At 62.3% G+C, this 55,512-nt stretch carries 57 protein-coding genes and 1 tRNA gene (2 of these 58 running past the window's edge); 13 read left to right on the top strand and 45 right to left on the bottom strand.

The features are described from left to right. Positions 1 to 159, top strand: the 3' portion of a protein-coding gene (locus IGS61_RS15720; RefSeq protein ID WP_034749909.1) for a DUF3820 family protein. It extends 78 nt beyond the left edge of the window; the window shows 159 of its 237 coding nt (coding positions 79-237); its start codon lies off the left edge, out of view; its stop codon occupies positions 157 to 159. An 8-nt stretch (positions 160 to 167) separates the two neighbouring features. On the opposite strand, the gene IGS61_RS15715 is transcribed toward IGS61_RS15720, so the two are convergent. Continuing rightward, positions 168 to 551, bottom strand: a complete 384-nt coding sequence (locus IGS61_RS15715) for a glutaredoxin domain-containing protein (RefSeq protein ID WP_230540408.1) — start codon at positions 549 to 551, stop codon at positions 168 to 170. A gap of 135 nt (positions 552 to 686) precedes the next feature. Here IGS61_RS15715 and IGS61_RS15710 point away from each other — a divergent pair, with 135 nt between their 5' ends. Further along, positions 687 to 1,211 carry a hypothetical protein gene (locus tag IGS61_RS15710; protein WP_230540407.1) on the top strand — a complete coding sequence of 175 codons (525 nt, stop codon included), beginning with the start codon at positions 687 to 689 and terminating at the stop codon, positions 1,209 to 1,211. A 13-nt stretch (positions 1,212 to 1,224) separates the two neighbouring features. Here the strand turns inward: IGS61_RS15710 and IGS61_RS15705 are convergent, their stop codons facing one another. Both IGS61_RS15705 and IGS61_RS15700 read right to left on the bottom strand, forming a co-directional pair. Continuing rightward, on the bottom strand, positions 1,225 to 2,046 hold the full coding sequence (locus IGS61_RS15705; protein ID WP_230540406.1) for an APH(3') family aminoglycoside O-phosphotransferase: 822 nt from the start codon (positions 2,044 to 2,046) through the stop codon (positions 1,225 to 1,227). 4 nt (positions 2,047 to 2,050) lie between these two features. Beyond that, a complete protein-coding gene (locus tag IGS61_RS15700) occupies positions 2,051 to 2,539 on the bottom strand; it encodes an Lrp/AsnC family transcriptional regulator (protein WP_230540405.1) in 489 nt (162 codons plus the stop codon). Between the two features lie 77 nt (positions 2,540 to 2,616). Here IGS61_RS15700 and IGS61_RS15695 point away from each other — a divergent pair, with 77 nt between their 5' ends. Next, positions 2,617 to 3,504: an EamA family transporter gene (locus IGS61_RS15695; RefSeq protein WP_230540404.1), complete on the top strand. Its 888-nt coding sequence runs from the start codon at positions 2,617 to 2,619 to the stop codon at positions 3,502 to 3,504. 3 nt (positions 3,505 to 3,507) lie between these two features. On the opposite strand, the gene IGS61_RS15690 is transcribed toward IGS61_RS15695, so the two are convergent. Continuing rightward, the gene (locus IGS61_RS15690) at positions 3,508 to 4,731 is read right to left on the bottom strand and encodes an MFS transporter (protein WP_230540403.1); all 1,224 of its coding nucleotides are present in this window, start codon (positions 4,729 to 4,731) and stop codon (positions 3,508 to 3,510) included. Between the two features lie 85 nt (positions 4,732 to 4,816). On the opposite strand from IGS61_RS15690, the gene IGS61_RS15685 reads away from it, so the two are divergent. Beyond that, positions 4,817 to 5,743, top strand: coding sequence for a LysR family transcriptional regulator (locus IGS61_RS15685; RefSeq protein WP_230540402.1), 927 nt, complete (start codon positions 4,817 to 4,819; stop codon positions 5,741 to 5,743). Here the strand turns inward: IGS61_RS15685 and IGS61_RS15680 are convergent. Then, positions 5,740 to 7,899: a putative bifunctional diguanylate cyclase/phosphodiesterase gene (locus IGS61_RS15680; protein WP_230540401.1), complete on the bottom strand. Its 2,160-nt coding sequence runs from the start codon at positions 7,897 to 7,899 to the stop codon at positions 5,740 to 5,742. The genes IGS61_RS15685 and IGS61_RS15680 overlap by 4 nt on opposite strands. Positions 7,900 to 8,053: 154 nt before the next feature. Continuing rightward, the gene (locus IGS61_RS15675; protein WP_230540400.1) at positions 8,054 to 8,980 is read right to left on the bottom strand and encodes a LysR family transcriptional regulator; all 927 of its coding nucleotides are present in this window, start codon (positions 8,978 to 8,980) and stop codon (positions 8,054 to 8,056) included. Between the two features lie 166 nt (positions 8,981 to 9,146). Here IGS61_RS15675 and IGS61_RS15670 point away from each other — a divergent pair, with 166 nt between their 5' ends. The 6 genes from IGS61_RS15670 to IGS61_RS15645 all read left to right on the top strand — a co-directional run bounded on the left by IGS61_RS15670 (position 9,147) and on the right by IGS61_RS15645 (position 15,958). Next, on the top strand, positions 9,147 to 9,848 hold the full coding sequence (locus tag IGS61_RS15670) for a pirin family protein (protein ID WP_230540399.1): 702 nt from the start codon (positions 9,147 to 9,149) through the stop codon (positions 9,846 to 9,848). Positions 9,849 to 9,875: 27 nt separating this feature from the next. After that, entirely contained in the window at positions 9,876 to 10,262 is a 387-nt protein-coding gene (locus IGS61_RS15665) for a DoxX family protein (RefSeq protein ID WP_230540398.1), read from the top strand. A 156-nt stretch (positions 10,263 to 10,418) separates the two neighbouring features. After that, the gene (locus IGS61_RS15660; RefSeq protein ID WP_230540397.1) at positions 10,419 to 12,668 is read left to right on the top strand and encodes a PhoX family protein; all 2,250 of its coding nucleotides are present in this window, start codon (positions 10,419 to 10,421) and stop codon (positions 12,666 to 12,668) included. 221 nt (positions 12,669 to 12,889) lie between these two features. After that, positions 12,890 to 13,543: a GTP cyclohydrolase II gene (ribA, locus tag IGS61_RS15655; RefSeq protein ID WP_230540396.1), complete on the top strand. Its 654-nt coding sequence runs from the start codon at positions 12,890 to 12,892 to the stop codon at positions 13,541 to 13,543. 70 nt (positions 13,544 to 13,613) lie between these two features. Further along, positions 13,614 to 14,981, top strand: a complete 1,368-nt coding sequence (locus IGS61_RS15650) for a S1 family peptidase (protein ID WP_230540395.1) — start codon at positions 13,614 to 13,616, stop codon at positions 14,979 to 14,981. Then, on the top strand, positions 14,978 to 15,958 hold the full coding sequence (locus IGS61_RS15645) for an FHA domain-containing protein (protein ID WP_230540394.1): 981 nt from the start codon (positions 14,978 to 14,980) through the stop codon (positions 15,956 to 15,958). The genes IGS61_RS15650 and IGS61_RS15645 overlap by 4 nt, the downstream gene beginning before the upstream one ends. Positions 15,959 to 16,053: 95 nt before the next feature. Here IGS61_RS15645 and IGS61_RS15640 read toward each other — a convergent pair whose 3' ends face one another. After that, on the bottom strand, positions 16,054 to 16,452 hold the full coding sequence (locus IGS61_RS15640; protein WP_230540393.1) for a PEP-CTERM sorting domain-containing protein: 399 nt from the start codon (positions 16,450 to 16,452) through the stop codon (positions 16,054 to 16,056). A 513-nt stretch (positions 16,453 to 16,965) separates the two neighbouring features. On the opposite strand from IGS61_RS15640, the gene IGS61_RS15635 reads away from it, so the two are divergent. Then, entirely contained in the window at positions 16,966 to 17,304 is a 339-nt protein-coding gene (locus IGS61_RS15635; RefSeq protein ID WP_230540392.1) for an MmcQ/YjbR family DNA-binding protein, read from the top strand. Positions 17,305 to 17,316: 12 nt separating this feature from the next. Here the strand turns inward: IGS61_RS15635 and IGS61_RS15630 are convergent, their stop codons facing one another. Next, entirely contained in the window at positions 17,317 to 17,937 is a 621-nt protein-coding gene (locus IGS61_RS15630; RefSeq protein ID WP_230540391.1) for a TetR/AcrR family transcriptional regulator, read from the bottom strand. A 92-nt stretch (positions 17,938 to 18,029) separates the two neighbouring features. Between IGS61_RS15630 and IGS61_RS15625 the strand changes: the two genes are divergently transcribed. Next, positions 18,030 to 19,244 carry an MFS transporter gene (locus IGS61_RS15625; protein ID WP_230540390.1) on the top strand — a complete coding sequence of 405 codons (1,215 nt, stop codon included), beginning with the start codon at positions 18,030 to 18,032 and terminating at the stop codon, positions 19,242 to 19,244. A gap of 3 nt (positions 19,245 to 19,247) precedes the next feature. On the opposite strand, the gene IGS61_RS15620 is transcribed toward IGS61_RS15625, so the two are convergent. The 34 genes from IGS61_RS15620 to rpsO all read right to left on the bottom strand — a co-directional run bounded on the left by IGS61_RS15620 (position 19,248) and on the right by rpsO (position 51,359). Continuing rightward, positions 19,248 to 19,550, bottom strand: a complete 303-nt coding sequence (locus IGS61_RS15620; protein ID WP_230540389.1) for a hypothetical protein — start codon at positions 19,548 to 19,550, stop codon at positions 19,248 to 19,250. Positions 19,551 to 19,607: 57 nt separating this feature from the next. Further along, positions 19,608 to 20,783 (bottom strand): PQQ-dependent sugar dehydrogenase, encoded by a 1,176-nt coding sequence (locus IGS61_RS15615; protein ID WP_230540388.1) that lies wholly within the window; start codon positions 20,781 to 20,783, stop codon positions 19,608 to 19,610. A gap of 115 nt (positions 20,784 to 20,898) precedes the next feature. Next, positions 20,899 to 22,929, bottom strand: a complete 2,031-nt coding sequence (locus IGS61_RS15610) for a PKD domain-containing protein (protein WP_230540387.1) — start codon at positions 22,927 to 22,929, stop codon at positions 20,899 to 20,901. 163 nt (positions 22,930 to 23,092) lie between these two features. Beyond that, positions 23,093 to 23,593, bottom strand: coding sequence for a 2-C-methyl-D-erythritol 2,4-cyclodiphosphate synthase (ispF, locus tag IGS61_RS15605; protein ID WP_230540386.1), 501 nt, complete (start codon positions 23,591 to 23,593; stop codon positions 23,093 to 23,095). A gap of 11 nt (positions 23,594 to 23,604) precedes the next feature. Then, on the bottom strand, positions 23,605 to 24,312 hold the full coding sequence (gene ispD / locus IGS61_RS15600; RefSeq protein WP_230540385.1) for a 2-C-methyl-D-erythritol 4-phosphate cytidylyltransferase: 708 nt from the start codon (positions 24,310 to 24,312) through the stop codon (positions 23,605 to 23,607). Positions 24,313 to 24,324: 12 nt separating this feature from the next. Continuing rightward, positions 24,325 to 25,020, bottom strand: a complete 696-nt coding sequence (locus IGS61_RS15595; protein WP_230540384.1) for a hypothetical protein — start codon at positions 25,018 to 25,020, stop codon at positions 24,325 to 24,327. An 8-nt stretch (positions 25,021 to 25,028) separates the two neighbouring features. Next, positions 25,029 to 25,586 carry an NUDIX domain-containing protein gene (locus tag IGS61_RS15590; protein ID WP_230540383.1) on the bottom strand — a complete coding sequence of 186 codons (558 nt, stop codon included), beginning with the start codon at positions 25,584 to 25,586 and terminating at the stop codon, positions 25,029 to 25,031. Positions 25,587 to 25,662: 76 nt separating this feature from the next. Beyond that, entirely contained in the window at positions 25,663 to 25,992 is a 330-nt protein-coding gene (locus tag IGS61_RS15585) for a DUF2818 family protein (RefSeq protein ID WP_230540382.1), read from the bottom strand. 3 nt (positions 25,993 to 25,995) lie between these two features. Continuing rightward, on the bottom strand, positions 25,996 to 27,498 hold the full coding sequence (gene nuoN, locus IGS61_RS15580; RefSeq protein ID WP_230540381.1) for an NADH-quinone oxidoreductase subunit NuoN: 1,503 nt from the start codon (positions 27,496 to 27,498) through the stop codon (positions 25,996 to 25,998). A 16-nt stretch (positions 27,499 to 27,514) separates the two neighbouring features. Beyond that, on the bottom strand, positions 27,515 to 29,014 hold the full coding sequence (locus tag IGS61_RS15575) for an NADH-quinone oxidoreductase subunit M (RefSeq protein ID WP_230540380.1): 1,500 nt from the start codon (positions 29,012 to 29,014) through the stop codon (positions 27,515 to 27,517). A 29-nt stretch (positions 29,015 to 29,043) separates the two neighbouring features. Beyond that, on the bottom strand, positions 29,044 to 31,137 hold the full coding sequence (gene nuoL, locus IGS61_RS15570; protein ID WP_230540379.1) for an NADH-quinone oxidoreductase subunit L: 2,094 nt from the start codon (positions 31,135 to 31,137) through the stop codon (positions 29,044 to 29,046). A gap of 46 nt (positions 31,138 to 31,183) precedes the next feature. Then, positions 31,184 to 31,492 carry an NADH-quinone oxidoreductase subunit NuoK gene (gene nuoK, locus IGS61_RS15565; RefSeq protein ID WP_010399724.1) on the bottom strand — a complete coding sequence of 103 codons (309 nt, stop codon included), beginning with the start codon at positions 31,490 to 31,492 and terminating at the stop codon, positions 31,184 to 31,186. Continuing rightward, positions 31,489 to 32,121, bottom strand: coding sequence for an NADH-quinone oxidoreductase subunit J (locus IGS61_RS15560; RefSeq protein WP_034779507.1), 633 nt, complete (start codon positions 32,119 to 32,121; stop codon positions 31,489 to 31,491). The genes nuoK and IGS61_RS15560 overlap by 4 nt, the downstream gene beginning before the upstream one ends. A gap of 65 nt (positions 32,122 to 32,186) precedes the next feature. Continuing rightward, on the bottom strand, positions 32,187 to 32,675 hold the full coding sequence (nuoI, locus tag IGS61_RS15555) for an NADH-quinone oxidoreductase subunit NuoI (RefSeq protein WP_010399726.1): 489 nt from the start codon (positions 32,673 to 32,675) through the stop codon (positions 32,187 to 32,189). 14 nt (positions 32,676 to 32,689) lie between these two features. Next, positions 32,690 to 33,772, bottom strand: a complete 1,083-nt coding sequence (gene nuoH / locus IGS61_RS15550; RefSeq protein ID WP_070224109.1) for an NADH-quinone oxidoreductase subunit NuoH — start codon at positions 33,770 to 33,772, stop codon at positions 32,690 to 32,692. Continuing rightward, positions 33,772 to 36,105 (bottom strand): NADH-quinone oxidoreductase subunit NuoG, encoded by a 2,334-nt coding sequence (gene nuoG / locus IGS61_RS15545; RefSeq protein ID WP_230540378.1) that lies wholly within the window; start codon positions 36,103 to 36,105, stop codon positions 33,772 to 33,774. Before nuoG ends, nuoH begins: the two co-directional genes overlap by 1 nt. A gap of 22 nt (positions 36,106 to 36,127) precedes the next feature. After that, a complete protein-coding gene (nuoF, locus tag IGS61_RS15540) occupies positions 36,128 to 37,423 on the bottom strand; it encodes an NADH-quinone oxidoreductase subunit NuoF (protein ID WP_230540377.1) in 1,296 nt (431 codons plus the stop codon). Continuing rightward, complete coding sequence (gene nuoE, locus IGS61_RS15535; RefSeq protein WP_035820520.1) at positions 37,420 to 37,899, bottom strand: NADH-quinone oxidoreductase subunit NuoE; 480 nt, start codon at positions 37,897 to 37,899, stop codon at positions 37,420 to 37,422. Before nuoE ends, nuoF begins: the two co-directional genes overlap by 4 nt. A gap of 12 nt (positions 37,900 to 37,911) precedes the next feature. Further along, positions 37,912 to 39,165: an NADH-quinone oxidoreductase subunit D gene (locus IGS61_RS15530; RefSeq protein ID WP_010399731.1), complete on the bottom strand. Its 1,254-nt coding sequence runs from the start codon at positions 39,163 to 39,165 to the stop codon at positions 37,912 to 37,914. Further along, entirely contained in the window at positions 39,165 to 39,758 is a 594-nt protein-coding gene (locus tag IGS61_RS15525) for an NADH-quinone oxidoreductase subunit C (protein WP_034779526.1), read from the bottom strand. Before IGS61_RS15525 ends, IGS61_RS15530 begins: the two co-directional genes overlap by 1 nt. Before the next feature lie 17 nt (positions 39,759 to 39,775). Further along, positions 39,776 to 40,252 (bottom strand): NuoB/complex I 20 kDa subunit family protein, encoded by a 477-nt coding sequence (locus tag IGS61_RS15520; protein WP_010399733.1) that lies wholly within the window; start codon positions 40,250 to 40,252, stop codon positions 39,776 to 39,778. A gap of 3 nt (positions 40,253 to 40,255) precedes the next feature. After that, the gene (locus tag IGS61_RS15515) at positions 40,256 to 40,615 is read right to left on the bottom strand and encodes an NADH-quinone oxidoreductase subunit A (protein ID WP_010399734.1); all 360 of its coding nucleotides are present in this window, start codon (positions 40,613 to 40,615) and stop codon (positions 40,256 to 40,258) included. 177 nt (positions 40,616 to 40,792) lie between these two features. Continuing rightward, positions 40,793 to 40,877, bottom strand: a tRNA-Leu gene (locus IGS61_RS15510). A 201-nt stretch (positions 40,878 to 41,078) separates the two neighbouring features. Further along, entirely contained in the window at positions 41,079 to 41,480 is a 402-nt protein-coding gene (gene secG / locus IGS61_RS15505) for a preprotein translocase subunit SecG (RefSeq protein WP_035820525.1), read from the bottom strand. 28 nt (positions 41,481 to 41,508) lie between these two features. Further along, complete coding sequence (tpiA, locus tag IGS61_RS15500; protein WP_230540376.1) at positions 41,509 to 42,258, bottom strand: triose-phosphate isomerase; 750 nt, start codon at positions 42,256 to 42,258, stop codon at positions 41,509 to 41,511. Positions 42,259 to 42,331: 73 nt separating this feature from the next. Beyond that, positions 42,332 to 43,312, bottom strand: coding sequence for an NAD(P)H-quinone oxidoreductase (locus IGS61_RS15495; RefSeq protein ID WP_230540375.1), 981 nt, complete (start codon positions 43,310 to 43,312; stop codon positions 42,332 to 42,334). 70 nt (positions 43,313 to 43,382) lie between these two features. Continuing rightward, positions 43,383 to 43,991, bottom strand: a complete 609-nt coding sequence (locus IGS61_RS15490) for a tetratricopeptide repeat protein (RefSeq protein WP_230540735.1) — start codon at positions 43,989 to 43,991, stop codon at positions 43,383 to 43,385. Between the two features lie 69 nt (positions 43,992 to 44,060). Beyond that, positions 44,061 to 44,822: a GIN domain-containing protein gene (locus tag IGS61_RS15485; RefSeq protein WP_230540374.1), complete on the bottom strand. Its 762-nt coding sequence runs from the start codon at positions 44,820 to 44,822 to the stop codon at positions 44,061 to 44,063. 232 nt (positions 44,823 to 45,054) lie between these two features. Continuing rightward, entirely contained in the window at positions 45,055 to 45,264 is a 210-nt protein-coding gene (locus IGS61_RS15480; protein ID WP_230540373.1) for a hypothetical protein, read from the bottom strand. A 154-nt stretch (positions 45,265 to 45,418) separates the two neighbouring features. Further along, positions 45,419 to 47,377 carry a methyl-accepting chemotaxis protein gene (locus IGS61_RS15475; RefSeq protein WP_230540372.1) on the bottom strand — a complete coding sequence of 653 codons (1,959 nt, stop codon included), beginning with the start codon at positions 47,375 to 47,377 and terminating at the stop codon, positions 45,419 to 45,421. 144 nt (positions 47,378 to 47,521) lie between these two features. Beyond that, on the bottom strand, positions 47,522 to 47,818 hold the full coding sequence (locus IGS61_RS15470) for a hypothetical protein (RefSeq protein ID WP_230540371.1): 297 nt from the start codon (positions 47,816 to 47,818) through the stop codon (positions 47,522 to 47,524). A gap of 9 nt (positions 47,819 to 47,827) precedes the next feature. After that, on the bottom strand, positions 47,828 to 48,523 hold the full coding sequence (locus IGS61_RS15465; protein ID WP_230540370.1) for a hypothetical protein: 696 nt from the start codon (positions 48,521 to 48,523) through the stop codon (positions 47,828 to 47,830). A gap of 216 nt (positions 48,524 to 48,739) precedes the next feature. After that, the gene (gene pnp / locus IGS61_RS15460) at positions 48,740 to 50,857 is read right to left on the bottom strand and encodes a polyribonucleotide nucleotidyltransferase (RefSeq protein ID WP_010399742.1); all 2,118 of its coding nucleotides are present in this window, start codon (positions 50,855 to 50,857) and stop codon (positions 48,740 to 48,742) included. A gap of 232 nt (positions 50,858 to 51,089) precedes the next feature. Continuing rightward, the gene (rpsO, locus tag IGS61_RS15455) at positions 51,090 to 51,359 is read right to left on the bottom strand and encodes a 30S ribosomal protein S15 (RefSeq protein WP_010399743.1); all 270 of its coding nucleotides are present in this window, start codon (positions 51,357 to 51,359) and stop codon (positions 51,090 to 51,092) included. A 185-nt stretch (positions 51,360 to 51,544) separates the two neighbouring features. Between rpsO and bamE the strand changes: the two genes are divergently transcribed. Continuing rightward, positions 51,545 to 52,042 carry an outer membrane protein assembly factor BamE domain-containing protein gene (gene bamE / locus IGS61_RS15450; protein WP_230540369.1) on the top strand — a complete coding sequence of 166 codons (498 nt, stop codon included), beginning with the start codon at positions 51,545 to 51,547 and terminating at the stop codon, positions 52,040 to 52,042. A 142-nt stretch (positions 52,043 to 52,184) separates the two neighbouring features. Here bamE and IGS61_RS15445 read toward each other — a convergent pair whose 3' ends face one another. The 3 genes from IGS61_RS15445 to IGS61_RS15435 form a co-directional block, all read right to left on the bottom strand. Further along, on the bottom strand, positions 52,185 to 53,729 hold the full coding sequence (locus IGS61_RS15445) for a 2-isopropylmalate synthase (protein ID WP_230540368.1): 1,545 nt from the start codon (positions 53,727 to 53,729) through the stop codon (positions 52,185 to 52,187). A gap of 48 nt (positions 53,730 to 53,777) precedes the next feature. Beyond that, entirely contained in the window at positions 53,778 to 54,629 is an 852-nt protein-coding gene (gene pssA / locus IGS61_RS15440; RefSeq protein WP_230540367.1) for a CDP-diacylglycerol--serine O-phosphatidyltransferase, read from the bottom strand. A 157-nt stretch (positions 54,630 to 54,786) separates the two neighbouring features. Continuing rightward, on the bottom strand, positions 54,787 to 55,512 hold the 3' portion of the coding sequence (locus IGS61_RS15435) for an SIMPL domain-containing protein (protein ID WP_230540366.1). The gene runs 30 nt beyond the window's last position; the window shows 726 of its 756 coding nt (coding positions 31-756); its start codon lies beyond the right edge, outside the window; its stop codon occupies positions 54,787 to 54,789.

Raw genomic sequence — 55,512 nt, 5'->3', positions numbered from 1 at the left:
TTGCCGGGCCATTACCTGGGCTGGTTCGCGCGCGAGGGCTTCCCCTCGGGCGAACTGGGCAGTTTAATTGCGCTGATGTACGAGCTCGACCACAACGATTTGCGCAGCTTGCTCGACCCCTTGCGCACGCGCAAGTCGCCGTGGCGGCCGGGCGAATAGGACGGAGCTTAAATCGCGCGCAGCTTCTTCGCCAGCATGGCGCTGAACTCGCCATTTTCCACGAGCTTTTGCAGCTCGCTGGCGCCGCCGATGAGCACGCCATTCACGAAAACCATGGGAAACGTGGGCCAGCCCGTCCACATTTTCAGGGCATTGCGGCGGTGCCACTGGTTCAGATAGCTGCCGTATTGCAGGTACTGATAAGGCGTGCCCAGCACGTCGAGGATCTTGCGCGCCTTGCGCGGGAACGGGTTGAGCGCCATGCCGACGACCACCACCTGGTGCGCGGCGATGGCTCGCTGCACTTCGCGCACGATGTCCTGGTGCTTGCTGCCGATCAAGGGGCGGGCGGCGGGATGGATCTGGGCTTCGTCGAGGATGGCGCGGGTCATGAAAGTCCTGGGGCGAGTGGCACGTGGCGTGCGGATCCCGCATTGTGCCACGCACTTGTGCCATGCGCACGGGCTGGCGTGGGCTACACTGCGCTTCTCTCCCCTACACGTCAATATATGCAAGCAATCACTCTCATGCCGGCATGCCGCACCCGCCGCCTGATCGGCTCGCTTTTGCTCGCCGCCTGCGCCTCCAGCGCCCTGGCCGCTGCCGATCCCGGTCTTGAAAGCGGTCTGATCCAGGCGCTGCACCTGAAAAAGGGCACGACGCAAAGAGTGGGCACCTCCGGCAAGGCCATCCGGGCCTACATGCGCGAAGGCTACCTTGGCAAGCACCCGGACCAGCGCTTCGACTACACCGATTACTACCTGCTGAAAAAGCCGGCCAGCTTCATGGGGCATGCAATGGTGCTGATCGAGGAAGAATACATCGCGCAATACATCGGCTGCTGCGTCAGCCCCGGCGCGGGCGTGACGCTCAGGGTGCAGGGCAGCACGCAGAAGCTGCAAGCGTTCGCCCGCGCCCAGCGCTGCACCTTGACCGACCCCGTCGATATCGGGCATGCACTGAACGAGGTTGCCATCAAGACCCGCCTGCCCAAAGGCCATTACGCGTCCCTGAGCTGCCGCGAACGCGATGCCGAGCGTGAAGAGCCGTGATCGCGGGCGGCGCTCAAAACAGCTCGTCGAGCAGCAAGTGAAATTGCAGCTTGCCTTGATCGATATCAAGGAACCCATATTGCTCAGCAAACCTTTGCTGTAGCGCGGCGTCCAACTCACCGAGAGCACGCCAGACGATGGCCAGATCCTGGTAACGGTCGGCAACGCCGGCCCGTCCCACGTCGAGGCAGCCGACGACGGCGCCTTCGTGCAGCAGGATATTTTCCAGCGAGAAGTCGCCATGCGTGACGACGAGGTCGGGCGTGATCGGCAGGCAATCCTGTAGCGCCAGCCACACCTGCTGCGCCGTCCAGCCTTGCCGCCCGGCATCGAAATCGTCGGCGTCGACGAGGCCCGCATCGATGCGCCGGCGCGCCTGGGCCAGCCGGACGGCATGGCCGGCGTCGAACGGACAGGCGCTCGCGGGCAGCGCGTGCAGGCGCCGCAGGAAGGCGGCCAGCGCGCCGGCCACGTCGGGGCCAAGCCCCGGATCGGCGTCCAGCAATTCGGACGCCGGCTGGCCCGGCAGCGCCGCCGTCAGCAGCCATGCCTGGTCCGGCGCTGCCACGCGGGCGAACTGGACCACCGCCGGCACGGGCAGGTGCGGCGCCAGCCAGCGCAGGCGCGCCACTTCATCGGCGAGGTCGGCAGCGGCGGCACCCCTGCCGTGCTTCAGGAACAGGTCTGGCGCACCGTTCCTGCCCTGCAGGCGGTAGACGGCAGCGTCCGACTCGCCGATGCTGTCGCGCGCCCATTGATATCCGGCAACGGCGGCGCGCAGGCTGGCGGGCATGGCCGCCGTCACGGAGGTTGGCATCTTGTCGGAGGTAGTCATCGCTCTAGCCCAGCGGCACGTGCAAGCCCATCTTGAGGCAGGTCAAGGCCACGGAAGTGCGGTAGCGCCGGATATTGTCGTCGCCGCCAAACAGGCGCTCCGTCAGCGCCTCGTACTCGGCCATGCTGCTGGCCGTGATGACCAGCAGGTAATCGGCCTCGCCCGTGATGCCGTAACACTGCTGGATGGCGGGTTCGGCCATGATGCGCGCGCGCATGCCGGCCGTGCGCAGCGGGTGCTCGTCGTGCAGATGCACTTCCACCGTCAAGATCAGCGGGCGGCCCAGGCGGCTGGCGTCGAGCACGGCCACCTCGCTGCGGATCACGCCGCTCTCGCGCAGGCGGCGGATGCGCCGCTGCACGGCCGGCGCCGACAAATGCACGGCCTGGGCGATTTCACGCTGCGAAGTCGTGTTATCGCGCTGCAAGATGTCGAGGATGGCCAGGTCGAAGGCATCGAGGTCGGGGGAAGACGTGAGCGAAAGTTGCGTCATGGAGGTCAAAATGCAGTGCAAATATCGGAGCAGACACAATAAACTTTCGCTATTCCGATATCAAGCCTTTTATCACCATGCCATTACGCCGCTATTCCTCGTTCATTCCCCTGCTCGCCATCCTCGGCTCCGTCACCGCGCTGGGGCTGGGCACTTCGTGGGCCAAGCACAGCCTGTTCCCGCTGGTCGGTGCGCAAGGCACGACGGCCGTGCGCGTGGGCTTTTCCGCCCTGCTGCTGTTGCTGTTCTGGCGCCCGTGGCGCTGGCAGCTGAGCCGTGCCGACCTGCGCACCGTGGCCCTGTATGGCGCCGCGCTGGGTTTGACCAACCTGTGTTTCTATATGGCGCTGCGCACGATACCGTTCGGCATCGCCGTGGCCATCGAGTTTTCTGGCCCGCTGGCCGTGGCCCTGCTGGCCTCGCGCCGCCCGCTCGACTTCGTCTGGGTGGCCCTGGCCGTGGCGGGACTGGCGCTGCTGTTGCCGCTCGGCCACGACATCAGCAATCTCGATCCCACGGGCGTGCTGTTCGCGCTGGCGGCGGCCGTCTGCTGGGCCTCGTACATCGTCTTCGGCAAGCGCGCCAGCCATCTGCATGCGGGCCATTCGGTATCCCTGGGCCTGACCATGGCCGCGCTGGTGGTGGTGCCCGTGGGCGTGGCGCACAGCGGCGCCGCCCTGCTCTCTCCCGTCGTGCTGGGCATCGGCCTGGGCGTAGCGCTCATTTCCAGCGCCATCCCGATTTCGCTGGAAATGGTGGCCCTGAAGCGGCTGACGCCGCAAGCGTTCGGCATCATGAGCAGCATGGAACCGGCCGTGGCCGCCATGCTGGCCTTCATCCTGCTCGACGAACGCCTTGACGCCGCGCAATGGCTGGCGATTGCCATGATCATGGCCGCCTCCATGGGCAGTTCCTACATGGCGCAGCGCCAGAAGCGGGCACCGGCGGCCGCCGTGCATACCTGAACCTCAGTGCGCGGCCGCGCCCGCCACATGGGACGCCAGCTTGCGGCGCGCCAGCCACGCCAGCGGCAGCAGGGCCAGCAAGGCGGCGGCCACGCCGGCCCACGGCGACGATGCCATCAGCTGGCGCGACACCATCAGCGCACCGAGCATGGAACCGAAGGAAATGCCGAGGTTAAACGCGGAAATGTTCAGGCCCGAGGCGAAATCGACGGCTTGCGGCGTGTAGCGCTCGGCCGTGGCCAGCATGCCCGCCTGCAAGGCCGGCGACAGGCCGAAGGCGAACACGCCCCAGACGAACAGCATCACCGTCATCATCCAGGCCGAGCTGATGCTCAAAGCCACGCCCACTTGCGTGGCGGCCAGCAACAGCAGCATCGATCGCAAGGCCTTTTGCCAGCCCAGGTGGCTGGTCAGATAGCCGCCCGCCAGGTTGCCGGCAAAGGTGGCGATGCCGAACACGATCAGCAAGGCGCTGGCCATGGTGGCGGAAAAGCCCGTCACATCCGTCAGGATGGGCGTAATAAAAGTAAACGCGGCAAAGCTGCTGCCGAAACCGAACGTCGTCACGGCCATCATGGTCAGGATGGGGCCGCTGCCCAGGGCCGCCAACTGCGTCATGGCCTTGCCGCCCTTGCCCTGCTGCAAACCGGCCGGCAGCCAGCGCGCCATGGCGGCCAGGCCCAGCGCGGCCAAAACTACCACGGCAAAGAACGGCAAGCGCCAGCCCATCAGGTTGCCGAGGAAGCTGCCCAGCGGCACGCCGATCACCATGGCCAGCGTCAATCCCGCAAACATCACGGAAATCGCCCTGCCCGCCTGCGCCTTGCTGACCAGGCCGGCGGCCACGGTGGCGCCGATGGCAAAGAAGGTGCCGTGCGCCACGGCCGTGATGACCCGTCCCGCCAGCAACAGTTCGAACGTGTGCGAAAACGCGGCCAGCAAGTTACCGGCGAGAAAAACGCTCATCAACCCCAGCAAGGCCGCCTTGCGCGGCAGGCGCGACATCAGCAGCACCAGCAGCGGCGTGCCGATGGCCAGCGCCAGCGCATACAGGCTGACGAGGGAACCGGCCGATTCGATGGAAATCCGCAAATCTTTCGCAATCGCGGGCAGGATGCCGACGACGATGAATTCGGTGACGCCGATGGCAAAGGCGCCGACGGCCAGCGCCAGCACGCCGGGCGGCATCTTGCTGGCGGGAGGGGAAACAGGGGCTGCGGTGGTCATGATGGCTCCAACAATGGTTCAAGCGGGCCAGTGTATCGGGATAAACACTTTTGATATAGACTCCAATAATGGAAACACCTGTGAAATGGATTCAATAATGGCGCGGCAAGACATCAACCGTTCGTTTGAGATGGCCGTCTTCGTGGCCGTGGTGGAAACGGGGGCTTTTTCCGCCGCCGCGCGCCGCCTGGCCCTGACGCCGTCGGCCGTCAGCAAGCTCGTCAATCGTCTGGAAGCGCGGCTCGGCGCCCGCTTGCTGCAGCGCAGCACGCGCCAGCTGCACACGACGCCCGAGGGCGACGCCTTTTTTATCCAGTGCAAGCGCATCCTCGACGATATCGACGGCGCCGAGCGCGAAGCGGCGCAGGGGGCGGCGCCGCGCGGACGCCTGCGCATCAACTGTTTCGTGCCGTTCGGCGTGCGCCATCTGCTGCCCATCCTGCCCGAGTTCGCCCGCCGCTATCCCGACATCGTGCTTGACGTCGTCGTCAGCGACGCCATCGTCGACCTGCTGGAAGACCGCACCGACATCGCCATCCGCACGGGCCAGCTGAAGGCATCGAACCTGGTGGCGCGCAAACTGGGCGAAGACGCGATGGTGGTGGTGGCGTCGCCAGCTTATGCGGCGCGCCACGGCTTGCCGCGCACGCCGCAGGACTTATCCGGGCACAATCTGCTGGCGTTCAACTTCCGCTGCCAGAATGAAACCTGGCCCTTTCTCGATGGGAGCGGAGGAACGTTGCAGGTGGCGCCGCAGGGCAATACCTGCGTCAGCGATGGCGAAAGCATGCGCCAGCTGGTGCTGGCGGGCATGGGCCTGGGACGCTTTTCGCGCCAGCACGTGCAGCGCGACATCGAGCAAGGCCAACTCATACCCGTGCTGCAGGATTACAATCCGGGCGACAAGGAACTCGTGCACGCCGTCTTCGTGGGTCCGGGCCTGCAAGTGCCGGCCCGGGTGCGCGTGATGCTCGATTATCTGCTGGAAAAAGTGCAGCTGGGCGTACCTTAAGCCAGCGCTTCGTTCAAACGCAAACTCCGGCCTTCATCGAGCATCACTTCGAATTCCGCCGCAGGCACGGCCGGGCTGAACAAATAGCCTTGCAACTGGTCGCAACCCAGTTCGCGCAAGAAACGCATCTGCTCGGCCGTTTCCACCCCTTCGGCAACGATTTCCTGGCGCAGCTGCTGCGCCATGGTGACGATGGCGCGGGCGATGGCGCAATCGTTTTCCTCGAAGGGCAAGCCGACGACGAAGGAGCGGTCGATTTTCAGGGTGCTGATGGGGAATTTCTTCAGGTAGGCCAGGCTGGAATAGCCGGTGCCGAAGTCGTCCAGCGCCAGCGCCAGGCCCATGGCCACCAGCTGGTTCATGATGTCGATGACCTTGTCGGCACCGCGCATCAGCAGGCTTTCCGTGATTTCCAGCATGATCTGCTCGGGCCGCACGCCATAGCGTTCGAGCACGGCCGCTATGCGCGCCGGCAACTGTTCATCGAACTGGCGCGCCGACAGGTTGACGGCGATGGCCGGCATGTGCAGGCCCCGGTCTTCCCAGCTGCGAATCTGCCGGCAAGCCTCGTCCAGCACCCAGGTGCCCAGTTCCAGAATCAGACTGGTTTCCTCGGCAACGGGGATGAAGACGCCGGGCGAGACCATGCCGCGCATCGGATGCTTCCAGCGCAGCAAGGCTTCCGCGCCCACGATGCGTCCGCTGGCCAGGCTCACTTTCGGCTGGTAATGCAGTTCCAGCTCCTTGTCGCCCAGGGCCAGGCGCATTTCGCTTTCCAGGCGCAAATGTTCCTTGGCCCGCCGGTTCATGTCTTCGCGGTAAAACAGGAAGGTCGATTCGATGGTCTGCCCCGCCTTGGCCACGGCCACGTCGGCAAAGCGGAACAGGGCCGGCGCTTCCAGGCCGTCTTCCGGATACACGGTGATGCCGATGCTGGCGCCCACGTGCAGCGCGTGCGCATCGATATTGATGGGCGCTTCCAGCAGGTTGAGCAGCTTTTGCGCCACGTTGGCCGCGTGTTCGCGCTTTTCGATGTGCAGCAGGGCCACGACGAATTTGCTGTTGTCGACGCGCGCCAGGATATCGGCGTCGCGCAGGGCGCCGCGGAACAGCTGGCCGATGGCGATCACCAGCTGGTCGCCCACTTCATGGCCCAGGGTGTCGCTGATGGAACCGATGCGGCTGATGTCGATGACCATCAGCGCGCCATGCGAGCCCTGGCGTTTCGCCTCGGCCAGGCCCTGGTCGACCAGCTGGTTCAGCAGGCACCGGTTGGGCAAGCCCGTCAGGCTGTCGTAGTTGGCCATGCGCTGCATGCGCGCTTCCGCATCCTTGTGCACCGAGATATCGGAAAACAGGGAAAACACGTGGCTGATCTCGCCATACTCGTCGCGCACGACGCTGATGGTGACGTCTTGCGGGAACAGTTCGCCATTCTTGCGCTTGCCGATGATTTCGCCGCGCCAGGAACCGTGGCCGCGCATGGCGGCGCGCACCTTGGCGCGGAAATCGGGGTCGTGCACGCCCGAACGCAGCAAGTCCGGCGTGCGGCCGATGGCTTCGGCCGGCGAATAGCCGGTGATGCGGGAAAATGAACTGTTGATGGAGACGATGCGCTCTTCCGCGTCCGTGATCAGCACGGCTTGCTCGCTGTCTTCGATGATGCGCGCGTGCAACCTTACCTTGTCGACGTCGGACAGCGGCTCGCTCAGCGCCGACAGGCGCACGGCCATGCCGCAGCCCTTGCCCGCCTGGTCGTGGATCACGTGGCGGTGCATGCGCAGCCACGTCACCATGCCCGACTTCTTGCGCCGGCGCACATCGGTGGCCACGTCGCCCTGCGTGAAATGCAGCTCCAGCACGCTCGCTTCCGCGTCGTCTTCGGGATACAAAAACAGGATGTGCTGGCCCAGGGCTTCCAGTTCGGAATAGCCGAACATCTGCTCGGCGCCATGGTTCCAGCCGATCAAAAAGCCGTCGGGGTCGATTTCCAGCAAGGCATCGGGCGGCGCCACGCGCACCACGGGCCGGCTGGCGCCGCGCAGCCGTTCCAGTTCTTCCTGCAGCCGCGCCAGGGTGGCGGCCTGCTGCGGCCCCGCCTGTTCACGGGCATCCTGGGCCAGGCGCAGGCACAGCGCAACCTTCGCCTCAAGCATGGCTACCCCACGCTTGGGCCAGGTCGGGGGAAGGTATCAGGGGCGCTGCAGTGTGTGTAATCATCAAAATCCCACTATGGGGCATGGAGGTCGGGCGGGAAATACTGTGAATATGGTAACTTAAAAATGTTGGCGTATGTCAACATTTTAAGGCCTACGCCGAATGGCCAGGCAGATGCTGCGCCAGGCGGGCAAACACGTCCGGTTCGCGCATGCGCGCCATCCACCAGCGCAGCGCGGCGCCATCCTCGCCCACGCGCCAGGCCAGGTAAAACGTTTCCGACGGTTTCGGCTCTTCCACGGCCTTTTCCACCAGCAAGCCACGCGCGATGGCGGCGCGCGCGCACGGCCCCGGCAGGAAGCCAAAGCCCAGCCCCAGCACCTGGTAATCGAACTTGACCTGCATGTTGGGCACGCTCAAGGCATCTTGTCCCAGCAGCAACCCCACCGTGCGCGGCGCCATCTGGCGCGCCGAATCGGCCACCACCACGGCCCGGTGCTGCTGCAGGTGGCCGCGCGACAGGGGTTCCGGCACCTGCGCCAGCGGATGCGTGGGCGCCACGGTGAAGACGAAGTCGAGCATGCCGATCGGCTGCGCGATATAGCCGCCGCCGGCCGGCCCGTCGCCGGGCGCGCCCACCAGCAAGTCGGCGCGCCGGTCCAGCAGCGCTTCCCAGGTGCCCGACAGGGTGTCTTGCGACAGGCGCAAGCGCGTCTGTTGCGCCACGTCATAGAAGGCGCGCACGTCATCGGCCAGCGCCACGGCGGAAAACATGGAATCGATGCCGATGGACAATTCCGTTTCCCAGCCGGAAGCCACGCGGCGCACGCGGTGCTCGAGGTCCTGCGCCGCCTTCAGCAGATACCTGCCCTCTTTCAGCAATTCCTGGCCGGCCGCCGTCAGCATGACTTTCGGGCCATTGCGCTGGAACACCTGCACGCCCAGGTCGTCTTCCAGCTTGGCCACCGTATAGGAAATGGTGGACGGGACTTTATGCAACTCCTTGCCGGCCGACGAGAACGATCCGCGGCGGTCGATGGCGTCGACGATTTGCAGGGCTTCCAGGCTCAGTCTTAACATTCGATTTTTTCGATCATAGCTCGGTAGATTTTCCGTTTTTCTTTCTCGGTTGGGCGCCCTATACTTTCTCCATCGTACAGCGACGGGCAGATCAGGCGCCACGGCAACTGCCAGGCAACGGCCCTTCGAAATTATCGCACATTAACCTTTAGAAACGGAGTCCACCATGTTACAGATTCGTCATAGCGAAGAACGCGGCGCCGCCAACCACGGCTGGCTCAATTCCCACCACAGCTTTTCCTTCGGCAGCTATCACGATCCGCTGCACATGGGCTTTGGCCCCTTGCTGGTGATCAATGAAGACCGGGTCACGCCAGGCCAGGGTTTCGGCACGCACGGCCACCGCGACATGGAAATCATTTCGTATGTGCTCGACGGCGCGCTCGAACACAAGGACAGCATGGGCACCGGTTCCGTGCTGCACTACGGCGATGTGCAGCGCATGAGCGCCGGCAGCGGCGTGCGCCACAGCGAGTTCAACCACTCGGCGACGGATGGCTTGCACTTCCTGCAGATCTGGATCCAGCCGAACGTGACGGGCATTGCGCCCAGCTATGAAGAGAAACACTTCACGCCGGAAAGCAAACGGGGCAAGCTGCGTTTGATCGCTTCGTCCGACGGCCGCCAGGGTTCCGTGCTGATCCACCAGAATGCGGCCATCTACGCCAGCATCCTGCAGGAAGGAGAACAGGCCGAACATGCGCTGGACGAAGGCCGCCTTGCCTATGTGCACCTGATTCGCGGCAGCCTGGTCGTCAACGGCACGCCCTTGAAAGCGGGCGATGCGCTGAAATTGACGCAGGAAGCGGCCGTGATCATCACGCAAGCAGAGGACGCAGAGTTTCTGGTCTTCGATTTACCGAAATAATTGATAAATACAAAGAAAGAGAAAATCATGGAAAACAGAACCAACGTATTGCTCCCCCTCGGCCGTGCCGCCCTTGGCGTGCTGTTCTTTGTCTCGGGCTTGCTGAAAATCGGCGGCTTTGCGGGCGTGGCCGGCTACATGGCCAGTCAGGGCTTGCCAATTGCCAATATTTTGCTGGTGGGCGTGATCGTCCTGGAAGTGGGCGGCGGCCTGCTGCTGATCACGGGCTGGCAGGCGCGCTGGGCGGCGCTGGCCCTGGCGCTGTTCCTGATCCCGACGACGCTCATCTTCCACGCCTTCTGGAGCGCCGATGCGGCCCACTTCCAGGACCAGCTGACGAACTTCCTGAAGAACCTGTCCATCTTCGGCGGCATGCTGTTGCTGGTGGAGCGCGGCTTTCGCCAGGCCAGATAAGGCCAAGGCCGCCTGACCGGACGGGCCCGTCATGGACGCGGCCCGCCGGGCCGGCAGCCTGTCACCGTTTTGTCATCAAGCTGACATGGCGCTGTCACATTCGACAACTATCATGCGGTTGCCTTTAAATCACGCAACCACAGGACATCGCAGCCCATGAACAAGCCCAACGATCTGGCCATCCGCGCCACCGATCTGAACGACATTGACAGCAACGCGTCCCACGACAACCATTTCAACAGCATCCTGAACGCCCGCCTGAGCCGCCGCAACTGGCTGCGCGGCAGCGCCGTCACGGCCGCTACCGCCGTCATGGGTTCGATGGGCCTGTCCGCTTGCGGCGGCGGCAGCGATGCGGCCGCCGTCACGCCGACGCCGACGCCAACGCCGACGCCCGAAAAACTGCTGGCCTTCACGGCCGTGCCAAAAAGCCTGGCCGACGTCGTGTCGGTGCCGGCCGGCTACACGGCCACCGCCCTGTATGCGCTGGGCGACTCGCTGCGCGCGGCCACGCCAGCCTACAAGAACGACGGCAGCGATACCGATTTCGACAACCGCGCCGGCGACCACCACGACGGCATGGAATACTACGGCCTGTCCGCCGCCGGCGCGCCGCTGGCATCCGGCGCCGAACGGGGCTTGCTGGCGATGAACCACGAAGCGACCACCGACGAAAAACTGTCCTCGCACTTCCTGCACGTGAATGGCGGCACCACCACGCTGCCGCGCCCCGCCGCCGAAGTCGACAAGGAAGTGGCCGTCCATGGCCTGAGCGTGGTGGAAGTCAAGAAGACGGGCAGCGCCTGGGCCACCGTCAACGATTCCGCCTTCAACCGCCGCGTCACGCCGCTGACGGATATCGAGCTTGCCGGCCCCGTGCGCGGCAACGCCCTCGTGGTGACCAAGTACTCGCCGACCGGCACCAAGACGCGCGGCACCATCAACAACTGCGGCACGGGCAAGTCGCCATGGGGCAGCTACCTGTCCGGCGAAGAAAACTGGGCCGGCTACTTCACGCGCTCGGCCACCGACAACGCCGCGCGCGGCGACAAATCCGTGGTGTCGCTGAACCGCTATGGCCGCAGCCAGGGCGGCGCCTCGCGCCACGGCTGGGAAACGGGCGGCAGCGACGACAAGTACGCGCGCTGGAACCTGAGCAAGACCGGCGCATCGGCCGATGGCAGCGACGACTACCGCAATGAGCTGAACGGCATGGGCTACATCGTCGAGATGGACCCGTACGACAAAACCAAGGCGATCCGCAAGCGCACGGCGCTGGGCCGCTACGCGCACGAAAGCGCCGCCTTCAGCGTGCCGGCCGTGGGCCAGCAGCTGGCCGTCTACATGGGCGACGATTCACGCAACGAATACATCTACAAATTCGTCACGGCCGCCGTCTGGGCCGCCGCGGACGCCAACCCGGCCGACCGCATCGCCACCGGCGACAAATACCTCGATTCAGGCAAGCTGTACGTGGCCAAGCTGGCCGCCGACGGCACCGGCCAGTGGATCGAGCTGGCCCTGTCGAACGCGCTGATCCAGGCGTACGGCGCCTACAAGTTCGCCGACCTGGCCGACGTGCTGGTCAACGCCCGCCTGGCGGCCGACGCCGTGGGCGCAACAAAAATGGACCGCCCGGAATGGTGCTCGGTCAACCCGGCCAACGGCGAGATCTATTACACGCTGACCAACAACTCGAACCGCACCGTCAATCCGAGCGGCTCGTCGCAGCTGGCGCCGGACGGCGGCAACCCGCGCGCCTACACGGACATGAAGGGCAGCAGCGCGCAAAACGGCAATCCAAACGGCCATATCATCCGCTTCAAGGAAGGCACGGGCGCGGCGGCAGCCACCAGCTTTACCTGGGATGTCTACCTGTTCGGCGCCGAGAGCGGCGCCGACGCCAGCAAGATCAACCTGTCGAACCTGACGGCCGACCAGGATTTCTCGAGCCCGGATGGCCTCGCCTTCAGCCCCTACACGGGCATCTGCTGGATCCAGACCGACGATGGCGCGTACACCGATGTGACCAACTGCATGATGCTGGCCGCCATCCCCGGCAAGGTCGGCGACGGCGCCAAGTCCACCCTGAACTACGCCACGGCGGCCGGCGGCAACCTGGCCGTCGACACCTTCATCGGCAAGAAACCCACGGCCGACACGCTCAAGCGCTTCCTGGTGGGGCCGGTCGGCTCGGAAATCACGGGCATCAGCGAAACGCCGGACGGCAAGACCATGTTCATCAACATCCAGCATCCGGGCGAAAACACCAAGCTGGAAAATATCGGCGATCCGTCCAAATACACGAGCCAGTGGCCGGCCAACGCCGGCTATGGGACTGGCAAGCGCCCCCGCTCGGCCACCATCGTGATCACCAAGAACGATGGCGGACGCATCGGCAGCTGACGTCCCGTGCCTGGCGGCGGCATCCGCCAGGCAAAGCCAGCCATCCACCTTGTAAAAGGAGGAAGTGCCCCTAAGTAAGGTTCATCACCAGACATTGCAACGACCGAAAGGCAGCCGGGGAAAAACGTTTCCCTGCTTTTTGGTATGATGGCAAGGCGCGCCGGCACCGGAGTGGTGTCGCGCGCCTTTTATTTTTGATAATTACTTATATGAGCACAACCATGCAAAGCGGCGCAGACCTCCTGGCGACAGGCGAATTGGATTACACGACTTCCTGCGCACTGCCGACGCCGTGGGCCCAGTTCACCCTGCACGCCTTTGTCGAGCACGCCACGGGCAAGGAACACCTGGCCATGGTGCTGGGCGATATCGGCAACGGCGAGCCGGTGCTGGCGCGCGTGCATTCCGAGTGCCTGACGGGCGACGTGCTGTTTTCCCAGCGCTGCGACTGCGGCGCCCAGCTCGAAGGCGCCTTGAAACGCATCGCCGAGGAAGGCCGCGGCATCTTGCTGTACCTGCGCCAGGAAGGACGCGGCATCGGCCTGATCAACAAGATCCGCGCCTACCGCCTGCAAGAGGCGGGCGCCGACACGGTACAGGCGAATGAACAGCTGGGCTTCAAGGCCGACGCGCGCAACTACACCTTGTGCAAGCCCATGTTTGCGCAATTCGGCATCGACAGCCTGCGCTTGATGACGAACAACCCGCGCAAGATCGCCGCCATGGAAGCGCTGGGCATCACGGTGGCCGAACGCGTGCCGCTGCTGGTCAACCGCAACGCCTTCAACCAGCATTACCTGAATACCAAGCAAAGCAAGCTGGGCCACATGATGACGCCGGAAACGGCGCCGGCGCTGGAAGACGGCGCCCTGTAATTGCCCGGCCGGCGCGCAGCGGCGCGCCCTCTGGGCGCCAGCGTCGCTCCTGCTCACGCACAAAGGATGCATGAAATTATCTAACTTCGCCTGCTTGCTGGCCAGCCTGTGCGCTGCCGCAGGCGCCCACGCGGCCCCCGCCGCTGCGACTCCTCCTGTAAAACCGCCGCCGGCCACCGCCGCGCCCGCCGCCACCGAACATGCGTCCCTGCCGCCGCCCTCGTCCGCCGCGCAAAAACTGTACACGGCCGCGCGCGCCGATATTTTGCAAGTGCGCGTGCTGCTGAAAAACGGCCGCACGCAATCGTCGGTCGGCTCAGGCTTCTTGATCGGCACGGGCAACCTGGTAGTGAGCAACTATCACGTCGTGTCGCAATTCGCCCTCGACCCGGACACCTATGTGGGCGAATGGGTCGACACCAGCGGCCAGCGGGGCAATGTGGAATTGCTGGCCGTCGACGTGCTGCACGACCTGGCCGTGCTGCGCGTGAACCGCCATGGCACGGGCTTTTTCAAGATGCCGGAGCCGCTGGCACCGCTGACGCAGGGCCAGTACCTGTATTCGATGGGCAATCCGCTGGACCTGGGCTTCGCCATTTCGGAAGGTTCGTACAACGGCGTCGTCACGCGCAGCTTCTACGACCAGCTGATGTTTACGGGACCGATCAATTCCGGCATGAGCGGCGGCCCCAGCGTCACCGCGAACGGCGACGTCGCCGGCGTGAACGTGTCGAAACGCCTCGATGGCGAACTCGTCAGTTTTCTCGTGCCGGCCCGCTATGCGCAGCAATTACTGGCCAGGGTGGCGCAGCAAGGCAAGCCGCCGAAAGACTTCAAGCCGCTGGTGACGGCGCAGCTGCTGGCGCACCAGGACGTCATGCTGGCGCGCCTGCTCGACACGCCGCTGAGCTTGAAAGCCATGGGACCGTACCGCGTGCCCGTGCGCGAGTCGGACCAGATGCGCTGCTGGGGCCGCTCCAACGTCAAGTCCGACAAGCCCTACATGCTCGACAACACGAGTTGCGCCATGGAATCGGCCATCTTCATTTCCGGCGCCCTGCAGACGGGGCAAGTGTCGATGCGCCACGAATTCTTGCGCAGCAGCGAACTGGGCGCCCTGCGCTTTTCCGAGCTGGCCAGCGCCTCGTTCAAGAATGAAAGTTTCGGCAGCTACAAGAGTGCGCACCTGACAGGGCCCCATTGCACCGAACAGTTCGTCAAGAACGCCACCCTGCCCCTGCGCGCCGTGCTGTGCGTGCGCGCCTACCGCAAGTTTACGGGACTGTACGACTTTGCCCTGCTGGCGGCCAGCACCGATGAGCCGCTCATGAGCCTGCAAAGCCGCATCGACGCGCGCGGCGTGTCCTACGCCAACGGCATGCGCGTCACGCGCACCTTCCTCGAAGCGCTGTCGCGCGAAAGCAGCCGCAAGCCATGAAGCCGCCCTATTACATCGAAATCCTCGCCGAGAATGGCGAGGTACGGCAGCGCCAGCGGATGGAATCCCTGCCGATCCACATCGGCCGCGGCTACGACAACGACTTCATCCTCGACGACGCGCATACGGCGGCCCGGCACGCCATCGTCGAGGACGACGGCGCGGGCGGCCTGCTGCTGCGCGACCTGGGCAGCCAGAATGGCGTGATCCACCGGGGCCAGCGCCAACTGCACGTGGCCTTGAGCGGCAACAGCATCGTGCGCCTGGGCCACACGCGCCTGCGCGTGCGCGCCTGCGACCATCCGGTGGCGCCTGAACTGGGCGATACCACCAGGCATGACTGGGAAGGCTTGCGCCCCGCCGTCGCCGGCCTGGCCATGATCGGCGCCTCCGCCGCCTTCAGCAACTGGTTAAGTGATGCGGAAGCCTTCGACCCGATTTCCTACCTGATGATCATCGCCTACGCGCTGGCCGGCGGCCTCGTGTGGGCATCGATCTGGGCCGTGGCAAACCGCCTGTTCGGCCACGTGGCGCGCTTCGGCCGCCACCTGTTCATCATCGGCTGCGGCTTGCTGGCCATGGAAGTGTGGGAACTGGCAAGCAATGTGACGGCGTATGCATTCTCGCTGGAAGTGCTGACGCGCTACGGACGCCATATGTTCATCGTCATTGTATGCGCGATGATCTACTACCATTTGTGCACGATCAAACCGCAGCATCCGCGCCGCTTCGGCCTCGTTGCCGTCGTGCTGGCCATCCTTGGCTCGACCCTGATTTTACTGAGCAACCTGCAGATCAGCGGCCGCCTGGCCGACGAGGCCTACATGTCGGCGATCTACCCGCCTGCCCTGCGCCTGAGCCCGGATAACACGACGGACGCCTTCTTCCGCGGTGCGGCAGGCCTGCAGCGCGCCGTCGACGCCGAACGGGGCAAGGCGGCCAAGGGGGCCGACGAAGACGAGGACAACGGCGATTGACGCGCCGCCATGCAAAAAGCCCGCCGTGTCCTGACAGACCGGCGGGCTTTTTTACGTGCGCCGCGAAGGGCGCAGAATACTGCCAGAACTCGTGCTTAAAACTTGTCGTCCTGTTTGTGGCGCGCCGTGAAGCCCAGCAAGCCCAGGCCGATCAGCAGCATGGCGTAGATGGTTGGTTCCGACACTTCCGACACCAGGCCGTCGGTGCCGGCAATGCTGGACGGATGGTTGCCAGCCGCCTTGAATTGCACTTGCTGGCCACCATCGCAGCAGTTTTCCAGTTCGAAGAGGCGCAAAGTGTGGCTATCGACCAGCAAGGACCTCGAGGCGCTGAGGAACTGGCTGCCATTATCGCTGGCAGCGCCCGCCGCACCATATGCGGCGGAATCGTGCGCGCCAGCGTTCCAGTAGCCGGTGGACAAGGGGATGGTGCTGGCGTTCGCATTGGCAGCGGCAACGATCAGGAACAAGGCGATTCTGGGCAAGTTTTTCATGATGGTCTCCAATCAGTATTCAACGGGCGCAACAGGCGTGAGGGCGCTTGAGCTGAATACACGCTGCATTGTGGCGTGTCGGCGTAGCGCAGGAAGTGCAAGGATGAGCGGTCGGGGACGTGGCTGCCGCAAAACATCGCGGACTTGCGGCGTGCCATGGCGGCACTGCAAGCGTCCTGGAAAGGGTTCGGGTTCCCGGGACAAAACCAGACAGTTGACGGGTCAGGTGAAACGTTGAATCTATTTTATCTTAAATTCCCTGGAAGAAAAGTATTTTTCTTTTAGTCATGTAAGATACTTTTATGGCAAGCAGCCGAAAACAGGCTGGACAGCCCTGCCTGCACGGGCATTGGGCCCCTTGCGCGGCAGGCGGACGTGTCGCGCAAGCACCACAAGCGTGCGCGGCAGTGTCGCATCTTGCGCATTTCTTTTCGCACGCCGCTGCACCACGGGGCGAAACAGCGTGGCAAAATGTAGTCACGCTGCTATCTATCCGAACAGGGGGAAAGAGGAATGGTCGACCTGGAAGAACTACGCTATCTGGCACTGTCGTTTCCCGACACCACCGAGGAAGATCACCACGACCGTCCAGCCTTCCGCGTGGGCGGGAAGATCTTTGCCACCCTGCCCGACGACGAGCACATCAACGTGCTGCTCGATGCGGAAGCGGCGCATATCGCCACCGTCATCACGCCCTCCGGCTGCGAAAAACTGTGGTGGGGCGAACGCCTGGCCGGCATCACGGTGTGCCTGGCCGATGCCGAGCTGGACATGCTGGCCGCCGCCCTGACGGCCGCCTGGCGGCGCAAGGCACCGAGCGACCTGGCCAAGACCATCTCGCCGACGGGGTAGTTACATCGGTAGTTACATCGGCCAATTGCGCAGCAGCAAGCCCACCATTTGCTGCAATTGCTCGCGCGATACGCCCGCCGCCGCCTGGATGGCCATGCCCTGCGACAAGGTCACGACAAAGCGCGCCTGCTGCTCCGGGCAGGAATCGGGCGGCAAATCCCCCTCCTCCTTCGCGCGCCGCAAACGGTCGCGCAGCTTGATTTCACCGCGCAGCCGGCGCGCAAACAATTCATCGCGGATCGGCAAGGCATCGTCGCTGCACGCCAGCGCCGCATTCACGCCCATGCAGCCGTGCGGGCCGTCCGGCATGGTTTGCGCGTCGACATACTGCGTCAGCAAGGCTTCCACCACCTGGCGCGCCGTCGGCTGTTCCAGCGCGGCATCGAAAAAGCGCATGCGCGTATCGCTGTAGCGCTCGAGCGCCTTGTGGAACAGCTGCTCCTTGTTACCGAAGACGGCATACAGGCTGGGCCGGTTCATGCCCATGGCTTTCGTCAATTCCGGCAAGGAACTGCCTTCATAGCCTTTTTCCCAGAATACCTTCATGGCGCAATCGAGCGCTTCGTCCGCATCGAAGGTGCGCGGCCGGCCCGTTTTCGCCTTGCCCTCTTGCTCTTTTTTATCTTGTTTCATACCGTTCGGTAAAAAATTATTGACAACACTGTCTGCCTGCCCTGATTATATACCGACCGGTTAAAAACCTCCCGGCTTTTCAGGAACCTCACATGCAAACACTTTCCAACGCTACTGGCGACGATACCACCGTGGCGCCGTGGCTGGCGGTATTATCCGTCGGCATCGGCGCCTTTGCCCTCGTCACTTCCGAATTCCTGCCCGTCGGCCTGCTGCCCGCGATGGCGGCCGAACTGGCCATCAGCAAGGGCCAGGCGGGGCTGATGATCACCACGCCCGGCATCGTCGCCGCGTTTGCCGCCATTCTCGTCACCGTCGGCTCGGGCCGCCTGGACCGCCGCATCGTGCTGCTGGCCCTGACGGCCCTGCTGGTCGCGTCGAACCTGCTGGTGGCGCTGGCGCCGTCATATGGCTGGATCTTGCTGGGGCGCGCCCTGCTGGGCGTGGGCGTGGGCGGCTTCTGGGCCATCGGCAGCGCCATCGGGCCGCGCCTGGTGGCGCCGCAGCATGCGTCGCGCGCCATGTCCATCATCTTCGCCGGCGTCTCGCTGGGCACGGTGGCGGGCGTGCCGGCCGGCGCGCTGGTGGGCGAACTGGTCGGCTGGCGGGTCGCCTTCGGCGGGGCCAGCGCCATCGCCGTGCTGGTCTTTATTGGCCAGCTGTTGCTGCTGCCCAGGTTGCCGCCCACGCAAGCAGTCCGCTTGCGCCAGCTGCCGATGATCTTCGGCATCCGCAAGGCCAGGCTGGGCCTGATCGCCACGGCCATGCTGTTCACGGGCCAGTTCGCCGCCTACACGTATATCGCGCCCTTCCTCACGCAGATCTCGCACCTGGCGGCCGGCACGGTCAGCGCCATGCTGCTCGTGTACGGCGCTGCCGGCTTCATCGGCAACCTGGTGGGCGGCTGGGCCGCCGGCCGCTACGAACGGGCCGCGCTGATGGCGACGGGCGCCGTGCTGGGCGTGTCCACGCTGGCGCTGGCCGCGCTGGGCAGCCATGCGCCGACGGCCATGCTGCTGGTGGCCGTCTGGGGTTTCGGTTTCGGCGCCATGCCGATTGCCGTGCAGACGTGGATGTTCAAGGCCGCGCCGGAACTGATGGAAGGCAGCAGCGCGCTGTTTGTTGCCATCGTACAAGTATCGCTGGCGTCGGGCGCCTTGCTGGGCGGCATGGCCGTCGACCGGCTGGGCGTGTCCAGCGCGATGGTAGTGGGCGGCGCGTTCGCCCTCGCCTGCGCGCTGACAATCGCGCTCTTCGGCAAGCCGCGCGCCAGCGCCAAGGCCGGCGCGGCCTGCATCGCCTCGTAGGAATCAGATGCGGCCGCGGCGGAATTCTCCGAGGAATTTCGTCACTTCGGCCGCCGTCATCACCACGTCCGCGTCGCCGTGATACGCATACAGGAAAGGCGTGCCGCCCAGGCGGTCCGTCAGCTTGGCAAAGAGTAAAAAGCGGCTGCCCAGCGGGTAGCGCTGCAAGTCCGACAGGCGGCGCGAGCACTGCACCGCCAGTTCCGGCGAAAAAGCCTGGCCCGGCACGGGGCGGATTTCCACGCGGCCGTGTATGTCGCGCGATTCGACGGCAACGTGCCGGTATGCATAAGTATCACGGGCCATGCCGCCACCTTGAATGAAGTAAAGGCGCCATCTTAAGCGAAGATGGCGCCTGGCGTGCTACTGCGGCACGATGCGCAGCAAACGGCCATTGTCTTCGTCCGTCAGCGCATACAGGTAGCCGTCCGGCCCCTGGCGCACGTCGCGCACGCGCGCGCCGATGGCCAGGCGGTCCTGCCCCGTCACCTTGCCATTCGCATCGACGGCGATGCGGCGGATATCCTTCGCCGCCAGGCCGCCGCTGAAGATACTGCCGCGCCAGGCGGCAATCCTGTCGCCCGTGTAGACGGCCAGCCCGGACGGGGCCGGCGACGGCACCCAGGCCACGCTGGGGTTGAGCATGCCCGCCACCTCATGCTTGCCGACGGGTTCATGCGTCGTATAGTCGGCGCCATAGCTTTGCAAGGGCCAGCCGTAGTTGCCGCCCGCCACCACCAGGTTCAGCTCGTCGCCGCCGTATGGCCCGTGTTCCGTGGCCCATACCCGGCCGGAAACGGGGTCGAGTGCCAGGCCCTGCACGTTGCGGTGGCCATACGACCAGATTTCCGGCAAGGCGCCCCTGGCGGCCAGCGGATTGCCGGGCGCCGGCTTGCCGTCTTCCGTCAGGCGCAGGATGGAGCCCTGGTGCGTGGCCAGGTTTTGCGCCTGCTCGCGCGCCAGGCGGTCGCCTATGCGCAGCGGCGGATTGCCGCCATCGGCCACGCTCATCAGCAAAGTGCCGTCCGGCAACCACAGCAGGCGCGAACCGAAATGCTGGCCGCCGCTCTTGTCGGTGGACACCTTGAACAGGGTCTCGATGCCCGTCACCTTCTTGCCATCGAACACGCCCCGCACCAGGGTCGTGCGGTTGGCGTCATGCGTGCCCGTGGACACCGTCATGTACACGCGCGGGTTCGCCTTGCCCGCATCCTGCGGGTGCAGCACGATATCGAGCAAGCCGCCCTGCCCGCCCGTAAACACCTTGGGCATGCCTTCCAGCGCCACATCCTCGAATTTCTTGCCGTTCAGCAAATGCAAGGTGCCCTGCTTGCTGGTGACGAGCGCGCGCCCCTCGCCCAGCCAGGCGATGCCCCACGGCTGGCGCACGCCCTGGGCGACGGTCTCGGCCTTCCAACCCTGTCTGGCGGCGGGCGGCTCGCCCGTGGCTTGCAGTTCGGCGTGGGCGGGCACGGCGCAAGCGGCGAAGGCTCCCAGCAGCAGTGCGGTGGCAAGGTATGTGCGCTTGATGGTTGGCATCCCGGATTCTCCTGTGTCGGCTATGAAAAAGGGCGGCCGGGATGGTCTGTGCCATCGCGCCGCCTTCTAAAAATAGCACAGATTGCCAGGCGGGCGCGCCGCCTGACAGCGACTATCAACGATAAATCAGATGGTACTTGACGCGCGGCGTGTTTTTCTGTGCGCCACCGGTCTGCACCAGCGCCACAGGCTCGCCAGCGGCCGTATGGAAGATGCCGATGCCATAACTTTGTTCGCCGCCAATGACGGGCAAGGTGACGCTGCCATCAGGGAACAACAACTCGCCACTGAAACGCTTGTAGCTGGCTTGATATGTCGCATCACTGCCGAGATAGCCGAGGCCATCGCGTTCCATCACCAGTGCCTCCGCCTTGACGGGCGAATAGCTCATCGACAACACACCATTGTTCGTATTACTCAGAGCGAAGCGACCAACGTACACGAGCGTATCAGACTTGAAGTATGTCCCACTTGCCGTGAACAACAGATCTTCGCTGGCAGACAAGAAAAACGGTGCTGCCATCGGGATTGGATGCGGCATGAAAATAGAGTAGGACGTTTGCAGAATATAGCCTCGCTGCGAATCAACGAGAAAATCCGAAGGCTGAAACAAGGGCTCGTCATTGATAGTGACGAGTCCCTTGTTCAGCGATGCCACGAATATGCCTCGCATCTCACCATAAAAACCTCCGCGCGTGGTTTTCTTCTCTACAAGCTGGCCAGTGCGTGCGTTGAAGCCTTCCAGTACTGGCTCTCTCACCGAGCCCTTGGATTGACCGGCTAAAAAGACGATGCCCGCATCGGTCGTAAACACTTCCGTCTGCGAGCCGGCTGTGCCGGTCGAACGCAGCAGTTTCCCCGCTTCCAGATCAATCAGGCTAACCACCCCCTCATGCAGCACACCGGCCAGTTTCCCGTCAGCACTCAAACTGAATGACTTCACGGCGGCAGGCAAACTGATACTACTGAAAGTGCCATCGACGGGATTGATAATTTTTAAGGTATCGGGATTTGGCGTCGCCACGATCAGGCGGTCCAGCCCCTTGCTGTAACGCGCCTCCAGCGGCCTGAACGGCAGTGCCACGACACTGTAAGTCGGAACGATCACATTGAGCTTCAGGTAGGCCATCGCCGTTTGCCGGCCACTGGTGACCGTCATCGATAGTACATACGGGCCGGTCACGTCTGGCGTGAATGACGGCACCACGGCCGTCGCTGCCCCGATCACCGCGACGGAACCAGCCGGCCGGCTGTCAACAGCCCAGGCATAACTGAGCTTGCCGCCCCCATCGTCGTAGCTCAGGATGCCGCTGGTCACCACCGGCTGGCCAACGGGCACGGTTTGATTGTCACGACTGATGACAGCGACCGTGCCCTGGATCACGCCACTTGGAATCGTGTTACTAGCATCAAACTGGTACACGGTCTCGGCATAGGCACCCTTGCCGTCCGCGCCGCGGGCGCGCACTTTGTACAGGCCCAACACGTCCGGCAAGAAACGCGCCGTTTGATCCGCGACAAACAGCGTGGCGCTGCTACCGGCCGGCTTCTGGATCAGCTCCCACGTTGTGGTCACCTTGTCGCCGTCGGCATCGGTGCTGCCCGTGGCGTCGAGCACGATGCCGGAACCTGCCGAGACGCTCACGGCATCCTTCACGAGCGGTTGCGCCGTAAACGTCGCATTGACCACCACCACCGCATTCGGTACCCGGTTATTCACCAGCACGGTAGCATTCTTTTCTGCAAAGCCGCCCTTGCCATTCGTCACGCGCAACTTGAAGACATACGTGCCCAGGGCGTCGGGCTGGAAGTTCAGCTTGGGGGTCGCGACAGCGCCCATGTTCAAGCCGCTGCCGGCAGGTTTGGAAACCATGCTCCAGGCAAAACTCAGCGTCCCGCCGTCGCTATCCTTGCTGCTACCGGCATCGAGTTCAATCTGCCCGCCCATGCTGCCGACGGCATCGGCGCCTTCTGCTGCCGCCGACACGGCACCGGCAAACAGGATGGCAGGCTGCGGCACGGCCGCTACGGGCGGCGGCGCAGTTTCACTGCCACCGCCACCGCCGCCACATCCGGCCAGCATGGCCATGGCCAGCACACCAGTCCCCAACCAGCGCACGACTGGTCCCTGCATACGACTACGCATATGATTCCGTTCTCTCAATATTTCCCATGGTTATAAAGTGACGTCTTGTCGCGTCCGAAAAAGCGGACAAATATTATCATGACAATAACGTTAAACTTTCACCAAATTCCACCTTGGAAATATTAATTTTCAGGAATCATTAAAAAGGTACGGCAGAGTTAGCTCAGGCGCGCAGCAGCAAGGCCACGGCCTCCGCCGCGATGCCCTCTTCGCGGCCCAGATAGCCCAGTTTTTCATTCGTCTTGGCCTTGATGTTGACCTGGCCCACGGTCACGCCCAGGTCTTCGGCCACGTTGGCGCACATGGCGGCGATGTGCGGCGCCATTTTCGGACGCTGGGCGATGATGGTGGCGTCGATATTGCCGATGATATAACCGGTCGCCTGCACGCGGCGCACGGCTTCGCGCAGCAGGGTGCGCGAATCGGCACCCTTAAATTGCGCATCCGTGTCGGGAAAGTGGCGGCCGATGTCGCCCAGGGCGGCGGCGCCGAAGATGGCGTCCGTAATCGCATGCAGCAGCACGTCCGCGTCGGAGTGGCCGAGCAAGCCCAGGTGATGGGGGATTTTCACGCCGCCGATGATCAGGTCGCGGTGCTCCACGAGCGCGTGGCAGTCATAGCCCTGGCCGATGCGAAATGGGAGGTCGGGTGTCGTTGTGTTCATGCGGGTCTCTTTCAAATGCGGGGATTAGCCAGGTACAGCTCGGCCGTGTGTATGTCGCGCGGCAAGGTCACCTTCAGGTTGCGCGGGTGGCCTTCGACCAGTTTCGGCGCCAGGCCCAGCGCTTCGATGGCGCTGGCGTCGTCCGTGATTGCCTGCGGATCGGGCGCTTCGGACAAGGCCCGGTGCAGCAGCGCATAGCTGAACATTTGCGGCGTCTGCGCCAGCCACAGGCCGTCGCGCGGCACCGTCTGCGCCGACAGGCTGCCCGGCCCGGCCCGCTTGACGGTGTCGACCACGGGCAAGGCCAGCAAGCCGCCGGCCGGGTGTTCGCCGACTTCGGTAATCAGTTTTGCGATCAGCGCCGGCGTCAGGCCAGGACGGGCCGCGTCGTGCACCAGCACCTGGTCATGTGCGGCCAGGCTGCCGTGCAAGGCTTGCAGGGCGTTCAATATCGTCTCCATGCGCGTGGCGCCGCCGCAGCGCAGCACAGTCACGCCCTGCTCCGGCACGACCGTGTCAATCACGCCATCCTCCGCGCTGACGACGATGTACGTATGCGCGATCAGGGGGCTGGCGAGAAAGGCGTCGAGCGCGTGGCGCAGCATGGGCTTGCCGGCGATCGGTAAATATTGCTTGGGACTGCCCGCCTCCATGCGCGCACCCACGCCGGCGGCGGGGATCAGCGCAAAGTAGCGGATGGTGTTCGGTGCTGCTGTCATGCCATTCCTTGTCTAGTTGGCCGGCGCGGCCTTGCCTGCCAGGATGTTCTGGATTTCGCCCTTGCACGCCTTGCCCAGGCGCGCATATTCTTGCGGAGAATCAATGGCGGCCTGCAAGGCTTCCACCTTGCGCATTTCCGCCTTGATATACGGCAACCAGCCCGTATCGATTTCGCGCGCCAGTGCCGCCTTGGCCGTGCCGCTGGGCGCATACAGGGGCCGCGCCTCGAAGCGTTTGTCCAGCGCGGCGCGCACGGTCTTTTCCACGCGCGGCAAATGTTCCATATAGGTCTTCATGTGCCGCAGCTCGTGCGCAAGTATCTCATCATACGCGCACGTGCCGGGGGCAAACTCGCGGCCGATGTAGATCACCACGGGCGCATACGTCAGGCTCACGGTAATTTGCGGCGCCACGCATTCATAGCCGCTGGCCGGGTCTTGCAGCATGGGGCCGGCCAGGGCGATGGCCACCCGAGAATCCGTCTTGGTCAAGCCCAGCACCCAGGTGTTCGCGCGCGCCGTGCCCTTCATCACCGTCAGCGCCCTGTACGGCAAGTGCGTGTCGATGCTGTAGCCGTTCTGCTGCGCCGTCAGCACGGACACCGTCTTGCTGATCGTGTCTTCGCAGCGTACCTGGAACGGCGTGCGCGCCTGCGCCTGCGCACCCCAGGTGACACAGGCGAGCAGCAGAAAAAGCGCCGTGCGCATGCTCTGGATCAAGCCGGCTGCCAGGCGCCGCTGGTAATCTTGTCGAGCCAGAAGATGCCGATGACGGTTTTCACGTCCGTGATCGTGCCATCCCTGACCCAGTCGAGCAGCTGCGGCACGGTGGCCGTAAACGTTTCGAGGAATTCGCCCTCGTCGAGCTGGCGTTCGCCGGCCACGAGTCCCCGCGCCAAAAACAGTTCCAGGTGCTCGTCGGAATACGCGATGGCGTTGTGGATGGTGGAAACGAATTGCCAGTCGGTCGCCGTGTAGCCCGTCTCTTCCAGCAGTTCGCGCTGGGCGCAGGCCAGGTGGGCCTCGCCCGCATCGATCTTGCCGGCCGGGAACTCAATAAACACGCGATCGAGCGGATAGCGGTACTGGCGTTCCATCAGCACCGTGCCGTCGTCGAGCAGGGGCAGGATGACGACGGCGCCCGGATGCAGGATGAATTCGCGCACCGTCATCTTGCCGTCCGGCAGCGCAACACGGTCGCGCTGCACGCGCAGGAAGCCGCCCTGGTAGACGAGTTCGCCGTCCACCTTGGTCTCAGTTAAATTCGTATCCATGCGTTCAGTATCCATACGTTGATTATGCTCAATAAAAAAAAACGGCGCCAGAGGCGCCGCTTTCGGAGGATGGTGCCTAACGGCGTTTACGCAGATAACGAGTCACAAAACCTGGGAAGGCCAGCACCAGAAACAGGCATCCCGTGATGGCATAGAACTCCCACGTCTGCGGAAAACCGTTGCCGATGCGCGCTTCGAGCGCGAATGCCGCGGCGCCGACGATGAAGTACAGAATCACCATCTCCAGCAGGCGCAGCGCCAGCGGCTTGCGCCAGCCTTTGCCCCCGTCTGCCTGCGCCGCCTTTTTCAGCGGCACGGCGGCAAACAGTTTCTCGTTCAGGAAAGGCAGGTTGGCGCCCACAATGCCCAGGGCGATCACCAGCCAGCTCGAGACGGTGACATCCATCGGTCAGGACGCCAGGGTCTTGGTGATGGCCGTCGCGCAAGCGGCCAGGATACTTTCAGGCATCGCACCGAGCGCCAGAACCATCACGCCGTTCAGTGCCAGCACGACGCGCATGTCGCCATGCACGACCAGCGCATTGCTGTCGCTCGGCTCGTCGAACCACATCATCTTGACGACGCGCAGGTAGTAGAAGGCGCCGATCAGCGAGAACAGTACGGCGGCGATGGTCAGCCACAACTGGCCCGTGGCCAGCACCGATGCCAGCACCGAGTACTTGGCCATGAAGCCCATCAGCGGCGGCACGCCGGCCAGCGAGAACATGAACAGGGTCATCACCAGCGCGAAGATCGGGCTGCGTTTGCCCAGGCCCTTGAAGTCGGCCAGTTCGTCTGCTTCAAAACCATTACGTGCCAACAACATGATCACGCCAAAGGTACCCAGGGTGGTGAACACGTAGGTGATGACGTAGTACATCGAGGCGCCGTAGGCGGTGGCTGCGCCAGCCGCGTTCAGGGTGTTGTTCGGCGCGTCCACGGTACCGGACAGCAAGCCCAGCAGAACGAAGCCCATTTGCGCGATGGTCGAGTACGCCAACATGCGCTTCAGGTTCGTTTGCGCGATGGCGGTGAAGTTACCGATGGCCAGCGACATCACGGCCAGCACCAGCAGCATTTGCTGCCAGTCATGCGCCATCGGCAGCAAGCCTTCGGCCAGCAAACGCAGGGTGATGGCGAAGGCGGCCAGTTTCGGCGCCGCGCCCAGCAGCAGGGTCACGGCCGTCGGCGAACCTTGATACACGTCAGGCACCCACATGTGGAATGGCACGACGCCCAGTTTGAAGGCCAGGCCGGCTACGAGGAACACCAGGCCGAAGACCATGATGGTGCCGTTGGTCTTGCCGTTTTCCAGCGCCACGCGCAGTTCGCCCAGGTCCAGCGTGCCGGACGCGCCGTACAGCATCGAGATACCGTACAACATGAAACCGGAAGCCAGTGCGCCCAGGATGAAGTATTTCATGGCCGCTTCCGTGGCCTTGGCATTGTCACGGCGCAGAGCGATCAGCGCGTACAGCGACAGCGACATCAGTTCCAGACCCAGGTAGATGATCAGGAAGTTGTTGGCCGAGATCATGATCATCTGGCCCAGCAGTGCAAACAGGGCCAGCACGTAGAACTCGCCGCCCAGGTTGCCCGACAGCATGCTGCGGTCGGTGGCATAGGCACGCGAGTAGATCAGGGTCAGCGCCACGGCGCCGTACGAGAACAGTTTCAGCAACTGCGACATCGGGTCCGACACGAACATGTTATGGAACGTGTAGACGGTGGTGCCCGCATTGAAGTCGCCCACGGTCAGCAAGGCGCAGCCGGCCAGGGTCAGCAAGGCCAGCACGTAAGTGATCGAACGCTTCGCCGCAGGCAAGAACATATCGATCAGCAAGAGCGCCGACGTGGCGATCAGCAGAAAGATTTCCGCGTACAGCGGTACCAGATTAGGTGCATTAGTCATGTTATCGGTCTTCTATTTAAGGCAACTTGCTGGTGGCGACATGCTGCAGCAGGTCGGCAACCGAAGTTTGCATCGTGTCGGTGAACGGGGCTGGGTACAGACCCATCACGAGCACGGCGATGGCCAGCACGGCAAGCATGAAGAATTCACGTTTGTTGATGTCGGTCAATTCGGCCACGTGCTTGTTCTTGATCTTGCCGAACACCACGCGCTTGGCCATCCACAGCGAGTACGCCGCGCCCCAGATCAGTGCCGTTGCAGCCAGCAGACCAATCCAGAAGTTGAATTTCACCGCGCCCAGGATCACCATGAACTCGCCGACGAAGCCGGACGTGGCTGGCAGACCGCAGTTGGCCATCGAGAACAGCACGAAGAAGGCGGCAAATTTCGGCATGCGGTTCACGACGCCGCCGTAGTCGGCGATGTTGCGGGTATGCATGCGGTCATACAGCACGCCGATGCACAGGAACATCGCGCCGGAGATGAAGCCGTGCGAAACCATCTGCACGATACCGCCCTGCACCGAGATGTCGTTGAACATGAAGAAGCCCAGGGTGACGAAGCCCATGTGCGCGATCGACGAATAGGCGACCAGTTTTTTCATGTCGGTTTGCACCAGGGCAACCAGACCGATGTAGATGACGGCGATCAGCGACAAGGCGATCATGAAGCCCGACAGGTAGTGGCTGGCGTCCGGCGTGATCGGCAGCGAAAAACGCAGGAAGCCGTAGGCGCCCAGTTTCAGCATGATGGCGGCCAGCACGGCGGAACCGCCCGTCGGCGCTTCCACGTGGACGTCCGGCAACCACGTGTGGACGGGGAACATCGGCACTTTGACGGCAAACGCCATCAGGAAGGCCAGGAAGATGAAGATCTGTTCATTCATCGTCAGCTTGAACGCGTGCCAGGCCAGGATGTCGAAGGTGCCCGACACATTGCGCAGGTAGATGATGGCAACCAGGGTCAGCAGCGAACCGAAGAAGGTGTACAGGAAGAACTTGAACGACGCGTACACGCGGTTCGAACCGCCCCAGATACCGATGATGATGAACATCGGGATCAGGGTCGCTTCAAAGAAGAAGTAGAACAGCAAGCCGTCCAGCGCGCAGAACACGCCGATCATCAGGCCCGACAGGATCAGGAAGGAGCCCATGTACTGGGCGATGCGCTTCTCGATCACTTGCCAAGCAGAAATAACGACGATGACGGTGATGAAGGCCGTCAGTGGCACGAACCACAGGGACAGGCCGTCGATACCCAGCGAGTACCAGATATTGAAGGTTTCAATCCACGGTGCTTTTTCGACGAATTGCATGCCGTGTGCGGCGTTGTCGAAATGCTGGATCAGCGGCAAGGTGCACAGCATGCTGAGCACGGCGCCAGCCAGCGACAGCCAGCGGGTAAAGCCCGCTTTGCTGTCACGGCCGAGAGCCAGGATCAGGACGCCGCAAATGATCGGCACCCAGATCGACAGACTCAGGTAAGGAGGTAGTGTAGAAATCGTAGACTGCATCATGGTTCTCAGTATTCTTTTATCAGGTCAGCTTACTTAGCGGGCCAGAATGGCAGGAAATAGATCAGGAAGCCCAGCACGCCCAGGATCATCACGAATGCATAGTGATAGATGTAGCCGGTCTGCAACACTCGCGACAGCGAGGACAGCCAGGCGACGACCTTGGCGCTACCGTTGACCAGCAGGCCATCGATCAGCTTCTTGTCACCGAAGTTCCACAGGCCATTACCCAGCAAGCGGGCACCGCCGGCGAACACGACTTCATTGAACTTGTCCATGTAGTACTTGTTGTCCAGCAGGGTGTGGATCGCGTGGAACTTGGCAAAGAACCAGGCCGGCACACGCGGGTTGACCATGTAGCAGTAGTAGGCTGCCACCACGCCGGACAATGCCAGCCAGAACGGTGCCGTCGACAGGCCGTGCAGCGCCATCGCCATTGCGCCGTGGAATTCATGCGACAACTCTTCCATCGCAGGATGGTTTTCGCCGACAAAGATCACGCCCTTGAAGAAATCGCCATGCAGCATCGGGCCGATCGTCAGGTAACCGATGATCAGCGACGGAATCGCCAGCATCACCAGCGGGAACCACACGACGAACGGGGATTCATGCGGCTTCTGGCCAGGTTCCAGACCGTGGTGCGCGTGGTCGTCTTCCTCTTCTTCATGGTGGTCGTCATGTGCGTGGGCATCATGCTTCGCAGCAGGCGCGTGGTGGTCGTCATGACCGTGCGCATGCGCCTGGCCGAAACGTTCCTTGCCGTGGAAGACGAGGAAGTACATGCGGAACGAGTAGAAGGCGGTAACGAACACGCCAGCCAGCACGGCGAACTGGGCAAAGCCAGCGCCCCAGATATGCGTCGCTTCGACGGCTTCGATGATGCTGTCTTTCGAGTAGAAACCGGAGAACAGCGGCGTGCCGATCAGGGCCAGCGAACCGACCAGGGAAGTGATCCAGGTGATCGGCATGTACTTGCGCAAGCCGCCCATGTTGCGGATATCCTGGTCATGGTGCATGCCGATGATGACGGAACCGGCGCCCAGGAACAGCAGTGCCTTGAAGAATGCGTGCGTCATCAGGTGGAACACTGCCACGGAATACGCGGACGAACCGAGCGCCACGGTCATGTAACCGAGCTGCGACAGTGTCGAGTAAGCAACAACGCGCTTGATGTCGTTCTGGATGATGCCCAGGAAGCCCATGAACAGCGCCGTGATGGAGCCGATCACCAGGATGAAGGACAGTGCCGTGTCGGACAGTTCGAACAGCGGCGACATGCGCGAGACCATGAAGATACCGGCCGTCACCATCGTTGCGGCGTGGATCAGTGCCGAAATCGGGGTAGGACCTTCCATCGAGTCAGGCAGCCACACGTGCAGCGGGAACTGCGCCGATTTGCCCATCGCGCCGATGAACAGGCAGATGCAGGCAACGGTCAGCAGGGCCCAGTCGGTGCCTGGCAGGCTCAACAGCGCCAGTTCATCTTTCTTGGCGAACACTTCCTGGTAGTTCATGGTGCCGGCGTAGGCCAGCAGCAGGCCGATGCCCAGGATGAAGCCGAAGTCGCCCACGCGGTTGACGAGGAAAGCCTTCATGTTGGCCACGATGGCCGTCGGACGCTGGTACCAGAAACCGATCAGCAGGTAGGAGACCAGGCCCACGGCTTCCCAACCGAAGAACAGCTGCAGGAAGTTGTTGGCCATGACCAGCATCAACATCGAGAACGTGAACAGCGAGATGTAGGCGAAGAAGCGGTTGTAGCCTTCGTCGTCCTTCATGTAGCCGATCGTGTAGATATGCACCATCAGGGAGACGAAGGTGACCACGCACATCATCATCGCCGACAGCGAATCGATCTGGAAGCCCACTTCCATCTTCAGGGTGCCGATCGTCATCCAGTTATAGATCGTGCCATTGAATGTCGCGCCATCCATCACTGCCAGCAATGTCTGCACGGACAGGATGAACGCAATCAGTACGCCCAGGATCGTCGCGGTATGCGACGTCTTGCGTCCGACCAAATTACCCAGGAACTGGGTGCCAAGCAAGCCTGCAATCGCGGCACCGGCCAGCGGCGCCAGCGGTACGGCAAGAAGGAGGTTAGGGTTGAGGAGTTGCCCCGCCATGATGAACCTTAATCGTTATTATTCGAGAGATCGAGTCTGAAAAACATCAGCCTTTGAGGCTGTCCAGGTCTTCGACGTTGATGGTATCCAGATTACGGAACATCACCACCAGAATAGCCAGACCGATAGCCGACTCAGCGGCGGCAACCGTCAGGATGAAGAAAACGAAGATCTGACCGGCCGCGTCGCCCATGAAATGGGAGAACGCGATGAAATTCATATTCACCGCCAGCAGCATCAATTCGATTGCCATCAGCAATACGATGATGTTCTTGCGGTTCAGGAAAATACCGACGATCGAGATTGCGAACAGGATCGCGCCCAGGACCAGAAAATGTGTGAGCGATAATGTCATGGTGCCTCCTTAACTTCCGGCTCAGCCGCAGGACGCTCGACAACCGCGTCCATCTTGATGATCTTCAGGCGGTCGTTGCGCTTGACGCGCACGGCATCGCCTGGAGCAAAATGCTTGGTGTCCTTGCGTTTGCGCAAAGTCAGTGCGACCGCGGCAACGATGGCCACCAGCAGCACGACGGCGGCGATTTCGAAGGCGAACACATATTTGGTATAGATCAACAGGCCCAGTTCCTTGGTGCCGCCCAGGTTGACGTTCACTGGCGCGATGCTCGGCGCAAAGTTGCGGAAACCGTGCCACAGGACGGCGGCCATTTCCAGCACGATGATCACGCCCACCGTCACGGACAGTGGCAAGTAGCCCCAGAAGCCTTCGCGCATGCGGTCGATATTGATATCGAGCATCATGACCACGAAGAGGAACAGCACCATCACGGCGCCGACGTATACCAATACCAGCACGATGGCCAGGAATTCAGCTTGCAGCAGCATCCAGATGCCCGCTGCCGAGAAGAAGGACAGTACCAGGAACAGTACTGCGTGGACCGGATTACGGGCCGTGATGACGCGCGTCGCTGCCAGAATCAAGATCAGCGCGAAGGCGTAAAACAAAATTGTTTTAAAGTCCATAAAAAACCCAATAGACGTACAGATGAACGAGGGGCGCGCCGCAGCCAGTGGCTGCGGCGCATCCATCAGCGATAAGGTGCGTCGGCGGCGCGCGCAGCGGCGATGTCATTTTCATAACGATCACCTACGGCCAGCAACATCTCTTTCGTGTAATACAAATCCCCGCGTTTCTCGCCGTGGTATTCCAGGATTTGCGTCTCGACGATCGAATCGACCGGGCAGGACTCTTCGCAGAAACCGCAGAAGATGCACTTGGTCAAGTCGATATCGTAACGCGTGGTACGGCGCGAACCGTCGTCACGCTGTTCCGATTCGATCGTGATGGCCATCGCCGGGCAAACCGCTTCGCACAGTTTGCAGGCGATGCAACGTTCCTCGCCGTTCGGGTAGCGGCGCAGCGCGTGCAAGCCACGGAAACGCGGCGAGATCGGTGTCTTCTCTTCCGGGAATTGCACCGTGATCTTGCGCGAAAACATGTACTTGCCTGTCAGCGCCATGCCCTTGATCAGCTCGCCTAACAAGAGGCTGCTGAAGAAATCTTTTACCTTATCCATTCGTATGCACTCTCTTACTTCCAAATATTCCAGGATGTCTGCATCCAGGCAGCGACGAAGACCAGGTAGACCAGCGTCAACGGGATAAACACTTTCCAGCCGAGGCGCATGATCTGGTCATAACGGTAGCGTGGGAAAGTACCGCGTACCCAGATAAACACCGACACGATGAAGAAGGTCTTGGCGAACAGCCAGAAGAAGCCGCCGAAACCACCCCAGAACTCAAGGAAAGCAAATGGTGCGGACCAGCCACCGAGGAACATGATCGAAGCCAGGGCGCCGATCAGGATCATGTTGGCGTATTCGGCCAGCATGAACATGGCGTAGGCCATGCCCGAATATTCAACCATGTGGCCGGCCACGATTTCCGACTCGCCTTCGACGACGTCGAACGGGTGGCGGTTGGCTTCAGCCAGGCCCGACACCAGGTAGATGACGAACATCGGCAGCAGCGGCAGCCAGTTCCACGACATGAAATTGACGCCCTTGTCGGCGAAGAAGCCGATTTGCTGGCCGCCGACGATGTCGATGAAGTTCAGGCTGCCCGAGACCATCAGCACGATGACCATCACGAAGCCCATCGGGATTTCATACGAAATCATCTGTGCCGAAGCGCGCATGGCGCCCATGAACGAGTACTTCGAGTTCGAAGCCCAGCCGGCGATGATGATGCCGTAGACTTCCATCGAGGTAATTGCCAGCAGCATCAGCAAGCCGGCGTTGACGTTGGCCAGCACGGCTTGCGGACCGAACGGCACGACCGACCAGGCGGCCAGGGCCGGCATGATGGTCATGATCGGGCCGATCACGAACAGGCCCTTGGCGGCCTTGGACGGGATGATGATCTCTTTGAACAAGAGTTTCAGCGCATCGGCGATCGGTTGCAGCAAGCCCAAGGGGCCGACGCGGTTCGGGCCGACGCGGATCTGGATCCAGCCGATCAGTTTGCGTTCCCACAAGGTCAGGTAGGCAACCAGGCCCATCAGCGGCAACAGCACGCACAGGATCTTGATCAGGGTCCAGAAGAACGGCCACGAGCCGCCCAGCAGATCCTGGCCGCTGCTGTTGATGACGTTTACAAATTCAGGCAGAGCCATCAGATTTTCCCCTCTGCTGTTTCAACTGTGATGTCACCGAACATGCCGCCCAGGCTGGCCGTCGAGGCATGCGCCGCCGACACTTTGACCACATTGGCTGGCAGGCCGGCATGAAGTGCCGCCACCAGGATGGCGCTGCCGGAGCCTTGCGCCACTTTGACCTTGTCGCCTGCCTTGATGCCCAGCTTTTCAGCCAATGCCGGCGACAGGTGCGCTTGCGGCGCGGCGCCGTCGACCGTGCGTTGCAACGGTTCGGAGCGGCGTACCAGCGCGTCGGCGAAGTAGATCGGCACGTCGGCGATGCGTTGCAGCGCTGGCGAAGCCGGTGCGTAGCTTGCCGCTTCCGGTGCGTTTTTCGCGATATTGTTCAGCTGTGCCGACAGATCGGTCACGCCGGCGCCGAACGCTTCGTCGCGGATCGCTTCGGAGGTGTCGTAGTCGAAACCGGCCAGGCCCAGGATGTTGCCCAGGACGCGCAGCACTTTCCAGGCTGGACGGGTTTCCGCCAGCGGTTTCACGGTGCCGTTGAAGCTTTGCGCGCGGCCTTCGCAGTTGACGAAAGTACCCGAAGTTTCAGCAAATGGCGAAATCGGCAGCAAGACGTCGGCGTAATCCATGCCGTGCTTGAAGGCGGACATCGCCACGACCATATCGGCGCCATCGAGGGCGGCGCGGGCCGCCTGCGGATTGGCGGCATCGAGTTCCGGCTCGGCGTGCAGCAGCACGTAAGCTTTCTTCGGAGCAGCAAAGGCGGCTTGCACGTTGGCGCGCGGCTTGGCGACCAGGTGCGCGCCTACCGTGTTGGCCGCTTCCGTCAGGTAACCGAGCTTGGCGCCCGTTTGTTCGGCGATCCATTGCGCGGCAGCATGCAGTTGCGACGCTTGCGGGTGTTGCGTTGCGGCATTACCCAGCAGCACGGCGCCGTGGTCGCCGGCCATCAGGCTGGCGGCAATCGCGACGGCCACGTCCGAAGCGGTGACCGCTTCGTAACCGGCTGGCGCGGCGATTTCTTTCGCTTTAGCAACAGCGACGACCACTTCCGACAAGGCTGCCAGCCAATCGCTTGGCGCGACGATCATCTTGTTGGCGATGGTGATCAGTTGATCATCGTCGGACGCGTGCAGGATCGACAGCTTGGCGCCGCCCTTGACGGACGCGCGCAAACGCGTGGCCAGCAATGGGTGATCCTTGCGCAGGAACGAGCCGATGACGAAGGCGCGCTTGATCTGGCCAAATTCGCTGATCGGCATACCCAGCCATGGTTTCACGCTGGCGTCCAGCGCGAAGTCGGTCTGGCGCAGGCGGAAGTCGACGTTCTCGGAACCGAGGCCGTGGGCGATTTTTTGCAGCAGGACCAGCTCTTCGACGGTCGAATGCGGGGTGGCCAGCGCGGCGATGGCGTCAGCGCCATGCTCGTGCTTGATATTTTTCAAACCGTGCGCCACGTATTCCAGCGCGGTCTGCCAATCGACTTCTTTCCACTCGTTGCCTTGTTTCAGCATCGGGGACGTCAGGCGTTCGGCGCTGTCCAGCGCTTCGTACGAGAAACGGTCCTTGTCCGAGATCCAGCACTCGTTGACGGCTTCGTTTTCCAGCGGCAATACGCGCTTGACCTTGCCAGCTTTCACTTGCACGATCAGGTTCGAACCGAGGCCGTCATGCGGGCTGACCGATTTGCGGCGCGACAATTCCCACGTACGGGCGCTGTAGCGGAACGGCTTCGAGGTCAGTGCGCCGACCGGGCACAGGTCGATCATGTTGCCCGACAGTTCGGAGTCGACCGACTGGCCGACGAAGGACACGATTTCCGAGTGTTCGCCGCGGCCGATCATGCCCAGCTCCATCACGCCGGCCACTTCCTGGCCAAAGCGTACGCAGCGGGTGCACTGGATGCAGCGCGACATTTCTTGCATGGAAACCAGCGGACCGGCTTCCTTCGGCGTGACGACGCGCTTGTCTTCCTTGTAGCGCGATTCGCTCTTGCCGTAACCCACTGCCAAGTCTTGCAACTGGCACTCGCCGCCCTGATCGCAGATAGGGCAATCGAGCGGGTGGTTAATCAGCAAGAATTCCATGACCGACTTTTGCGCCTGCACAGCTTTATCGCTGGCGGAGCGCACGATCATGCCGGCACTGACCGGGGTCGCGCAAGCGGGCAAAGGCTTCGGCGCCTTTTCCACTTCGACCAGGCACATGCGGCAGTTCGCTGCGATCGACAATTTCTTGTGATAGCAGAAGTGCGGAATGTAGGTTCCCAATTTGTTGGCGGCGTCCATCACCATGCTACCAGCAGGGACTTCGACTTTTTTGCCGTCTATTTCGATTTCAACCATGGTGATCGTTACCTGACGCAGCTTAGATATATGCGGGCACTAAGCAATGCTTGTGCTCGATATGATATTCAAATTCTTCACGGAAATTCTTAATGAAGGCCCGTACCGGCATGGCAGCCGCATCGCCCAGCGCGCAAATGGTGCGGCCCTGGATGTTGTCGGCGATCGAGTTGAGCATGTCCAGGTCGTCTGCACGACCCTGCCCCTGCTCGATGCGGTGCACCATGCGGTACATCCAGCCTGTGCCTTCACGGCAAGGCGTACACTGGCCGCACGATTCTTCAAAGTAGAAGTAGGACAGGCGTTCCAGCGCCTTTACCATGCAGCGTGTTTCGTCCATCACGATGACGGCGCCCGAACCCAACATCGAACCGGCTTTCGCGATCGAGTCGTAGTCCAGGTCGGTCTGCATCATGATGTCGCCGCGAATCACCGGCGCGGACGAGCCGCCAGGAATCACGGCCTTGATCTTTTTGCCACCGCGCATGCCGCCTGCCAGTTCCAGCAGGGTCGCAAACGGGGTGCCGAGCGGCACTTCGTAGTTGCCCGGTTTTTCCACGTCGCCCGAGATCGAGAAGATCTTCGAACCGCCGTTGTTCGGCTTGCCCATCGCCAGGTATTTCTCTGGGCCAATGTTCAGCACGAAAGGCACGGCCGCGAAGGTTTCCGTGTTGTTGATCGTCGTCGGCTTGCCGTACAGGCCAAACGAGGCGGGGAAAGGCGGCTTGAAGCGCGGCTGGCCTTTCTTGCCTTCCAAGGATTCGAGCAGGGCCGTTTCTTCGCCGCAGATGTAGGCGCCATAACCATGGTGCGCGTGCAACTGGAACGAGAACTCGCTGCCCATGATCTTGTCGCCGAGGAAACCGGCGGCGCGCGCCTCTTCCAGCGCTTCTTCGAAACGCAGGTATTCCTGGAAGATTTCACCGTGGATATAGTTATAACCGACGGTGATGCCCATCGCATAAGCGCCAATGGCCATGCCTTCGATCAGGGCATGGGGATTGTAACGAATGATGTCGCGGTCCTTGAAAGTGCCCGGTTCGCCTTCATCTGTATTGCAGACGAGGTATTTCTGGCCCGGGAACTGGCGCGGCATGAAGCTCCACTTCAGGCCCGTAGGGAAACCCGCGCCGCCACGGCCGCGCAAGGACGAAGCCTTGAGGTCGGCGATGATCTGTTCCGGCGTGATTTTCTCTTCCAGGATACGCCGCAGGGCGCTATAGCCGCCGCGGTTCACATAATCTTGCAAATGCCAGTTCTTGCCATCCAGATCCTTCAGGATCAATGGATCGATATGGCGGTTGTGGAGTGACGTCATTTCTTGAGTTCCTCCAGCATGGCGTCGATTTTCTCGTTCGACATCCAGCTGCACATGGTTTTATTACTGACCAGCAAGACAGGCGCATCGCCGCAAGCACCCATGCACTCGCCTTCAACCAGGGTGAACTGGCCGTCTGCGGTGGTTTCGCGGAAATCGATACCCAGTTTCTGCTTCAGGTACTCTGCAGCGCGCACGCCGCCCGACAGGGCGCATGGCAGGTTGGTGCACACGGTGATCTTGTGCTTGCCCACGGGCTTGACGTTGTACATATTGTAGAACGTGGCCACTTCCTGCACGGCAATCGCCGGCATGCCGATGTAGTCGGCCAGTTCCTTCATGGTTTCCGGCGCCAGCCAGCCCAGTTCATCCTGGGCATGGGCCAGCGCGGCCATGACGGCCGACTGACGCTGGTCGGCCGGGTACTTGGCCAGCTCGCGGTCAATTTTCTTATAGCATTGCTCTGATAACAACATACTTTTTGCCTCTTAGCGGTCAATACTGCCGAACACGATATCTTGCGTCCCGATGATGGTCACGGCGTCGGCAAGCATGTGCCCACGCGCCATCTCGTCGAGCGACTGCAAGTGGGCGTAGTCTGGCGCGCGCAGTTTCATGCGGTACGGCTTGTTGGCGCCATCGGACACCAGGTACACGCCGAACTCGCCCTTCGGATGTTCCACGGCGCTGTAGGCCTCGCCTGGCGGCACGTGAAAACCTTCCGTGAACAGCTTGAAGTGGTGAATCAGCGATTCCATGTTGGTCTTCATGTCGACGCGGCCCGGAGGCGCCACCTTGCGGTTGCTGGTCATGACAGGACCTTCATTGTTGCGCAGCCACTCCACGCATTGCTTGATGATGCGGTTCGACTGGCGCAGCTCTTCCACGCGAACCAGGTAGCGGTCGTAGCAATCGCCGTTGGTGCCGATAGGAATGTCGAAATCCATCAGGTCGTACACTTCGTACGGCTGTTTCTTGCGCAAATCCCACTGCACGCCCGAGCCGCGCAGCATGGCGCCCGTAAAGCCCATGGCCAGCGCATCTTCCGGCGAGACCACGCCGATGCCGACGGTACGCTGTTTCCAGATACGGTTGTCGGTCAGCAATGTTTCGTACTCGTCCACCGAGTTCGGGAAGCGGCGCGCGAAGTCCTCAATGAAGTCCAGCAGGGAACCCTGGCGGTTTTCGTTCAGCTTGGAAATCGCCTTGGCGTTGCGGATGATCGAGGCCTTGTGCTGCGGCATTGCATCCGGCAAGTCGCGGTACACGCCGCCCGGACGGTAGTAGGCCGCGTGCATGCGCGCGCCCGACACTGCCTCGTAGGCGTCGAACAAGTCTTCGCGGTCGCGGAAGCAATACAGGAACGGGCCCATGGCGCCGACGTCCAGCGCGTGGGTGCCGAGCCACATCAGGTGATTCAGGATGCGCGTCATCTCGTCGAACATGACGCGGATGTATTGCGCGCGCAGCGGCACTTCCAGGCCCAGCATCTTTTCGATGGCCATCACGTACGCATGTTCATTGCACATCATCGACACATAGTCGAGACGGTCCATGTACGGCACGGATTGCAGGTAGGTCTTCTGTTCGGCCAGCTTTTCGGTGGCGCGGTGCAGCAGGCCGATATGCGGGTCGGCGCGCTGGATGACTTCGCCATCCATCTCCAGCACCAGGCGCAGCACACCGTGCGCGGCCGGATGCTGTGGCCCAAAGTTCAGGGTGTAGTTCTTAATCTCAGCCATTATTTCATCCCGTAATGTTCTTCGCGGATCACGCGCGGCACGTTTTCCCGCGGCTCGATCGTCACGGGCTGGTAAATCACGCGCTTTTGTTCCGGATCGTAACGCATCTCGACATAGCCGGAGACGGGGAAATCCTTGCGGAACGGATGGCCGATGAAACCGTAATCGGTCAGCAGGCGGCGCAAGTCGTTGTGGCCTTCGAAGAGGATGCCCAGCAGGTCGAACGCTTCGCGCTCGTACCAGTTGACGGCGCGCCAGATGCCGACCACGGAGGGCAGCAGCGGCATGTCGTCGTCCGGCGCAAACACGCGCACGCGCACGCGCCAGTTGTGCTTGACCGACAGCAAGTGCGAAACGGCCGCGAAACGCAGGCCATCCCAGCTGCCATCGCCATAGGTCGAGTAGTCGACGCCGCACAGGTCGAGCAATTGCTCGAAATGCAGGGTCGGATCGTCGCGCAGGGTCTGCATCACGGCCAGGTAGTCCTCAGCCTTGACGACCAGGGTGACTTCGCCCAGCGCAACCGTCGTGCTAACGCGATCGCCCAGGGCAGTGCCGAGGGCGTTTTGCAATACTTCTAAATGTGTTGTCATAATCTGAAGCGGCCCGGTTAGCGTGCGATCGTGCTGGTACGCTTGATCTTGTTCTGCAACTGCATGATGCCGTACAGCAAGGCTTCAGCGGTCGGAGGACAGCCAGGCACATACACGTCGACGGGCACGATGCGGTCGCAGCCGCGCACCACGGAATAGGAGTAATGGTAGTACCCGCCGCCATTGGCGCAGGAACCCATCGAGATGACCCAGCGTGGCTCTGCCATCTGGTCGTAGACCTTGCGCAGGGCCGGCGCCATCTTGTTGCACAGGGTACCGGCAACGATCATGACGTCGGACTGACGCGGCGACGGACGGAACACGACGCCGAAACGGTCCATATCGTAGCGGGCTGCGCCCACATGCATCATTTCGACCGCACAGCAGGCCAGACCGAACGTCATCGGGAACATAGACCCGGTGCGCGCCCAGTTGATCAGCTTGTCGGCCGAGGTGGTGATGAAACCTTCGCTTAATACGCCTTCAATAGCCATGGCTTATTCCCAGTCAAGGGCACCTTTCTTCCAAATGTACCAAAATCCGACCACGAATTCAGCGATGAACACCATCATCGTGACGAAACCGGCCCAGCCCAGGTCGCGCATTGCAACGCCCCATGGGAAAAAGAATGCCGTTTCCAGATCGAACAAAATAAACAGGATTGCGACCAGATAGTAGCGCACATCGAATTTCATGCGCGCGTCTTCGAATGCTTCAAAGCCACATTCGTACGGGGAGAGTTTTGCTGCGTCAGGCTTGTTAGGGCCTAACAGGCGCCCCAGGAGCTGGGGAGCGATACCGACACCGAGGCCGATAATAATGAACAGCAGGACGGGGAAGTAATTTTCGAGGTTCACGATTGATGAGCTTATATTGAACGATCGGTTAAATGAGGACGCTGCGATCATTTGCAGCGTATCTAACGCACGACCCCAATCAAAGCTAAGACCAGGATCGAACGACACATCCTCGTAAAAAAAGCCAGCAACTTTGTACGAGCCATGGCTCGTGCGCCGTTGCTGGCTTCTGATTTCTGGTGCCGACGACGAGACTCGAACTCGTACAGCTTGCGCCACTACCCCCTCAAGATAGCGTGTCTACCAATTTCACCACGTCGGCGGTAAGGCCCGTATTCTACTCTGCTTTGCCGCTAAAGTTAATGCACAAATGCATCAAAACACAGATAAAAACGATAAATTTTTACATCTTCCAGCGCGTCACGATTTTTTCCTGCCGCACTGCTAAAACATTGAGCAATAATCCGCCCGTAATGAGAATTACTCTCGATGAGGTATCGAGATACTACTCGGTGACACTGAATTACTTGGGAATCGCGCCTGCCGGGGTACTGGCAACCGGTGCCGCTGCTGCGGGAGCGCTGGCGGCCGGTGCCGCAGGCACCGTCGTCGGGATCGCGCCCGCGCCGGTGACCGGCACTGGCTTGACAACCTTGTCCATCACGCCGCCGCCCACCGTGGTGGCGCGCTGATTAGCCATCAGCGACAGGGCCAGCGTGGCGCCAAAAAAGATCGCGGCGGCAACGCCCGTCGATTTCGACATGAAGTTCGACGAACCCGTCGCACCGAACAGGCTGCCCGAGGCGCCCGAACCAAACGCGGCGCCCATGTCGGCGCCCTTGCCGTGCTGCAGCAACACCAGCGCGATAATCGACAATGCCGAAATAACCTGTACTACCACTACCAGATTGAACATCATGTTCATTGCAATTCCATTCTTAGTTTAAAGTAATTCAATCAGCGGCGTGAATAATCGCCAGGAAATCCACCGCCTTCAATGCTGCTCCACCGATCAGACCGCCATCGATATCCGGCATCGCCATCAATTCTTTTGCGTTCTCCGGCTTCATGCTGCCGCCGTACAGGATCTGCACGCCGGCGGCCGCTACCGCATTCTTTTCTGCCAGCTGGGCACGCAATACCTGATGCACGTCCTGCGCCATTTGCGGCGTGGCCGTCTTGCCCGTGCCGATGGCCCAGACCGGCTCGTAGGCCAGCACCAGTTTCGCCACGTCGCCGGCGGAAATGGCCGCCAGCACGGCGCCCAGCTGCTGCTCTACCACGGCATTGGTCTGGCCCGCTTCGCGCTGCGCCAGCGTCTCGCCGATGCAGACGATAGGCGTGATGCCTGCCGCCAGCGCGGCAACCGTCTTGGCCGCCACCTGCGCATCGCTCTCGCCATGGTAGGCGCGGCGCTCGGAATGCCCGATCACCACATAGCTGCAGCCAAAATCCTGCAGCATGGCGACCGAGATTTCGCCCGTGTAGGCGCCGCTGGCATGCGCGGAGACATCCTGCGCACCCCAGCCAAGGACCGTGCCTGCCAATTGCGCCTGGCACTGCGCCAGATACGGCGCGGGCACGCAGACGGCGCTGGCGGCGCCAGAGGCGGTCAAGCCAGCAACTATTTCAGACAATAACACCGCGTTCGAGGTGCGACTGCCGTTCATTTTCCAATTTCCGACGACGAGTTTGCGACGCATAGTAGCCTAAATTCTTAATAACCCGTCATTCTAACTCCGGCACCGATGCCGGTCAAACAGGCAGTGCCCCGTTTCAGGCAACTTGCAACATGATCTTGCCCACGTGCGTGCTCGCTTCCATTAAGGCATGCGCCTCGTTGGCTTTTTCCAGCGGGAAAGTTTGATGGATCACGGGCTTGATCTTGCCCGCCTCGATCAGCGGCCAGACGGTCGTGCGCAGGTGGTGCGCGATGGCCGCCTTGAAGGCGACGGAACGGGGACGCAAGGTGGAACCTGTCACCGTCAGGCGGCGGCGCAGCAAGGCACCCAGGTCCAGCTCCGCCCTGGTGCCGCCCTGCACGGCGATCAGGCCGATGCGGCCATCGTCGGCCAGGCAGGCAATCTCGCGCGGCAGGTAGTCGCCGCCCACCATGTCGAGGATGACGTCGACGCCTTTGCCGGCGGTCAATTCCTTGACGACGGCCACGAAATCTTCCGTGCGGTAATTGATGCCCCGTTCGGCGCCCAGCGCCTCGCAGGCGCGCGCCTTCTCGTCGCTGCCCGCCGTGGCGAACACGCGGTGGCCGAGCGCGGCCGCCAGTTGAATGGCCGCCACGCCGATGCCGGACGTGCCGCCCTGCACCAATAACGTTTCGCCATCGGCCAGCGCGCAGCGGTCGAAGACATTGCTCCAGACGGTAAAGAAGTTCTCGGGCAGGGATGCGCCTTCCAGCGCCGTCAAGCCTGCCGGCAAGGGCAGGCATTGGCCGCTCGGGGCCGCGCAGTATTCGGCATAGCCGCCGCCCTGCACCAGCGCGCAGACCAGGTCGCCCTTCTTGAATGTCGTGTTGCTGAAGTCGCCATCGACGACTTCGCCCGCCACTTCCAGGCCAGGCAAGTCCGAGGCGCCGGCGGGCGGCGCATATTTGCCCAGGCGCTGCAGCACGTCGGGACGGTTGATGCCGGCCGCGTGCACCTTGATCAGCAGTTCGCCCGCTTTAAATTGCGGCATGGGACGTTCGGCGATCTGCAAAACGTCGGCGGGACCTGGCTGGCTGATGGCAACTGCACGCATGGCGGGACTCTTTCAAGGGAAAACGGCGATTGTACGCCAAGCCGCCCTCCCCTGCAGACCACCGCCCCTCTTAACCGGCGCCCGTCTTCGACTGGCGCGGCAAGGGCGTGCCCGGCTTCCATTTCGCCGACAGGGCCTGCCCTTCCTCGACTTGCTCATGCGTCATCTTGCGCACGACGGCGGCGCGCTGGTCGGCCGCATTCGCGTTGCCATTCGCGGCCGCCAGGTTCCACAGCATGTAGGCGATGACGTTATCCTGCTGCACGCCGCCCATGTGGTAGCGGTACATCAGGCCCAGCACCTGTTGCGCCTCGGCATGATTCTGCTCGGCCGCCTTGCGGAACCAGCTGACGGCCTGCTTGTGGTCTTGCAGCACGGCGTTGCCCGTGTAATACATGGCGCCCACCACGTACTGGGCGTCGGCCTTGCCCTGCTCGGCCGCCTTGCGGTGCCAGAACATCGCTTGCTTGTAATCCTGCGGCAAGCCACGCCCCATGTAATACATCAAGCCCAGCAAATGCTGGGCATCGGCGTTGCCGGTCTTAGCAAGGGGCAATATTTCCTTGTAAGCCAGCGCGTAATTCTTGTTGTTGTAGGCGCTGGCGCCTTCGACGAAGCCGGCCCGCGCGGGCAGCTGTATCGTCAACAGCATGAGTAATGTAATGATCAGTTTTTTCATCGGAATGGGATGTGGTCTCACTGCTTTTTCTTATCCAGTCCAAGGACAGCTAGGCCTGGCTGCGCTTGCTTACTTCCAGCTCACCTTGCCCAGGCCCTCGACGCTGACGTCGCGGTTGGCCGGCTTGCCGTACACCACCACCGAACCGAGTCCGCTCAGGTTCAGCTTGGCATTCGTATGGGCATTCACCGTGGCGTTGCCCAGGCCGCTCAATTCCAGGTTGACGGCATCCGCTTCGAACTGCTGCGCATTCAGGCTGCCCAGGCCGCCCAGGCTGGCTTTCAGCATGCGTCCGCGTCCGCCCAGCACCACCGAGCCGGCGCCCTGCAAGTCCAGCTCGGCCCGCTCATTGTTGCCGATCCATATCTGCATGCTGCCCACGCCGCCCAGGCTGGCATTGAGCTTGCGGTAGTCGCCCACCAGCTTGATGCTGCCTGCCCCCTCCAGCGACAGGGTCAGTTCCTCGCCCTTGAAGCCCGTGATGTCCGTGCTGCCGAAGCCTTCCGAACTCAGTTCGCGCAAGTTCGGCAAGACCAGGTCGGCGCGGATCGACGAAGGGCCGATCTTGAAGCCGCGCACTTCCGTCTCGATGTGCAGGGTGTCGCCGCTTTGCGCCGTGCTGACATCGGCGATGTAGCGCTTGTCGGCCGTGATGCTCAGCGAAGGCACGTTGCCCTGGCGAATGCGCACTTCCATCACGCCATCGAGCTTGACCCTCACCACGCGGGCGTCGACGCTGCGCATTTCCAGCAAGCGGGTCTCGGCGGCCGCGCCGCGCACGAACCCCAGTGTGACCAGCAACAACAGCGCCAGTTCCAGTGTCTTTTTCATGTAGTGCATCCTCGGTATCTTGTTTTTATGTATTGCGGCGCCCGCGTCGGGCGGCCGGCATTGCATCGCGCCTTGCACTCTAGCAGCGCGGAAAATGACTGGCAATGACTTTGACGCCTGACAAAACCGTAGCGAGCGGCAGTGAGTTGTGGCCGAGAAGCGGAACTGTGCGAATGCACAGTGAGCATCGGAAGCCGCAAATCGCGACGCGCAGTAGGTTTTGATGGGTGTCTTATGCGAAACGGGCTTTTTCGGCGGCAGTCAGGCGCTTGGCCTTGACCACCACCACTTGCATGGCAGCCTTGTTTGCTGGCGCAGCCACGGTGGCCGTGGAACTGGCCACTTGCAGGGCCGGGGCGGCCGGAGCGATGGCGTAGCAGCTGGCGCCGAACAGGATGGCGGCGGCAACGGCAATGATTTCCATGTTTTTAGCGACGTTCATGTTGTTCTCCTCGGGTGTCTGGCAGTGGGCTTGCGGTATGGTGTCACTATAGCCATACCGCCCCCGGCAGACACGCCGATTGCGACGAACTGCGCTTTTGGCAGGCTGGCCTGACAAAAACGCGGATGAACGTGCGGATCGCTACGCGTGCAGCTTAAAACTCTTCCCACTCGTCGGCGCCGGACTTGGCCGCCTTGACGGGTTTGACTGGCGATAGCGCTGGCGACAGCGCGCGGGCCGGCGCGCGCGGCGCTGATGCAGCCGGCTTCGCCTTGAGGCGCGTCACGGGCGCGGACGCCGCGGCAGGGCCCGCATCACCGAGGCGGAACATGCCGACGGCTTGCGCCAGGTCAACGGCCTGCTCCTGCAGACTCTCCGCGGCGGCGGCCGCCTGCTCGACGAGGGCGGCGTTCTGCTGCGTCATGGTATCCATGTGCGTGACGGCCGTATTGATCTCGCCGATGCCGGCGCTCTGTTCGCGGCTGGCCACCGTGATCTCGCTCATGATGGTGGTCAATTGCTGCACCGACGCCACCACCTGATCCATGGTCTGGCCCGCTTCATCGACGAGGCGGCCGCCCGCATCGACTTTTTCCACCGAATCGCCGATCAATTCCTTGATTTCCTTCGCTGCGCCAGCGGAGCGTTGCGCCAGGTTGCGCACTTCGGAGGCCACGACGGCAAAGCCCCTGCCCTGCTCGCCCGCGCGCGCCGCCTCGACAGCCGCGTTCAGGGCCAGGATATTCGTCTGGAAAGCGATGCCATCGATCACGCCGATGATGTCGACGATCTTGCGCGAGCTTTCCTGGATGCCGGCCATGGTGCCCACCACTTGCTGCACCACGCGGCCGCCCTTGGCCGCCACTTCCGAGGCGGACACGGCCAGCTCGTTGGCCGCATGCGCGTTTTCCGCATTCTGCTTCACCGTCGAGGTCAGCTCATCCATCGAACTGGCCGTTTCTTCCAGCGCGCCCGCCTGCGCTTCCGTGCGCGAGGACAGGTCGGCATTGCCGGCGGCAATATCGGCCGATTCGCTGCGCACCAGGGTGCTGATGCTGCGGATCTGCACCAGCACGGTAGCGATCTTTTCGACGAACAAATTGAACGCCTTGGCGATCTGCGCCAGCTCGTCCGAACCATCCGCATCGAGTCGGCTGGTCAGGTCGCCGTCGCCCGTGGCAATCGCTTCCATGGCATCGCGCACCAGGCCCAGGCGGCGCAAGGCGCGCGCCACCAGTACGCTCAAGACCGTGGCGGCCAGGGCCAGCACCAGCAAGGCCGTCAGGGCCGAGGCGCGCAGCATGGAACTCAAGGCTTGCGTGGCTTCCGCCCGATCCAGCACGGTGGCCAGCAGCCAGTCGCTGCCCGGCACTTTGCTTACATGCAAGATACCGTCACGTCCGTCCAGGCGGATGGCGGCGCCGTCGCCGCTCTTTTCAATATCGGCCAGCGCCTGCGCGCTCAGGCCCGGGTCCAGCTCGGCCAGCGGCTTCAAGGTCAGCTTGCCGTCCGGGTGGGCGATGATCTTGCCGCCGCCATCGACGAGAAAGCCGTAGCTGGCCGGCGTCGGCTTGATCGACGCGACGTTTTGCACCACGGCATCCATCATCACGTCGGCCGCCATCACGCCCGTCACGCTGCCCTTGCCGCCCAGCGGCTCGGCAAACGTCACCACCAGCTTGCCCGTGCTAGCGCCGATATACGGCGCAGTGATGATGGGGCCGCCCGTCTCGGACGCCAGCTTGTACCAGGGCCGCGCCGTGGGATCGTAGTCGGCGGCGCGCTTGCGCTCCTGCGAGAAGACGGCATGCTTGTCGGCAAAGCCGATGTACGCCATGTCGAAGGTGCCCGCCTGCTCGGCCGCCTTCAGGGCCGGCAGCGGATCGGCCGCCGTGGCGCCCTGCTTGAGCGAGCCTACGACGGCTTGCTTGGAACGCAGCCATTCGGCAATGGCCGTGGCATGGCTGTGCGACAACTGCAGCATCTGCGTGTCGAGCGCGGCCAGGGTGCTGGCGCGCGTGGTAAAGAAATTGGCGATGGCGACGGCCAGCATGGCCAGCACGACGATGGAAACGGCGATGGCGATCAGCCGCGCCTTAAGGGAGGACAACATGGTGCATCCAATAAAAAAAGAGGAAATCGGGAGGGATGCGCCATGGTCGGGGAATAAGATTTTGTCGTCAAGCAATACCGACTCTCAATTACCCATAAACAACAATTGATACCTTATATTAACTTCATGTTGACGATATATTCACTATATCTCGCCCCGCAGCTTGCGCAAGGCGGGCGATTCGCCGCCCGTCGCTTCGATGCGGAAGCGGGCAAACGCCTGCTCCAGCTCGGGATACCGGCGCAAGCCGCCTTCCGTAAAATAGCGCCCGCCCGGGATATCGCCCCACGGCAGGGGCGCGGTCAAGGCGCCGCTGCCCGCCAACGCCAGCAGCGGCTCGAGCGCGCTGCGCAGGTCGGCCACTTCCCCATCGGCGGGCGCCAGGCGCGCCAGCAATTGCCCCAGTTCGGCGGCGCTGGCTTGCAAGCGCTGTTGATCCATCATGTCTCCTCAATTCTTGATCGTGCCGATCAGCACGGGTGCCGACCACAGACTACGGTTGGGCAATAAATACTGCTGCGCCCCACCCTTGCGCCGCACCAGCCCGCCCAGTTCCTGCGTGGGCGCCACCTGGCTGACGAACACGTTGACGGTACCCTTGGGCATGATTTGATACACATCATACAGCGGCGCCTCGCTCTTCAAGGGCAAGCCGAAACAGTCGGCCAGGGTGGCGCACTGGCCCGAGGCCTGCTGCAATTGCGCGCTGGTGGTGAAATACGGCGAATACGGCGACACATTCTGGCCATGCGGCACGATTTTTACCAAGGCGGCCGACATGGCTTGCAAGTCCGGCACGGTGCTGCCGGAAGCAAGCTGTTCTACGGCCCGCGCATAGATGGTGTCGGCCGACGCGGCAGGATCGGCGGCGCGCAGTTCGCGCAGGAATTGCCGCCCTGGTCCGCTCTCGAGGTAGGCATCGATCGCATCCCGCGGCAAGCCCGCCGTCCTGAAGGTGCTGAGGTCATTGATTTCGCGCGCATGCACGGCGCGCAAGGCATCGAGGTCTTGCGCCGGCATGGACGCGGACGCGGCGGCGATGGGAATGGGCAGCGGCACCGGCGTGGGTGCGTTGTCCAGCTGTGCCCGGACACCGGGCGCGACGGCAAACAGAAAGGCGGCGGCCAGCCCGCAGAATGTGCGCATGCTGCATCTCCTTGGAAGACTCGTTCAGGGGTGGATCCCCCCTTGAATCTACAAGGCGCAAAACCGGCCAATGCGACCTGCATCAAGGCCGGTGCACGCGTCGGCACACAGCTTCGATGCAGCGCAAACGATGCGCATAAAAAAACCGCCAGGGCTTGCGCGCCGGCGGTTTTTGAGCATGCGGCGAAAGCCGCACTCAGGCTAACTTAGACGAACTTAAGCGGCTGGCGCTTCGTTGCCTTCGGCAGCTTTCATCGACAGCTTCAGGCGGCCGCGGTCGTCCGTCTCCAGAACCTTGACGCGCACCAGCTGGCCTTCTTTCAGGTAGTCGGCCACGGCGTTGACGCGCTCGTTGGCGATCTGCGAGATGTGCAGCAAGCCGTCCTTGCCTGGCATGACTTGCACGATGGCGCCGAAGTCCAGCAGTTTCAGCACGGTGCCTTCGTAGGTCTTGCCCACTTCGACGGATGCCGTCAGTTCTTCGATGCGGCGCTTGGCTTCCTGGCCGGCGGCAGCGTCGACGGAAGCGATGGTGACCACGCCTTCGTCGCTGATGTCGATCTGGGTGCCCGTCTCTTCGGTCAGCGCGCGGATCACGGCGCCGCCCTTGCCGATCACGTCACGGATTTTTTCCGGGTTGATCTTGATGGTGATCAGACGCGGTGCGAAATCGGACAGTTCGGTTTTGACGTGCGGCATGGCTTTTTGCATTTCGCCCAGGATGTGCTCGCGGCCTTCCTTGGCTTGCGCCAGCGCCACTTGCATGATTTCCTTGGTGATGCCCATGATCTTGATGTCCATCTGCAGCGCCGTGATACCGTTGCGGGTACCGGCTACCTTGAAGTCCATGTCGCCCAGGTGATCTTCGTCGCCCAGGATGTCGGACAGCACGGCAAACTTGCCGCCTTCCTTGATCAGGCCCATGGCGATACCGGCCACGTGTTCTTTCATCGGCACGCCGGCGTCCATCAGTGCCAGGCAGCCGCCGCAGACAGATGCCATCGACGAGGAACCGTTCGATTCCGTGATTTCCGATACCAGGCGCACCGAGTAGCTGAACTCTTCGGCGGCTGGCAGGGCGGCGATCAGCGCGCGCTTGGCCAGGCGGCCGTGGCCGATTTCGCGGCGCTTCGGCGTACCGACACGGCCCGTTTCGCCCGTGGCGAACGGAGGCATGTTGTAATGCAGCATGAACGAATCCGTGAATTCGCCCATCAGCGCATCGATCTTCTGGCTGTCGCGGGCGGTGCCCAAAGTTGCCACGACCAGCGCTTGCGTTTCGCCGCGCGTGAACAGGGCCGAACCGTGGGTGCGTGGCAGCACGCTGGTGCGGATCGAGATCGGACGCACGGTGCGCGTGTCGCGGCCGTCGATGCGTGGCTCGCCGTCCAGGATCTGCGTACGCACGATCTTGGCTTCGATGTCGAACAGGATGTTATTGACTTCAGCGCTGTCGATCGACGCGCCGCCGGCGGCAGCCGCTTCAGCCGACAGGTCGGCGATCACTTCCGACGTTGCCGCCTTCAGCTTGGCCGTGCGCTCTTGCTTGTCCTTGGTTTGATACGCATCATTGATCTTGGCGTTGGCGAAATGCGCAACGCGGGCGATCAGTGCTTCGTTTTTCGGCGCAGGCGCCCATTCCACTTCCGGCTTGCCGCCGTCACGCACCAGGTCGTGAATCGCGTCGATGACGACTTTCATCTGGTCGTGGCCGAAGACCACGGCGCCCAGCATGATTTCTTCGGACAGCTGTTTCGCTTCCGATTCGACCATCAGCACGGCCGTTTCGGTACCGGCGACAACCAGGTCCATTTCCGACGTTTTCAGTTGCTGGACGGTTGGGTTCAGGATGTACTGGCCGTTGGCGTAACCGACGCGCGCGGCGCCGATAGGACCGTTGAAAGGCACGCCCGACACGCACAGGGCGGCCGATGCGCCGATCATGGCGGCGATGTCCGGATCGATTTCAGGGTTGACCGACAGCACGTGAATGATGACTTGAACTTCATTCAGGTAGCCTTCCGGGAACAGCGGACGGATAGGACGGTCGATCAGACGCGATGTCAGTGTTTCTTTTTCGGAAGGACGGCCTTCGCGCTTGAAAAAACCGCCCGGGATTTTACCGGCAGCATAGGTTTTCTCGACATAATCAACCGTCAAAGGGAAGAAATCCTGGCCTGGCTTGGCATCTTTGCGTGCCACTACCGTTGCCAGAACGACGGTATCTTCGATCGACACCAGCACTGCGCCGGATGCCTGACGAGCGATTTCGCCGGTTTCCAGGGTCACTTGATGTTGACCGTACTGGAAGGTTTTCGTAACTTTGTTAAACATGGGGTATCCCTTTTCTAATTGCCGACAGATTTTCAGGGGCTGTCGTTCACCTCACCACAGGCGGCGTAAAAATGCTGCCTTTACTTGTTGCCACCTTTGCTACTTTACTTTTAAAACATGATGTCGGTAGAGAATACTGTACTTCCCGACATAAATCCGGAATTCAAATGACAAAATGCCCGCGTCAGCGAACTGGCGCAGGCATTTCTGTATAAACCTTGTACGGCAAAAATTACTTGCGCAGACCAAGTTTAGCGATCAGGTCGCGATAACGGGTAGCGTCTTTAGCCTTCAGGTAGGACAACAGGCTCTTACGACGGTTGACCATCATGATCAGGCCGCGGCGGGAGTGGTGATCTTTCGAGTGGGCTTTGAAGTGGCCGTTCAGTTCGTTGATGCGAGCTGTCAGCAGTGCAACTTGCACTTCAGGGGAGCCGGTGTCGTTTTGACCACGTGCGTTGTCCGCGATGATAGCGGCTTTGTTGATGTTTTCTACTGTCATGATAAACCTTTCACATGCGGTGCACAGAGTCTGAACCCTATCCACCGTGAACTACGATTATTAAAATACTGGCCTAGGCTTCCAACCAGACGCGCAAGTATATCGGAAAAATGCCCGCCTGTATCCTGTCGTGCGCGCTTTTCTCGGTGCATGATAGGGTTTTCCTGCATTTCAGGAGGTCCAACATGAAAAATCTGCTCAAATTAGCAACACCGCTGCTGTTTGCCGTGCTGGCCGGCTGCGCCAGCTGGAACGTCCCGCCGCCGCAGCCGGGCGAGCCGCGCGCCGCCGTGGAAGCGCGCCTGGGCCGTCCGACGAATATCTACCAGCTGCCCACGGGGCCGGAACTGGAATACGCGACGGGGCCGTACGGTCAATATACCTACATGGCCCGCTTCGGCCCCGACGACAAGTTGATTTCCTACGAGCAAGTGCTCGACACGTCGGGCTTTGCCCGCATCAAGGTAGGCGTGTCGACCCAGCAAGACGTGCTGCACACGCTGGGCCGCCCGACGGAAACCTCGTATCTGTCGCTGCCGAAACTGCACGTCTGGTCTTACCGCTACAAGGAATCGGGCGTGTGGGATTCCATGATGCACGTGCACTTCGACCACGACGGCATCGTGCGCATGATGATGAACGGGCCCGATCCGGCCAAGGAAGAGCGCCGCTTCTTCTGGTAATACATTACCGGCACAACAACGCCTGATAAAACCGTAGCGAGCGGAAGAGAGAGGTGGCTAAGAAGCGCAACCGTACTCTAGTACGGTGAGCATCGCAGGCCACCTATATCGACGCGTAGTAGGTTTAATCAGGCGTCCGTCACTAAGGTTGCGGGTCGATCCGCTCATCCTTGGCGTGTAACTTATTGAGCGCCGACAAATACGCCTTGGCCGACGCGACGATGATGTCCGGGTCGGCGCCCACGCCGTTGACGATGCGCCCGTCGCGTGACAGCCGCATCGTCACCTCTCCCTGCGACTGCGTGCCCGTGCTGATGGCATTGACGGAGAACAAGACCAGCTCCGCGCCGCTGGCGGCCGCGCTTTCGATGGCGTTGACGGTGGCGTCGACGGGACCGTCGCCCTGCCCTTCGCAGCTGCGCTGCACGCCGCCGACGAGGAATTCCACGCGCGCATGGGGCACGGCGCCCGTCGTCGACTGTTGCGTCAGCGCAATAAATCGGTAGTGCTCACTTTCCTGCGCCTGCTGTTCATCGCTGACAAGGGCCATGATGTCTTCGTCGAAAATCTCGGATTTGCGGTCCGCCAGCTCCTTGAAGCGCAGAAAAGCCGCGTTGACTTCCGCTTCCGATTCGAGCGCAATGCCCAGCTCCTGCAGCCGCTGCTTGAAGGCGTTGCGGCCCGACAATTTGCCGAGGACGATCTTGTTGGCCGTCCAGCCCACGTCTTCGGCGCGCATGATTTCATACGTCTCGCGCGCCTTTAAAATGCCGTCCTGGTGGATGCCGGACGCGTGCGCAAAGGCATTCGCGCCGACGACGGCCTTGTTCGGCTGCACGGCAAAGCCCGTGATCTGCGACACCATTTTCGAGGCGGCCACGATTTGCGTTGTATCAATGCCCACCGTCAAGTTGTAATAGGCGGCGCGCGTGCGCAGCGCCATCACCACTTCTTCCAGCGCCGTATTGCCGGCCCGCTCGCCGAGGCCATTGACGGTGCACTCGATCTGCCGCGCGCCGCCGATCATGACGCCGGCCAGCGAATTGGCCACGGCCAGGCCCAGGTCGTTATGACAATGGACAGACCAGATGGCTTTATCGGAGTTCGGTATGCGTTCGCGCAAGCGCTTGATGGTAGCGCCGAAGATTTCAGGCACGGCGTAGCCGACCGTATCGGGGAAATTGATGGTGGTGGCGCCCTCGGCGATCACGCCCTCCAGCACGCGGCAGAGGAAATCCTCGTCGGAGCGGCTGCCGTCTTCGGGGCTGAATTCGATGTCGTCCGTAAACTGGCGCGCGTAGCGCACGGCGTTCTGCGCCTGCAATAAAACTTCCTCGGGCGTCATGCGCAGCTTCATCTGCATGTGCAGGGGCGACGTGGCGATGAAGGTGTGGATGCGCTTGCGCTCGGCCGGTTGCAACGCTTCGGCGGCGCGGGCGATGTCGCGGTCGTTGGCGCGCGACAGCGAGCAGATGGTGGACTCGCGCACGGCGCCGGCAATCGCTCGTATCGACTCGAAGTCGCCTTGCGAGGCAGCGGCGAAGCCCGCTTCGATCACATCAACCTTCATGCGCTCGAGCTGCCTGGCGATGCGCAGCTTTTCCTCGCGCGTCATGGAAGCGCCCGGCGATTGCTCGCCGTCGCGCAAGGTGGTGTCAAAAATGATGAGTCGGTTGCTGGTGTTCATGGCTGCTCCTGGCTGGCTGAAGACTGGCGACGCTACCGACCCAGCGCATCAATGCTCGGGGTCGGTCTGGATGATGCTGACGGGCTTGCCCTTCGCCATGCGCCAGAAAAACACGGCGTAGCCGGACAGGCCATAGGCGACGAAAATCGGGAACAGCACTTTCGGCGGGTCGATGGAAATGAGCGCGAAGAACAATGCCAGCAGGAATACCACGATGAAAGGCACGGACTTGCGGAAATTCACATCCTTGAAACTGTAGAACGGCACGTTGGTGACCATGGTCAAGCCGGAAAACAGGGCGATCGTCCACGAGACCCAGGCCAGCTGGTTGCCGGCAAATTCCAGGTCGTTCATCAGCAGGATGAAGCCGGCCACCATGGCGGCGGCCGCCGGGCTGGGCAAGCCCTGGAAAAAGCGCTTGTCGACCACGGCGATGTTCGTGTTGAAGCGGGCCAGGCGCAAGGCGGCGCCGGCGCAATACACGAAGGCGGCCAGCCAGCCCAGTTTGCCCATGCCGCGCAGCGACCATTCGTAGATCACCAGCGCCGGCGCGGCGCCGAACGACACCATGTCGGACAGGCTGTCGTACTGGGCGCCGAATTCGCTCTGCGTATTCGTCAGGCGCGCGATGCGGCCATCGAGGCCGTCGAGGATCATGGCGATGAAGATGGCCCAGGCCGCGTGTTCGAATTTCTGGTTCATGGCCATGACGATGGCGTAGAAACCGCAAAACAGGGCTGCCGTCGTGAAGGCGTTCGGCAACAGATAGATGCCGCGGCGGCGCAAGGTTTTCTTGCCCGTGCCATCGGCCACCGGCTGGCGCACGAATTTGCTGAAGCGGGACGCTTTGGATGCTGCGGGAGTGCCGTTCTTGCCTCTACGACGGGGGAAGTTTGCCATGTTGTTCCATATCTTGTGTACTGCGGGGGATTCGGTGCCAGATGGCAGGCGCATTCGTCTTGCGGCATGCGCCTGCCGATGTTGCCATTATAGAGGAGCCGCCGCCAAAGAAAAGCGCGGCGGCGTCAAGCCGGCAATATTGACACCAATACTAGCCTTATTTGAACTTGACCTTGGCCACCAGCCCCATGTTGAGGGTGGTTTCGCCCGGCTCGAAGCTCGGTTCGGCCACCTGGCTGCCGCCATAGCCCATGGAATCGGCGCTCATGGCGCGCGCGCCGGCCACGCTGACGCGTTGCGCGTAGTTGCCCGAACCTTCGAAATCAATGGTGTCGATGACGGCATCGTTGACGTTGCGGCCCATGGCACCGGCGATGGCCGTCACGCGCTCGTTGAGGTTCTTGTAGGCGGCGGCGATGCGCTGGTCGTCGAGCTTGCGGATGGTGGCGGGCGCCAGGCCGAAGTTCAGGCGGTTCAGGGTCAGCACGCCTTGCGCGGCCGACACGGTTTTCGGCAAGGCGGCCAGATTCGTCGTCGTTACCTGCAGGTACTGGCCTACGCGCCAGCCGGTCGGCACACGCGGCTTGGCGGCGACGCCCGGCGGCAAGGGCGCCGTTTCCGGGTACACGGCATACGTGTAGTAACCCTGGGTCTTCAGCACGGCTTGCGGGTCGGCCTTCTTGACGATGGCCACGCCCTGGTTCATCTTCTGGTTCACGCGCGAGGCGGCGGCGGCCTTGTCCTTGTCCTGCTCTTCGATGGCCAGGGTGACGGTCACCTGGTCATTCGCATGCACCACTTCGCCATTCGCGGGCACCACCACGAGGGTGCCGGCGGTGGGCAAGGTTTGGGCGTGTGCGCCCAGGGCTATGGTAGCGGCGGC

Source organism: Janthinobacterium sp. FW305-129 (genome assembly GCF_020858115.1).
GTDB lineage: Bacteria > Pseudomonadota > Gammaproteobacteria > Burkholderiales > Burkholderiaceae_D > Janthinobacterium.
This window is presented reverse-complemented; position numbering and strand designations above follow the sequence as displayed.

Excerpts from the sequence above, each read along its gene's own strand:
- IGS61_RS15715 (WP_230540408.1), bottom strand. The coding sequence starts at position 551 with ATGACCCGCGCCATCCTCGACGAAGCCCAGATCCATCCCGCCGCCCGC.
- IGS61_RS15710 (WP_230540407.1), top strand. The coding sequence starts at position 687 with ATGCCGGCATGCCGCACCCGCCGCCTGATCGGCTCGCTTTTGCTCGCC.
- IGS61_RS15705 (WP_230540406.1), bottom strand. The coding sequence starts at position 2,046 with ATGACTACCTCCGACAAGATGCCAACCTCCGTGACGGCGGCCATGCCC.
- IGS61_RS15700 (WP_230540405.1), bottom strand. The coding sequence starts at position 2,539 with ATGACGCAACTTTCGCTCACGTCTTCCCCCGACCTCGATGCCTTCGAC.
- IGS61_RS15695 (WP_230540404.1), top strand. The coding sequence starts at position 2,617 with ATGCCATTACGCCGCTATTCCTCGTTCATTCCCCTGCTCGCCATCCTC.
- IGS61_RS15690 (WP_230540403.1), bottom strand. The coding sequence starts at position 4,731 with ATGACCACCGCAGCCCCTGTTTCCCCTCCCGCCAGCAAGATGCCGCCC.
- IGS61_RS15685 (WP_230540402.1), top strand. The coding sequence starts at position 4,817 with ATGGATTCAATAATGGCGCGGCAAGACATCAACCGTTCGTTTGAGATG.
- IGS61_RS15680 (WP_230540401.1), bottom strand. The coding sequence starts at position 7,899 with ATGCTTGAGGCGAAGGTTGCGCTGTGCCTGCGCCTGGCCCAGGATGCC.
- IGS61_RS15675 (WP_230540400.1), bottom strand. The coding sequence starts at position 8,980 with ATGTTAAGACTGAGCCTGGAAGCCCTGCAAATCGTCGACGCCATCGAC.
- IGS61_RS15670 (WP_230540399.1), top strand. The coding sequence starts at position 9,147 with ATGTTACAGATTCGTCATAGCGAAGAACGCGGCGCCGCCAACCACGGC.
- IGS61_RS15665 (WP_230540398.1), top strand. The coding sequence starts at position 9,876 with ATGGAAAACAGAACCAACGTATTGCTCCCCCTCGGCCGTGCCGCCCTT.
- IGS61_RS15660 (WP_230540397.1), top strand. The coding sequence starts at position 10,419 with ATGAACAAGCCCAACGATCTGGCCATCCGCGCCACCGATCTGAACGAC.
- ribA (WP_230540396.1), top strand. The coding sequence starts at position 12,890 with ATGCAAAGCGGCGCAGACCTCCTGGCGACAGGCGAATTGGATTACACG.
- IGS61_RS15650 (WP_230540395.1), top strand. The coding sequence starts at position 13,614 with ATGAAATTATCTAACTTCGCCTGCTTGCTGGCCAGCCTGTGCGCTGCC.
- IGS61_RS15645 (WP_230540394.1), top strand. The coding sequence starts at position 14,978 with ATGAAGCCGCCCTATTACATCGAAATCCTCGCCGAGAATGGCGAGGTA.
- IGS61_RS15640 (WP_230540393.1), bottom strand. The coding sequence starts at position 16,452 with ATGAAAAACTTGCCCAGAATCGCCTTGTTCCTGATCGTTGCCGCTGCC.
- IGS61_RS15635 (WP_230540392.1), top strand. The coding sequence starts at position 16,966 with ATGGTCGACCTGGAAGAACTACGCTATCTGGCACTGTCGTTTCCCGAC.
- IGS61_RS15630 (WP_230540391.1), bottom strand. The coding sequence starts at position 17,937 with ATGAAACAAGATAAAAAAGAGCAAGAGGGCAAGGCGAAAACGGGCCGG.
- IGS61_RS15625 (WP_230540390.1), top strand. The coding sequence starts at position 18,030 with ATGCAAACACTTTCCAACGCTACTGGCGACGATACCACCGTGGCGCCG.
- IGS61_RS15620 (WP_230540389.1), bottom strand. The coding sequence starts at position 19,550 with ATGGCCCGTGATACTTATGCATACCGGCACGTTGCCGTCGAATCGCGC.
- IGS61_RS15615 (WP_230540388.1), bottom strand. The coding sequence starts at position 20,783 with ATGCCAACCATCAAGCGCACATACCTTGCCACCGCACTGCTGCTGGGA.
- IGS61_RS15610 (WP_230540387.1), bottom strand. The coding sequence starts at position 22,929 with ATGCGTAGTCGTATGCAGGGACCAGTCGTGCGCTGGTTGGGGACTGGT.
- ispF (WP_230540386.1), bottom strand. The coding sequence starts at position 23,593 with ATGAACACAACGACACCCGACCTCCCATTTCGCATCGGCCAGGGCTAT.
- ispD (WP_230540385.1), bottom strand. The coding sequence starts at position 24,312 with ATGACAGCAGCACCGAACACCATCCGCTACTTTGCGCTGATCCCCGCC.
- IGS61_RS15595 (WP_230540384.1), bottom strand. The coding sequence starts at position 25,020 with ATGCGCACGGCGCTTTTTCTGCTGCTCGCCTGTGTCACCTGGGGTGCG.
- IGS61_RS15590 (WP_230540383.1), bottom strand. The coding sequence starts at position 25,586 with ATGGATACGAATTTAACTGAGACCAAGGTGGACGGCGAACTCGTCTAC.
- IGS61_RS15585 (WP_230540382.1), bottom strand. The coding sequence starts at position 25,992 with ATGGATGTCACCGTCTCGAGCTGGCTGGTGATCGCCCTGGGCATTGTG.
- nuoN (WP_230540381.1), bottom strand. The coding sequence starts at position 27,498 with ATGACTAATGCACCTAATCTGGTACCGCTGTACGCGGAAATCTTTCTG.
- IGS61_RS15575 (WP_230540380.1), bottom strand. The coding sequence starts at position 29,014 with ATGATGCAGTCTACGATTTCTACACTACCTCCTTACCTGAGTCTGTCG.
- nuoL (WP_230540379.1), bottom strand. The coding sequence starts at position 31,137 with ATGGCGGGGCAACTCCTCAACCCTAACCTCCTTCTTGCCGTACCGCTG.
- nuoK (WP_010399724.1), bottom strand. The coding sequence starts at position 31,492 with ATGACATTATCGCTCACACATTTTCTGGTCCTGGGCGCGATCCTGTTC.
- IGS61_RS15560 (WP_034779507.1), bottom strand. The coding sequence starts at position 32,121 with ATGGACTTTAAAACAATTTTGTTTTACGCCTTCGCGCTGATCTTGATT.
- nuoI (WP_010399726.1), bottom strand. The coding sequence starts at position 32,675 with ATGGATAAGGTAAAAGATTTCTTCAGCAGCCTCTTGTTAGGCGAGCTG.
- nuoH (WP_070224109.1), bottom strand. The coding sequence starts at position 33,772 with ATGGCTCTGCCTGAATTTGTAAACGTCATCAACAGCAGCGGCCAGGAT.
- nuoG (WP_230540378.1), bottom strand. The coding sequence starts at position 36,105 with ATGGTTGAAATCGAAATAGACGGCAAAAAAGTCGAAGTCCCTGCTGGT.
- nuoF (WP_230540377.1), bottom strand. The coding sequence starts at position 37,423 with ATGACGTCACTCCACAACCGCCATATCGATCCATTGATCCTGAAGGAT.
- nuoE (WP_035820520.1), bottom strand. The coding sequence starts at position 37,899 with ATGTTGTTATCAGAGCAATGCTATAAGAAAATTGACCGCGAGCTGGCC.
- IGS61_RS15530 (WP_010399731.1), bottom strand. The coding sequence starts at position 39,165 with ATGGCTGAGATTAAGAACTACACCCTGAACTTTGGGCCACAGCATCCG.
- IGS61_RS15525 (WP_034779526.1), bottom strand. The coding sequence starts at position 39,758 with ATGACAACACATTTAGAAGTATTGCAAAACGCCCTCGGCACTGCCCTG.
- IGS61_RS15520 (WP_010399733.1), bottom strand. The coding sequence starts at position 40,252 with ATGGCTATTGAAGGCGTATTAAGCGAAGGTTTCATCACCACCTCGGCC.
- secG (WP_035820525.1), bottom strand. The coding sequence starts at position 41,480 with ATGAACATGATGTTCAATCTGGTAGTGGTAGTACAGGTTATTTCGGCA.
- tpiA (WP_230540376.1), bottom strand. The coding sequence starts at position 42,258 with ATGCGTCGCAAACTCGTCGTCGGAAATTGGAAAATGAACGGCAGTCGC.
- IGS61_RS15495 (WP_230540375.1), bottom strand. The coding sequence starts at position 43,312 with ATGCGTGCAGTTGCCATCAGCCAGCCAGGTCCCGCCGACGTTTTGCAG.
- IGS61_RS15490 (WP_230540735.1), bottom strand. The coding sequence starts at position 43,991 with ATGAAAAAACTGATCATTACATTACTCATGCTGTTGACGATACAGCTG.
- IGS61_RS15485 (WP_230540374.1), bottom strand. The coding sequence starts at position 44,822 with ATGAAAAAGACACTGGAACTGGCGCTGTTGTTGCTGGTCACACTGGGG.
- IGS61_RS15480 (WP_230540373.1), bottom strand. The coding sequence starts at position 45,264 with ATGAACGTCGCTAAAAACATGGAAATCATTGCCGTTGCCGCCGCCATC.
- IGS61_RS15475 (WP_230540372.1), bottom strand. The coding sequence starts at position 47,377 with ATGTTGTCCTCCCTTAAGGCGCGGCTGATCGCCATCGCCGTTTCCATC.
- IGS61_RS15470 (WP_230540371.1), bottom strand. The coding sequence starts at position 47,818 with ATGGATCAACAGCGCTTGCAAGCCAGCGCCGCCGAACTGGGGCAATTG.
- IGS61_RS15465 (WP_230540370.1), bottom strand. The coding sequence starts at position 48,523 with ATGCGCACATTCTGCGGGCTGGCCGCCGCCTTTCTGTTTGCCGTCGCG.
- pnp (WP_010399742.1), bottom strand. The coding sequence starts at position 50,857 with ATGTTTAACAAAGTTACGAAAACCTTCCAGTACGGTCAACATCAAGTG.
- rpsO (WP_010399743.1), bottom strand. The coding sequence starts at position 51,359 with ATGACAGTAGAAAACATCAACAAAGCCGCTATCATCGCGGACAACGCA.
- bamE (WP_230540369.1), top strand. The coding sequence starts at position 51,545 with ATGAAAAATCTGCTCAAATTAGCAACACCGCTGCTGTTTGCCGTGCTG.
- IGS61_RS15445 (WP_230540368.1), bottom strand. The coding sequence starts at position 53,729 with ATGAACACCAGCAACCGACTCATCATTTTTGACACCACCTTGCGCGAC.
- pssA (WP_230540367.1), bottom strand. The coding sequence starts at position 54,629 with ATGGCAAACTTCCCCCGTCGTAGAGGCAAGAACGGCACTCCCGCAGCA.